The 53,955-nt window shown below is 60.2% G+C and carries 69 protein-coding genes and 1 tRNA gene (1 of these 70 only partly in view); 17 read left to right on the top strand and 53 right to left on the bottom strand.

Annotated features, from left to right (window positions below):
• From ACR0CU_RS18075 to ACR0CU_RS18040, 8 genes are all read right to left on the bottom strand, one after another.
• Positions 1-162: the 5' portion of a helix-turn-helix domain-containing protein gene (locus ACR0CU_RS18075; RefSeq protein ID WP_254437637.1), read on the bottom strand. 297 nt of this gene lie to the left of the window's left edge; only the first 162 of its 459 coding nucleotides appear in the window; it begins with the start codon at positions 160-162; its stop codon lies beyond the left edge, outside the window.
• A gap of 586 nt (positions 163-748) precedes the next feature.
• Positions 749-958, bottom strand: coding sequence for a MerR family transcriptional regulator (locus ACR0CU_RS18070; protein WP_170368045.1), 210 nt, complete (start codon positions 956-958; stop codon positions 749-751).
• A 97-nt stretch (positions 959-1,055) separates the two neighbouring features.
• Positions 1,056-1,847, bottom strand: coding sequence for a hypothetical protein (locus ACR0CU_RS18065; protein ID WP_170448986.1), 792 nt, complete (start codon positions 1,845-1,847; stop codon positions 1,056-1,058).
• 100 nt (positions 1,848-1,947) lie between these two features.
• Positions 1,948-3,129 (bottom strand): tyrosine-type recombinase/integrase, encoded by a 1,182-nt coding sequence (locus ACR0CU_RS18060; protein ID WP_480643581.1) that lies wholly within the window; start codon positions 3,127-3,129, stop codon positions 1,948-1,950.
• 148 nt (positions 3,130-3,277) lie between these two features.
• Positions 3,278-3,354 (bottom strand) — tRNA-Arg (locus ACR0CU_RS18055).
• Between the two features lie 64 nt (positions 3,355-3,418).
• Entirely contained in the window at positions 3,419-4,801 is a 1,383-nt protein-coding gene (locus ACR0CU_RS18050; protein WP_254437638.1) for a sensor histidine kinase, read from the bottom strand.
• A gap of 18 nt (positions 4,802-4,819) precedes the next feature.
• On the bottom strand, positions 4,820-6,238 hold the full coding sequence (locus ACR0CU_RS18045; RefSeq protein ID WP_170448990.1) for a dihydrolipoyl dehydrogenase family protein: 1,419 nt from the start codon (positions 6,236-6,238) through the stop codon (positions 4,820-4,822).
• A 3-nt stretch (positions 6,239-6,241) separates the two neighbouring features.
• Positions 6,242-7,000, bottom strand: a complete 759-nt coding sequence (locus tag ACR0CU_RS18040) for a TVP38/TMEM64 family protein (RefSeq protein ID WP_254437639.1) — start codon at positions 6,998-7,000, stop codon at positions 6,242-6,244.
• Positions 7,001-7,268: 268 nt separating this feature from the next.
• Between ACR0CU_RS18040 and rpmH the strand changes: the two genes are divergently transcribed.
• From rpmH to ACR0CU_RS17965, 15 genes are all read left to right on the top strand, one after another.
• Positions 7,269-7,403, top strand: coding sequence for a 50S ribosomal protein L34 (gene rpmH / locus ACR0CU_RS18035; protein ID WP_005980833.1), 135 nt, complete (start codon positions 7,269-7,271; stop codon positions 7,401-7,403).
• Between the two features lie 26 nt (positions 7,404-7,429).
• The gene (gene rnpA / locus ACR0CU_RS18030) at positions 7,430-7,852 is read left to right on the top strand and encodes a ribonuclease P protein component (protein WP_170448992.1); all 423 of its coding nucleotides are present in this window, start codon (positions 7,430-7,432) and stop codon (positions 7,850-7,852) included.
• Positions 7,849-8,088, top strand: a complete 240-nt coding sequence (gene yidD / locus ACR0CU_RS18025; protein ID WP_170343482.1) for a membrane protein insertion efficiency factor YidD — start codon at positions 7,849-7,851, stop codon at positions 8,086-8,088. Before rnpA ends, yidD begins: the two co-directional genes overlap by 4 nt.
• Positions 8,089-8,166: 78 nt before the next feature.
• Complete coding sequence (locus ACR0CU_RS18020) at positions 8,167-9,789, top strand: acyl-CoA dehydrogenase family protein (protein ID WP_170448994.1); 1,623 nt, start codon at positions 8,167-8,169, stop codon at positions 9,787-9,789.
• Between the two features lie 42 nt (positions 9,790-9,831).
• Positions 9,832-10,725 (top strand): tRNA 2-thiocytidine(32) synthetase TtcA, encoded by an 894-nt coding sequence (gene ttcA, locus ACR0CU_RS18015; RefSeq protein ID WP_170448996.1) that lies wholly within the window; start codon positions 9,832-9,834, stop codon positions 10,723-10,725.
• 68 nt (positions 10,726-10,793) lie between these two features.
• Complete coding sequence (locus ACR0CU_RS18010) at positions 10,794-12,344, top strand: putative bifunctional diguanylate cyclase/phosphodiesterase (RefSeq protein ID WP_254437640.1); 1,551 nt, start codon at positions 10,794-10,796, stop codon at positions 12,342-12,344.
• A 116-nt stretch (positions 12,345-12,460) separates the two neighbouring features.
• Positions 12,461-14,287, top strand: coding sequence for a membrane protein insertase YidC (gene yidC, locus ACR0CU_RS18005; protein ID WP_170448998.1), 1,827 nt, complete (start codon positions 12,461-12,463; stop codon positions 14,285-14,287).
• Positions 14,284-15,021, top strand: a complete 738-nt coding sequence (locus ACR0CU_RS18000) for an MOSC domain-containing protein (protein WP_170449000.1) — start codon at positions 14,284-14,286, stop codon at positions 15,019-15,021. Before yidC ends, ACR0CU_RS18000 begins: the two co-directional genes overlap by 4 nt.
• The gene (gene yihA, locus ACR0CU_RS17995; protein WP_170343477.1) at positions 15,018-15,671 is read left to right on the top strand and encodes a ribosome biogenesis GTP-binding protein YihA/YsxC; all 654 of its coding nucleotides are present in this window, start codon (positions 15,018-15,020) and stop codon (positions 15,669-15,671) included. Before ACR0CU_RS18000 ends, yihA begins: the two co-directional genes overlap by 4 nt.
• Positions 15,672-15,679: 8 nt before the next feature.
• Complete coding sequence (locus ACR0CU_RS17990) at positions 15,680-16,036, top strand: DUF2946 family protein (RefSeq protein WP_254437641.1); 357 nt, start codon at positions 15,680-15,682, stop codon at positions 16,034-16,036.
• A 67-nt stretch (positions 16,037-16,103) separates the two neighbouring features.
• Positions 16,104-17,507: a PepSY-associated TM helix domain-containing protein gene (locus ACR0CU_RS17985; protein ID WP_170449002.1), complete on the top strand. Its 1,404-nt coding sequence runs from the start codon at positions 16,104-16,106 to the stop codon at positions 17,505-17,507.
• Between the two features lie 155 nt (positions 17,508-17,662).
• On the top strand, positions 17,663-18,526 hold the full coding sequence (gene argB, locus ACR0CU_RS17980) for an acetylglutamate kinase (RefSeq protein WP_093965404.1): 864 nt from the start codon (positions 17,663-17,665) through the stop codon (positions 18,524-18,526).
• Between the two features lie 52 nt (positions 18,527-18,578).
• A complete protein-coding gene (locus ACR0CU_RS17975) occupies positions 18,579-19,373 on the top strand; it encodes a sterol desaturase family protein (RefSeq protein ID WP_480643574.1) in 795 nt (264 codons plus the stop codon).
• Positions 19,310-20,023 carry a 4Fe-4S dicluster domain-containing protein gene (locus ACR0CU_RS17970; protein WP_174824924.1) on the top strand — a complete coding sequence of 238 codons (714 nt, stop codon included), beginning with the start codon at positions 19,310-19,312 and terminating at the stop codon, positions 20,021-20,023. The genes ACR0CU_RS17975 and ACR0CU_RS17970 overlap by 64 nt, the downstream gene beginning before the upstream one ends.
• A complete protein-coding gene (locus tag ACR0CU_RS17965) occupies positions 20,020-20,517 on the top strand; it encodes a SixA phosphatase family protein (RefSeq protein ID WP_170361664.1) in 498 nt (165 codons plus the stop codon). Before ACR0CU_RS17970 ends, ACR0CU_RS17965 begins: the two co-directional genes overlap by 4 nt.
• Positions 20,518-20,566: 49 nt before the next feature.
• Here ACR0CU_RS17965 and ACR0CU_RS17960 read toward each other — a convergent pair whose 3' ends face one another.
• The 32 genes from ACR0CU_RS17960 to rpmC form a co-directional block, all read right to left on the bottom strand.
• A complete protein-coding gene (locus ACR0CU_RS17960) occupies positions 20,567-21,358 on the bottom strand; it encodes an amino acid ABC transporter ATP-binding protein (protein ID WP_170361666.1) in 792 nt (263 codons plus the stop codon).
• Between the two features lie 12 nt (positions 21,359-21,370).
• The gene (locus ACR0CU_RS17955; protein ID WP_170342939.1) at positions 21,371-22,669 is read right to left on the bottom strand and encodes an amino acid ABC transporter permease; all 1,299 of its coding nucleotides are present in this window, start codon (positions 22,667-22,669) and stop codon (positions 21,371-21,373) included.
• Positions 22,670-22,672: 3 nt separating this feature from the next.
• Positions 22,673-23,905, bottom strand: a complete 1,233-nt coding sequence (locus ACR0CU_RS17950) for an amino acid ABC transporter permease (RefSeq protein ID WP_170449003.1) — start codon at positions 23,903-23,905, stop codon at positions 22,673-22,675.
• 126 nt (positions 23,906-24,031) lie between these two features.
• Positions 24,032-25,048: an amino acid ABC transporter substrate-binding protein gene (locus ACR0CU_RS17945; protein WP_093965393.1), complete on the bottom strand. Its 1,017-nt coding sequence runs from the start codon at positions 25,046-25,048 to the stop codon at positions 24,032-24,034.
• A 210-nt stretch (positions 25,049-25,258) separates the two neighbouring features.
• Positions 25,259-25,966: an ATP12 family chaperone protein gene (locus ACR0CU_RS17940; protein WP_480643571.1), complete on the bottom strand. Its 708-nt coding sequence runs from the start codon at positions 25,964-25,966 to the stop codon at positions 25,259-25,261.
• 4 nt (positions 25,967-25,970) lie between these two features.
• Positions 25,971-26,642: an HAD-IA family hydrolase gene (locus tag ACR0CU_RS17935; protein WP_480643569.1), complete on the bottom strand. Its 672-nt coding sequence runs from the start codon at positions 26,640-26,642 to the stop codon at positions 25,971-25,973.
• Positions 26,639-27,682, bottom strand: a complete 1,044-nt coding sequence (locus tag ACR0CU_RS17930) for an RluA family pseudouridine synthase (RefSeq protein WP_480643567.1) — start codon at positions 27,680-27,682, stop codon at positions 26,639-26,641. The genes ACR0CU_RS17935 and ACR0CU_RS17930 overlap by 4 nt, the downstream gene beginning before the upstream one ends.
• Positions 27,683-27,815: 133 nt before the next feature.
• Positions 27,816-28,622 (bottom strand): crotonase/enoyl-CoA hydratase family protein, encoded by an 807-nt coding sequence (locus tag ACR0CU_RS17925; protein ID WP_480643565.1) that lies wholly within the window; start codon positions 28,620-28,622, stop codon positions 27,816-27,818.
• Between the two features lie 96 nt (positions 28,623-28,718).
• Positions 28,719-30,032, bottom strand: coding sequence for a replication-associated recombination protein A (locus ACR0CU_RS17920; RefSeq protein WP_480643563.1), 1,314 nt, complete (start codon positions 30,030-30,032; stop codon positions 28,719-28,721).
• A 4-nt stretch (positions 30,033-30,036) separates the two neighbouring features.
• Positions 30,037-31,422: a trypsin-like peptidase domain-containing protein gene (locus ACR0CU_RS17915; RefSeq protein ID WP_170449011.1), complete on the bottom strand. Its 1,386-nt coding sequence runs from the start codon at positions 31,420-31,422 to the stop codon at positions 30,037-30,039.
• Positions 31,423-31,593: 171 nt separating this feature from the next.
• Positions 31,594-32,019, bottom strand: coding sequence for a 50S ribosomal protein L17 (rplQ, locus tag ACR0CU_RS17910; protein WP_093965383.1), 426 nt, complete (start codon positions 32,017-32,019; stop codon positions 31,594-31,596).
• A 118-nt stretch (positions 32,020-32,137) separates the two neighbouring features.
• The gene (locus ACR0CU_RS17905) at positions 32,138-33,154 is read right to left on the bottom strand and encodes a DNA-directed RNA polymerase subunit alpha (protein ID WP_170342951.1); all 1,017 of its coding nucleotides are present in this window, start codon (positions 33,152-33,154) and stop codon (positions 32,138-32,140) included.
• A gap of 116 nt (positions 33,155-33,270) precedes the next feature.
• The gene (gene rpsK / locus ACR0CU_RS17900) at positions 33,271-33,660 is read right to left on the bottom strand and encodes a 30S ribosomal protein S11 (protein WP_008757289.1); all 390 of its coding nucleotides are present in this window, start codon (positions 33,658-33,660) and stop codon (positions 33,271-33,273) included.
• A 15-nt stretch (positions 33,661-33,675) separates the two neighbouring features.
• The gene (gene rpsM / locus ACR0CU_RS17895) at positions 33,676-34,044 is read right to left on the bottom strand and encodes a 30S ribosomal protein S13 (RefSeq protein WP_093965378.1); all 369 of its coding nucleotides are present in this window, start codon (positions 34,042-34,044) and stop codon (positions 33,676-33,678) included.
• A 199-nt stretch (positions 34,045-34,243) separates the two neighbouring features.
• The gene (locus ACR0CU_RS17890; RefSeq protein ID WP_170449013.1) at positions 34,244-34,888 is read right to left on the bottom strand and encodes an adenylate kinase; all 645 of its coding nucleotides are present in this window, start codon (positions 34,886-34,888) and stop codon (positions 34,244-34,246) included.
• Positions 34,885-36,249: a preprotein translocase subunit SecY gene (gene secY, locus ACR0CU_RS17885; RefSeq protein WP_093965375.1), complete on the bottom strand. Its 1,365-nt coding sequence runs from the start codon at positions 36,247-36,249 to the stop codon at positions 34,885-34,887. The genes ACR0CU_RS17890 and secY overlap by 4 nt, the downstream gene beginning before the upstream one ends.
• Positions 36,250-36,358: 109 nt before the next feature.
• Positions 36,359-36,832, bottom strand: coding sequence for a 50S ribosomal protein L15 (rplO, locus tag ACR0CU_RS17880; protein ID WP_170449015.1), 474 nt, complete (start codon positions 36,830-36,832; stop codon positions 36,359-36,361).
• Positions 36,833-36,981: 149 nt separating this feature from the next.
• Positions 36,982-37,812 (bottom strand): hypothetical protein, encoded by an 831-nt coding sequence (locus ACR0CU_RS17875; protein WP_254437642.1) that lies wholly within the window; start codon positions 37,810-37,812, stop codon positions 36,982-36,984.
• 184 nt (positions 37,813-37,996) lie between these two features.
• Positions 37,997-38,212: a DUF1127 domain-containing protein gene (locus tag ACR0CU_RS17870; RefSeq protein WP_170343462.1), complete on the bottom strand. Its 216-nt coding sequence runs from the start codon at positions 38,210-38,212 to the stop codon at positions 37,997-37,999.
• Positions 38,213-38,362: 150 nt separating this feature from the next.
• Complete coding sequence (locus tag ACR0CU_RS17865; RefSeq protein WP_170361684.1) at positions 38,363-38,818, bottom strand: SRPBCC domain-containing protein; 456 nt, start codon at positions 38,816-38,818, stop codon at positions 38,363-38,365.
• Positions 38,811-39,146 carry an ArsR/SmtB family transcription factor gene (locus tag ACR0CU_RS17860; RefSeq protein WP_170342961.1) on the bottom strand — a complete coding sequence of 112 codons (336 nt, stop codon included), beginning with the start codon at positions 39,144-39,146 and terminating at the stop codon, positions 38,811-38,813. Before ACR0CU_RS17860 ends, ACR0CU_RS17865 begins: the two co-directional genes overlap by 8 nt.
• Before the next feature lie 235 nt (positions 39,147-39,381).
• Complete coding sequence (gene rpmD / locus ACR0CU_RS17855; protein ID WP_093965366.1) at positions 39,382-39,570, bottom strand: 50S ribosomal protein L30; 189 nt, start codon at positions 39,568-39,570, stop codon at positions 39,382-39,384.
• A gap of 12 nt (positions 39,571-39,582) precedes the next feature.
• Positions 39,583-40,146 carry a 30S ribosomal protein S5 gene (gene rpsE / locus ACR0CU_RS17850; protein WP_093965365.1) on the bottom strand — a complete coding sequence of 188 codons (564 nt, stop codon included), beginning with the start codon at positions 40,144-40,146 and terminating at the stop codon, positions 39,583-39,585.
• A gap of 114 nt (positions 40,147-40,260) precedes the next feature.
• On the bottom strand, positions 40,261-40,620 hold the full coding sequence (gene rplR, locus ACR0CU_RS17845; protein ID WP_010437103.1) for a 50S ribosomal protein L18: 360 nt from the start codon (positions 40,618-40,620) through the stop codon (positions 40,261-40,263).
• 11 nt (positions 40,621-40,631) lie between these two features.
• Positions 40,632-41,165: a 50S ribosomal protein L6 gene (gene rplF, locus ACR0CU_RS17840; RefSeq protein WP_093965363.1), complete on the bottom strand. Its 534-nt coding sequence runs from the start codon at positions 41,163-41,165 to the stop codon at positions 40,632-40,634.
• 11 nt (positions 41,166-41,176) lie between these two features.
• Positions 41,177-41,569, bottom strand: coding sequence for a 30S ribosomal protein S8 (gene rpsH, locus ACR0CU_RS17835; RefSeq protein ID WP_093965361.1), 393 nt, complete (start codon positions 41,567-41,569; stop codon positions 41,177-41,179).
• Between the two features lie 13 nt (positions 41,570-41,582).
• On the bottom strand, positions 41,583-41,888 hold the full coding sequence (rpsN, locus tag ACR0CU_RS17830; protein WP_093965360.1) for a 30S ribosomal protein S14: 306 nt from the start codon (positions 41,886-41,888) through the stop codon (positions 41,583-41,585).
• Positions 41,889-41,907: 19 nt separating this feature from the next.
• Positions 41,908-42,468 (bottom strand): 50S ribosomal protein L5, encoded by a 561-nt coding sequence (rplE, locus tag ACR0CU_RS17825; protein ID WP_093965358.1) that lies wholly within the window; start codon positions 42,466-42,468, stop codon positions 41,908-41,910.
• Positions 42,461-42,772, bottom strand: a complete 312-nt coding sequence (gene rplX, locus ACR0CU_RS17820) for a 50S ribosomal protein L24 (RefSeq protein ID WP_170449017.1) — start codon at positions 42,770-42,772, stop codon at positions 42,461-42,463. The genes rplE and rplX overlap by 8 nt, the downstream gene beginning before the upstream one ends.
• A 2-nt stretch (positions 42,773-42,774) precedes the next feature.
• Positions 42,775-43,143 (bottom strand): 50S ribosomal protein L14, encoded by a 369-nt coding sequence (rplN, locus tag ACR0CU_RS17815; RefSeq protein ID WP_005621870.1) that lies wholly within the window; start codon positions 43,141-43,143, stop codon positions 42,775-42,777.
• A 76-nt stretch (positions 43,144-43,219) separates the two neighbouring features.
• A complete protein-coding gene (gene rpsQ / locus ACR0CU_RS17810) occupies positions 43,220-43,450 on the bottom strand; it encodes a 30S ribosomal protein S17 (RefSeq protein WP_170342963.1) in 231 nt (76 codons plus the stop codon).
• Between the two features lie 4 nt (positions 43,451-43,454).
• Positions 43,455-43,661: a 50S ribosomal protein L29 gene (gene rpmC, locus ACR0CU_RS17805; protein WP_093965352.1), complete on the bottom strand. Its 207-nt coding sequence runs from the start codon at positions 43,659-43,661 to the stop codon at positions 43,455-43,457.
• Between the two features lie 304 nt (positions 43,662-43,965).
• Here rpmC and ACR0CU_RS17800 point away from each other — a divergent pair, with 304 nt between their 5' ends.
• Positions 43,966-44,559: a thermonuclease family protein gene (locus tag ACR0CU_RS17800; protein ID WP_170449019.1), complete on the top strand. Its 594-nt coding sequence runs from the start codon at positions 43,966-43,968 to the stop codon at positions 44,557-44,559.
• Between the two features lie 16 nt (positions 44,560-44,575).
• On the opposite strand, the gene ACR0CU_RS17795 is transcribed toward ACR0CU_RS17800, so the two are convergent.
• The 7 genes from ACR0CU_RS17795 to rplB form a co-directional block, all read right to left on the bottom strand.
• A complete protein-coding gene (locus tag ACR0CU_RS17795) occupies positions 44,576-45,196 on the bottom strand; it encodes a 2OG-Fe(II) oxygenase family protein (protein WP_170449021.1) in 621 nt (206 codons plus the stop codon).
• Between the two features lie 75 nt (positions 45,197-45,271).
• Positions 45,272-45,673, bottom strand: coding sequence for a YybH family protein (locus tag ACR0CU_RS17790; RefSeq protein WP_170372869.1), 402 nt, complete (start codon positions 45,671-45,673; stop codon positions 45,272-45,274).
• Positions 45,674-45,800: 127 nt separating this feature from the next.
• A complete protein-coding gene (rplP, locus tag ACR0CU_RS17785; protein WP_005980704.1) occupies positions 45,801-46,214 on the bottom strand; it encodes a 50S ribosomal protein L16 in 414 nt (137 codons plus the stop codon).
• A 12-nt stretch (positions 46,215-46,226) separates the two neighbouring features.
• On the bottom strand, positions 46,227-46,937 hold the full coding sequence (gene rpsC / locus ACR0CU_RS17780) for a 30S ribosomal protein S3 (RefSeq protein WP_093965346.1): 711 nt from the start codon (positions 46,935-46,937) through the stop codon (positions 46,227-46,229).
• Positions 46,937-47,317: a 50S ribosomal protein L22 gene (gene rplV, locus ACR0CU_RS17775; protein ID WP_039538267.1), complete on the bottom strand. Its 381-nt coding sequence runs from the start codon at positions 47,315-47,317 to the stop codon at positions 46,937-46,939. Before rplV ends, rpsC begins: the two co-directional genes overlap by 1 nt.
• A gap of 3 nt (positions 47,318-47,320) precedes the next feature.
• On the bottom strand, positions 47,321-47,599 hold the full coding sequence (gene rpsS, locus ACR0CU_RS17770; RefSeq protein ID WP_005980699.1) for a 30S ribosomal protein S19: 279 nt from the start codon (positions 47,597-47,599) through the stop codon (positions 47,321-47,323).
• A 3-nt stretch (positions 47,600-47,602) separates the two neighbouring features.
• Positions 47,603-48,445, bottom strand: a complete 843-nt coding sequence (gene rplB / locus ACR0CU_RS17765; RefSeq protein ID WP_093965344.1) for a 50S ribosomal protein L2 — start codon at positions 48,443-48,445, stop codon at positions 47,603-47,605.
• 359 nt (positions 48,446-48,804) lie between these two features.
• Between rplB and ACR0CU_RS17760 the strand changes: the two genes are divergently transcribed.
• Positions 48,805-50,337 (top strand): P-loop ATPase, Sll1717 family, encoded by a 1,533-nt coding sequence (locus ACR0CU_RS17760; RefSeq protein WP_170449023.1) that lies wholly within the window; start codon positions 48,805-48,807, stop codon positions 50,335-50,337.
• 83 nt (positions 50,338-50,420) lie between these two features.
• Here ACR0CU_RS17760 and ACR0CU_RS17755 read toward each other — a convergent pair whose 3' ends face one another.
• The 6 genes from ACR0CU_RS17755 to ACR0CU_RS17730 all read right to left on the bottom strand — a co-directional run.
• Complete coding sequence (locus tag ACR0CU_RS17755; protein WP_093965341.1) at positions 50,421-50,717, bottom strand: 50S ribosomal protein L23; 297 nt, start codon at positions 50,715-50,717, stop codon at positions 50,421-50,423.
• On the bottom strand, positions 50,714-51,331 hold the full coding sequence (rplD, locus tag ACR0CU_RS17750) for a 50S ribosomal protein L4 (RefSeq protein WP_170342972.1): 618 nt from the start codon (positions 51,329-51,331) through the stop codon (positions 50,714-50,716). Before rplD ends, ACR0CU_RS17755 begins: the two co-directional genes overlap by 4 nt.
• Entirely contained in the window at positions 51,328-52,053 is a 726-nt protein-coding gene (gene rplC / locus ACR0CU_RS17745) for a 50S ribosomal protein L3 (RefSeq protein WP_170343454.1), read from the bottom strand. Before rplC ends, rplD begins: the two co-directional genes overlap by 4 nt.
• 18 nt (positions 52,054-52,071) lie before the next feature.
• The gene (rpsJ, locus tag ACR0CU_RS17740) at positions 52,072-52,386 is read right to left on the bottom strand and encodes a 30S ribosomal protein S10 (protein WP_008756422.1); all 315 of its coding nucleotides are present in this window, start codon (positions 52,384-52,386) and stop codon (positions 52,072-52,074) included.
• A 222-nt stretch (positions 52,387-52,608) separates the two neighbouring features.
• Entirely contained in the window at positions 52,609-53,556 is a 948-nt protein-coding gene (locus ACR0CU_RS17735; protein WP_170449025.1) for an aldo/keto reductase, read from the bottom strand.
• Between the two features lie 235 nt (positions 53,557-53,791).
• Positions 53,792-53,955: EF-Tu C-terminal domain-related protein (locus ACR0CU_RS17730; protein WP_480642961.1), on the bottom strand; the 164-nt coding region annotated here is incomplete at its 5' end.

Here is a 53,955-nt window from a genome sequence, read left to right as displayed (position 1 = left end):
AGCGCGTTGAACGGTGGCCTTGCCCAACCCCAAGATTTCTGCCGCCTCGTTCATCGACAGAAACACCTTGCCGTTGTTGCCGCCATTGAAGCGGGTGTGAAGCTCCAGCCAGAGCTTCACCGCAGGTCCGGACAGAGCCCGCCACGCCGGGGACTTGATCATAGCATAGGGCAGAGGGATGTATTGACCGTCATCCGACCGTTTACCCTTGGGAGTCCGCCGCCTACTCATCGCGAGACCTCCGCGGGAAATGCTCGGGCAAACCATCCAGTTCGGGTATGTCACAGCCGACATGTGCCCGGACGAGTCTCGTTAGGCCGGATTTGGACACACAGTAGCCGAGCGTGTCCCAGGCCGCTCCCCCGGCCGGAAAATGGGGTCTCTGACGCTGAAACAGCCATTGGACGCCATCTCGGCATACGGCAACCCGGTAAATGCCGAGGCGAAAGAGCTCGCCGCTGTAGTTCTCGGCGGTTTCCCGATGATCAGTTTGTGGAAGAGGGCCGGTTTCGGCTCCCCTTTCGCGACTGGCATTGGTAGAATTGGAAAAGGACATATCAGCCATGCTCGATCCGTCCTTTCCGTACGATCACCCGTTCGACCGAGTGGCTCAGGGGCGACCAGTAGTACCGCCGCTCGTTTTGTCTTGTCGGCGCGGGGCATCCTGTGGCATCAACTGTACTTGCTAGGGTGGCAGTCGATGTCACTGGAAAAGCCCCATCTCCGCGCTTGGAGTTGGGGCTTTTCATTATGCAGCCTCGTTGTTGGGATCGGTGCGCCGGGCGGCCAGCCAGGCGTTCAAGTCGGCGCCGTGATAGGCGATCCGCCGACCTATGCGGATAAAGGCCGGACCACACATGCGATGGCGCCATTGAGCCAGTTTCTCGCGGTTTCCCAGCAATCGCATTTCAGGGTCTTCTGGGAAATAGACCCGGTCGTCATTGAAGACGTTTGCCATCGTTGAAATCCTCTTGGATCAGTTGCGATGGCTGAACTATGCGATTGGTTTAGCCTTTTGGGCAGGCATCGAAGGAGAAAGAATTGGAAGGAAAGAATTATTTCCTAACCTTTCGTTCACGGTCGTAGTTTTGTATCGAGCGTCCCGTTATCGGGTAACCGTCTTCGGTAAGCTCCGCGGCAACCGCATCTGCACTCAATTCGTCCGGTAGTCCATCTGGGTAGCGCGCAATAAATTCGCGTTTGGCAGGCGAGGGTTTGGGACCTCGTTTTTTGGTTATGGGCTGCTGCTCATTTTCTTGTTCTGGTTTCACCCAGTGTTTGTTCAGCAGATTCAACGCTTCAAAAGTGTCGTAGTAGCCATCCGGATATACGTCAGGATCAAAAACTACATACCAACCAATAAATGGTTTTACGTATTGATCAAAAACGCCGCCGTCACACTCATCGCTTGGAGACTGGCCAAAATAGTTAGCAAACAGCCGTTTGGTTTGGTTCTTTTGCTTCACTACGCCTGTTTCACCGTCGATGCAGCAATATCTGTCCCAAAGGTCGCGACCAGACATTCTTTTGGCATCAAACTCTTTGAAGATCGCCAATAGTTCAGTCATGTCGCGCAACGGAAATTCAAGGAAAAAATAGAAAAACTGATCAGGGTGAAAGAGTATTGGGTGGTTTGCCTTTAGAAGGTTCCCGGCACTTGAACACAGAACAGCACCATAATCTTCGTCTAATCGGTTCATAATCCAGAACGCAATCAGTTCTATTTCGAAGTTGGAACTACTGAGACTTAGCTTTTTACGCGCCCATTTATGGTTACTTAGAGAGAGTATTTCTTTCTTAGGGTTGATATTCTCATCCAAGGCAACCTGGGGATTTTCATCCAACATCTCGAGTGCATCAGCTAAATACAGTCGTTCTGCCAGATTGCGAGCGTTTGACCGCATTTCTTTCCAGTCGATATAGCCGGGAGGACAAAACACAGTCGATCTACACCTTCTTTATTGGGCATACATAGCCGCACCATGCGTCGCATAGACGCCGTCGCTTTACCAAAAAATCCGAACGCGCATAGGCCCTCTCCACGTCGGACCCAACCTGATGGGCCAAAGCCGCCTCTGCCAATTCACGCGGTGCATTAGCAGCTTCCGCTGCCCAATCCCGAAACGAACTGCGGAAGCCATGCACAGTAACGCCATCCTGCCGCATCCGGCGCAGCAACATTAGCATGGACATGTTTGACAGGGGCTGATGCCGCTTTTGCCCCTCGAAAACATAGTCAGAGGCCAGCGCACGCAGCGGTTCCAGAATGGCCAGCATTTCGTCGGTGAGAGGAACACGATGGACCTGCCCGCCTTTCATGCGCTCCGCAGGTATGATCCAAAGGCGCGCATCGAAATCGACCTCGGGCCATTTCATCTCCAGGACCTCTGAGGTCCGGTAGGCGGTCAGAATGGTGAACTGTAGCGCTTTGGCGGCCATGGCCGAGCGGGTCTGCAACTCGGCATAGAACGCGGGAACCTCTTGCCAGGGCATTGCGTCGTGGTGCTGGACCTTGGCTTTGACGGTGGGCAACACCTTGCCTTCGCGGATCGCGGTCACCGGGTTCTCGCCCGAGCGGAAGCCCTTGGACTTTGCCACGTCGAGCACCGTCTTGATCCGCTGCGACAGCCGCTTTGCGGTTTCGTGTTTTTCAGTCCAGATGGGCGATAGACACATCAGCACTTCGGGCTGATCGACGCTATCCACAGGCATTCGTCCGATCTTGGGGAACGCATAGTCGCGCAAAGTGTTGAGCCACTGCTGACCGTGTTTGGCATTCTTCCACGTCGGCAACCGGTCGATGTGGACCTGTCTGCTGAGCTCTTCGAAGGTCGGGATCTCGCGCTTTGCATTGAAACGCGGGTTCAACCCGGCTTTCGCCATCCGACGATATTCGAGCGCTCTTTCTCGGGCCTGGTTCAAAGTCACGACATCAGCGCCGCCCAAACCGAAGTCAGTTCGCAGCGGTGCGCCCTTTCGGTTCTTCTGTCCTTTGACCGTTACGCGTACGATCCAACGCCGTGCGCCCGAGGGATCGACAACAAGGTACAAGCCAGAACCGTCGCCATGCCGACCCGGACCGAGATTCTCTACCAGCTTCTTTGTCAGCTTTCCGCTGAGCGCAGCCATGAAAATACCACAAAATATACCACTCAATGAAAGCATACTGGGATAATCGGATAAAATCCAACGAAACCCTCTAGCGCGGCCTCAGCCATAAAACACAAAGGTTTAAGCAACCTAGTGTGTTTCATCAAAATTTGGGAAAATCACCAAGTGGCGGACCGAGGAGGATTCGAACCCCCGACCCCTTGATTCGTAGTCAAGTACTCTATCCAGCTGAGCTATCGGTCCGCGTTGGTGAGGCGGTATTTAGACCCGGCGTTCGGGACGTGCAACCCGATTCTTCAAAAATATTTCAAAAACCCATCTCTCCCCGTGGGAGCCTTATTTCAAAGACCGTGCCCTCGGGGCCGGTGCTGGTCAGCACCAATTCTCCTCCGTGGCCGCGCACCAGTTCCTGCGAAATCGCCAGACCCAGGCCCGAGCCACCTTTGCGCACACCACCCTGAAACGGCGTGAACAGATTCTCCTGCGCTCGTGGCGGCAAACCGGGGCCGGTATCCCGAACCTCGATGACCCATGCGTCCTGATCTTCGCCGGCCGAGATCGTGATTTTTCCTGGTTGGCCGGATGTCATCAGTGCTTGGCGTGCGTTGCGCACAAGGTTCATGATGACCCGGAACATCTGTTCCGGATCGGCCCGAACGACCAGGTCTTCGGGAACGTCGTTGGCAATTTCGATACAACCGCCGTCTACGGCCAGAGCCTCGCTGGACGCTACGTCGGCAGCGATATCGCGCAACCGCACCATGGTCAGGGTGGGCGCGGGCTCTTCCGCCCGCCCGAAGGCCAGGGTACTTTCGCACAGGGACACCGCCCGGGTGATCGAGTTGACCAGCTTGGGCGCCATCCGTCGGACCAACGGGTCGTCGCTGGCTTCGATCCGGTCAGTGAACAGCTGGGCCGAGGTCAGGATGTTGCGCAGATCGTGGCTGACCTTGGCCACCGCGCCACCCAATTGTGCCAGCCTCTCGCGCTGTTTCAGGGCCTGGGTCAGGTCGGTCTGCAGCATCTGCAGGGCTTCTTCAGCCTCGCGCAGTTCGGTCACCTTGGATTGGGGGGAGATGATGCCGCGCGCATCCTCGGGTGCACGGGCGTAACGCTGCATGTAGCCCACCACGCTTTTGATCGGGCGCACCAGAACCACCCGCACCGCAAGGAACAGGAAAAACGCGGTGATGATCGAGATGACAAAGGACAGGCCGAGGATGCGCAGGCCGTAATCAATCATCGCCATACGCAGGGGCGCGCTGTCCATGGTAACTTCGATAAGCAGGCCCGCATCCCGGACAGGCTGCCCGATGACGCGAATGACCTGGTTCTCGGGCGTAAAGAAACGGATCATCGCGTCCCGAATGAGAACCCAAGGCCCGGCGCCTCGCAGATCATAGGTCTTGGCGACCTGGTCTGGGATAGGGGAAGACAGCATCAGCTGGCGCACCTCGTCCCGGCGCAGCACCACGTTGTAGACCCCGGCATTGGCCAGAAGCTCGGCCTCCAGCTCGTCGGCCAGCATGTCGTCTGCCAGCAGCGCGAGCGAGGCGATCTGGGCGCGTTCCAGCCGGTTCAGAAGAAAATCCTCGCGGAAGCGCGCGATCGACGGCACGAAGATCAGTACCTCGGCCAACATCACGAAGACCGTCGTCAAGATCAGGAAACGACCCGACAGCGAGTTCAAGTGGCGCTCCTTTCCCGATCAGGGGATCCAGCGCTGGACCAGCCTGACCACTCGTTCAACCATCTGATTCTCAAACAGTCTTGGCGAGAAATAGGCGCCCGCCACCCGTTTGTTAAGCTCTCCGATCGTGGGATAGGGCGACACCATCGCCGCGATCTGGCTCATCTTCAGGTTATTGGCCAGCGCCAGAGACCACAAGTTGATCAGTTCGCCCGCCTGATGCCCCACGATTGTGGCCCCCACCGGGCGCCCCTTGACGACCATGACCTTGATGAACCCGGTCGTTTTGCGTTCGGCCACGGCGCGATCGTTGTGGGCATAGTCGAACCGGGCGATCTCGACCCTGTCGCCATGGCGGTCGCGCGCCTGCGCCTCGGTCAGGCCGACCTGGGCCAATTCCGGGTCGGTATAGGTTGCCCAGGGGATATGCGCCGTCTTGGCCTTGGACCGCAGCCCGAACAGGGCCGAACGGATGATGACCCCGGCGTGATACCCCGCCACATGGGTGAACTGCAGCCCGCCCGCGACGTCGCCGATCGCATAGACCTTTCGGTTGGTGGTGCGCAGGCTGTCATCCACCTTGATGCCCGTGTGCGTCCGGTCGATCCCGGCAGCCTGCAGGTTCAGGCGGTCGGTGTTGGCCTTGCGGCCCACCGCCAGCAGCAGGTGCGTGCCTGCATGGACCACGCCGTCCTCGGTGACGACCTCGACCGCCCCGGCCTTCCCGCGCACCCGGGCCACCATTGCATGTTCCAGAATTTCGACCCCTTCGGCGCGCAGAGCCTCCAATACCACTGCGGCCGCCTCGGGGTCATCCTTGCCCAGCGCCCGCGCGCCTTCGATCACCGTCACCTTGCAGCCCAGCCGGACATGGGCCTGCGCCATTTCCATGCCGATGGGTCCCCCGCCGATGATCAGCAGGTGGTCGGGCTTGTCGCGCAGGTCGAAGATGGTCTCGTTGGTCTCAAACGGCACGCCATCCAGCCCCGGGATCGGCGGAACCAGCGGGGACGAGCCCGTGGCCAGCACCACGCGGCGGGGGGTGATGACGAAATCGCCGGCCTGAACCTGCGTGGGCGACAGAAACGTCCCCCAGTCGCGAATGACGCGCACGCCGAAACCTTCGAACCGTTCCTGGCTGTCCATGGGCTCAATCTGCGCGATCACGTCCCGCACATGATCCTTGGCGGCGGCATAGTCCACCTGCGGCGCGTGGTCGGCAACGCCGAATGGCGCGGCATGGCTCTGTGCATGGGACAGCTTGGCGCTGGCCAGCAGGGCCTTGGACGGGACGCAGCCATAGTTCAGGCAGTCGCCACCCATCTTGTGCCCTTCCAGCAGGATCACGTCGGCGCCCATCTGGCTGGCCCCGGCAGCCACCGACAGGCCGCCCGACCCGGCCCCGATCACCAGGATGTCGGTCTTGAGTTCTTGCATGGATCAAAGGCCCCTTCGGCCGCGAATGAGTTTGAGAAGAATGGGCAGAGCCGCCAGCGCGCACAGCCCCAGTATCGGGCCGATCACGAACGGCTCGGTCAGCAGCGACAGGTCTGGCGTCTCGCCCCGGTCGAACACGCCGCCCAGGCCGACGCCGATCCAGGTATAGACGATGCCGCCCGGAATGATGCCCAGCGCCGTGGTCAGCAGAAAGTTCCGGAACTTCACCCCCACCAGCGCCGGCACCAGATTGGCGACGAAGAACGGCACCACCGGCACCAGCCGCATCAGGAACAGCACCGGGATCTCGTTCTCGCGCAGCCCGTCCTTGATTCGCTTGACGGTACCTTCCGAGGCCTCCAGCCGCGCCGTCAACGTCTCACCCAACCCCCAACGGGCCGCCAGAAAGATCGCCGAGGCCCCCACGGTTGCGGCAAATACGTTGAACACGGTGCCCGCGAACAGCCCGAACAGGAACCCGCCCGTCATCGAGGCCACGGCCGCACCGGGCAAAGAAAAGGTGACGATCAGGACGTAAACCAGGATGAAAACGCCGGCCAATGACCAGTAGTTGGCGTCGCGCCAGGCCAACAGCGCCTCGCGATTGTCGCGCAGGGTTTCAAAGGTCAGGTAGTCCCCCAGCGCAAAGAACCCGATGACGGCAACCGTCAGGATCACGATCAGGGGAATATGTCGCGCCAGCCCGCTGCGCGGCACCTGGGTGGTTTCGGTCATCTCGTCGTCCGGGTTCGAATGCTTCATCTGCCCCACAAGATGCGCACTTGACCCTCTGTGCAACAGGGTCCTCACGCCGGGTTGAACACGCACCGGTTCAATGTGAGAAATCCGCCATCCTCGGGCTGATTCTGAAACTTTTGCCCGGTCGCCCGACAGAATTGTTGCAAAAGGCACGAAAACCGTTGCGATGGGGTTTGACTTGCCCGCCGGTTCCCAGTAGAGGACGGGCTTCGAACACCACGGGCAGGCGAATCCGCGCCGCACCCGACCGCCAAAGATTGGAGACGGAGCGATGAAACGCACCTATCAGCCTTCGAACCTGGTTCGCAAACGCCGCCACGGTTTCCGCGCGCGCATGGCCACCAAGGCCGGCCGCAAGATCCTGAACGCACGCCGTGCCCGCGGCCGCAAGTCGCTGAGCGCATAAACCGCGCGACCTTTCAGGTTTTGAACATGACGCCGCCGGAGGCCCCTGTGGATGGCACTGACCACCCCGGGGATATGCCCCCGGCGGCGTCCGTTTGCGCGCCTGCTCTGTCGGTGCTGCGCAAGCGCAGCGATTTCCTCAAGGCCGCACGGGCCCGACGACAGGGCACGCCTTCCATGATGGTGCAGGCCCGCAAGCGCGCGCCGGATGAGGCCGAGGGCATTCGCGTCGGTTTCACCTGCTCGAAAAAGGTCGGCAATGCAGTAGCCCGCAACCGGGCCAAGCGCCGCCTGCGCGAGGCGGCCCGCGCAGTTCTGCCGGACCATGGCCGGGACGGATGGGATTACGTCCTGATCGGACGGGCCGAGGTGACCGCCGCCCGCCCCTTTGACGCTTTGCTGGACGATCTGCGCCAAGCCCTGCGCAAGATCCACAGCCCAAGCAAATGACCCTGCTTGCTCATATCCTCGCGCTGCCCATTCGGGCCTACCGGCTGATCTTCAGCCCGTGGGTGGGGTTCAACTGTCGCTATCAGCCGACCTGCTCGGCCTATGCGCTGGAAGCGCTGGAAAAGCACGGCCCGATCAAGGGCGCATGGCTGGCCGCGCGCCGCATCGGGCGCTGCCACCCCTGGGGCGGCGACGGCTATGACCCGGTGCCCGACGACAAACCCGACGCGCCCTGATCTGACACCCCGTCACGCTTGACCCCAGGGGGGTGCGCCGCTGAACATCGGTGTCAGCAACAACCGTCCGAGGCGCCCATGTCCAGATCCAAAGCCCGCCAATCTCTGCCCACGCATGAAGTGACGAACCAACCGCCCGAGCGCGGCGACGTTGACCTGTGGACCTCGGACCCGGTTCTGAGGGACTGCGCCACGCGCGCCGGGGCACGGGCGACTCCGCTGGCCGCCTACGGGGCCGCTCTGGGCCGAGCCGAAACGCGCGACGCCGGGCGCGACTCCAACCTGCACCCGCCCGAACTCTGCCTGTTCGACCGGGGCGGCCGCCGCCTGGACGAGGTGCGGTTCCACCCGGCCTATCATCACATGATGGATCTGAGCCAATCGGCAGGTTATGCCGCGCTTGCCTGGGACGGAGCGCCGGGCGGTCACGCGACCCATGCCGCGATGGTCTATCTGGCCAGCCAGGTCGAGCCGGGCCATTGCTGCCCGCTGACCATGACCTATGCCGCCGTGCCGGCGCTGGCCGCCAACCCCGAACTGGCCGAAATCTGGCGCCCGAAACTGACCGCCGACACTTATGACCCAGCCCCCCGCCCGATCAGAGAAAAACGCTCGGCGACCTTGGGCATGGCGATGACCGAAAAACAGGGCGGCTCGGACGTGCGCGCCAATACCACCACGGCCACCCGCGACGGCGATGCCTGGCGGCTGCGCGGCCACAAATGGTTCTGCTCGGCCCCGATGTCCGACGGGTTCCTCACGCTGGCGCAGGCGCCGGGCGGCCTGACCTGTTTTCTGCTGCCCCGATGGCTGGAAGGCGAGCGCAACGCCATCCATCTGATGCGCCTCAAGGACAAGCTGGGCAACCGCGCCAATGCCTCGTCCGAGGTCGAGTTCCATGACGCGCTGGCCTATCAGCTGGGGGATGATGGGGCCGGCGTGCGCACGATCATCGAGATGGTGCATCACACCCGGCTCGACACCGCGATGGCCCCCGCCGGCCTGATGCGCGCGGCCCTGTCCGAAGCACATCACTGGGTCAGCCATCGCAGCGCCTTTCAGCGCCGCCTGATCGACCAGCCTCTGATGCGCGCCGTTCTGGCCGATCTGGTACTGGACTGGGAAGGCGCGCTGACCCTCGGCCTGCGCGTGGCCCGCGCCTTTGACGGGGACACTGCCGAAGACCGCGCCTTTGCCCGGATCGGGGTGGCGCTTGCCAAGTTCCTGTCGAACAAGCGCTGCCCCGTCGTTGCGGTCGAGGCAATGGAGGTGCTGGGCGGCATGGGCTATGTCGACGACACGCCGATGCCGATGATCTATCGCGAAGCGCCCCTGAACGGCATCTGGGAGGGGTCTGGCAACGTGATCTGCCTGGACATTCTGCGCAGCCTTGCGCGCGACCCGCTGGCCGCCCAGACCGTGCAGGCCGAACTGGACGCGGCAACCGGAGCCGACCGCCGCTATGACGCCGCGCTGAAGGCGCATCGCGACCGTTGGCCAACCCTGCCCCCCGAGGCCGAGGCCCGCTGGTTCGCCGAGGCCACCGCGCATCTGCTCACCGCCGCACTGCTGCTGCGCCACGCGCCCGGTGCGGTGGCCGATGGATACATCGCCACCCGGGTTCTGGGCGAAAGCGGGCGCGTACCCGGATCGGTCTCGGGGCTGGTCACCGATGCCCTGCTGGGCCGGCTGTCCGGCTAGGCGGGCCTTGCCCGGTCGGCGCATCTGCGGTAAGGGCTGCGCATGTTCGACGAAGCCGACGATATCCATCCGCTGTTTGCCGGTGCGCCCTCGACCACCGAGTTCAAGAAGCTGCGCAAACGCATCGTGCGCCAGACGCGCGAGGCGATCGAGCAATATGGCATGGTCGACCCGTCGGCTCATGACAAGGACGGCAAGCCGCCGCGCTGGCTGGTTTGCCTGTCCGGCGGCAAGGACAGCTATACCCTGTTGGCCGTTCTGTACGAGCTGAAATGGCGCGGTCTGCTGCCCGTGGACCTGCTGGCCTGCAATCTGGATCAGGGGCAGCCGGGCTTTCCGGCCACCGTGCTGCCCGAGTTTCTGGAACAGATGGGCGTGCCGCACCGGATCGAGTACCAGGACACCTATTCCATCGTGGTCGACAAGGTGCCGCAGGGCCGCACCTATTGCGCGCTGTGCTCGCGCCTGCGCCGCGGCAACCTGTACCGGATCGCGCGCGAGGAAGGGTGCTCGGCCGTGGTGCTGGGGCATCACCGCGATGACATCCTGGAAACCTTCTTCATGAACCTGTTCCACGGCGGCCGTCTGGCGACCATGCCTCCGAAACTGGTGAACGGAGAAGGCGACCTGTTCGTCTATCGCCCGCTGGCCCATGTGGCCGAGGCCGATTGCGAGAAATTCGCCAAGGCGATGAACTATCCGATCATCCCCTGCGACCTGTGCGGCAGCCAGGACGGCCTGCAACGCCAGCAGGTCAAACAGATTCTGGACCAATGGGAAAAGAACAGCCCCGGTCGCCGGCAGGTGATGTTCCGCGCGCTGACCAATGCCCGGCCCTCGCACTTGCTGGATCCCAAGCTGTTCGATTTTGCCGGCCTGATGCTGGACCCCGGCAAAAACGGCGAAAATTCGGAAGAAATTCCGCTTCTGCGTTAACGTCTGACTCAGAATGATTTCCTAGCCTCCGATTGGACGCAGTTCGCCCAATTGGAAGGCCGGAATCGATGCTGAAAAGGTTCTCACCCCAGAGTTTTCAGAATGCTCTGCTGACCGTTCTGGCAATGCCGCAAGTTCTGGCATTCGTACCTGCATTGTGCCTGGCTGCTTTCTGGCTGGGCGGCGACACGGCGTTGGTCGTTGTCGCCCTGGGGCTACCCTTGTTGTTTTCGGCCGCCCAACGGCTGCAACCGGGTGTGGGTCTTGGTTCGGCGACGCACATGCGGCCCAGGGGACTGTTACCACGTGATGTTTTCTACGCCGAGATGGAGTATTTGCACAGCACATCGCGGGCAACCGGAGAGGATTCAGCCTGCATCGTTGTGTCACTGGATGATTTCGACGATATCGAAGAGCTGCACGGCACTGCGGCAGCCGACTATGTGGCAGGGCGCTTCTGCGACCGCATCCTGGCGGTGATCCGAAGCGAGGATATTGCAACACGCCTGTCGAGAAACACGTTCCTGATCGGGTTGCGGCCCTCACGGCATCTGGACTTGGAAAGCTGCATCCAAACCTCGGGCCGCATACAAAGCACGGTGGAGGAACCGATCGCTTTGGACAATGCCAGCCTCTATCTGTCCTGCTCTGCTGGATTTTGCCTGCACTCTGCCGTTGCCGATGAAGCGCCGGACAGCTGGATCGAGGCCGCTCGGGCCGCGCTGGCCGAAGCACAGCGGAACGGGCCTTCCACGATCCGCGCCTACTCCGAGGCCACGCGACGCAGATCAGTCGTCCATATCAATTTCCGCAAGGAGTTGGAGACTGCTCTGGAAACCGGTCAGATCCGCCCATGGTTTCAACCACAGGTTTCAACGGACACCGGCGACATCACCGGGTTTGAGGCCCTTGCTCGATGGGAACACCCTTCCAAGGGAGTTGTCGGGCCGCAGGTGTTTCTGCCTTTTGCCGAACAGGCCAAGCTGATGCCTAAGCTGGGCCAGACGATCCGCCACCAAGCCTTTCGCGCGATGTGTGACTGGGACTGCGCTGGTGCCGTCATTCCTCGGATCGGCATCAACTTTTCGTCGGACGAATTGCGGGACCCCTCACTTGTTGACCGGGTGCGGTGGGAGTTGGACCAGTTCGACCTTTCGCCGGACCGGCTGGCCGTGGAAATCCTTGAAACCGTTTTTTCGCGCCGCCCCGATGATGTCATCACCCGCAACGTGACCCAGTTGTCCAAGCTCGGCTGTTGCATCGATCTGGACGATTTCGGCACTGGTCACGCATCATTTTCGTCGATCAAACGCTTTGATGTCTCCCGCATCAAGATCGACCGGTCTTTCGTGTCCAATGCGGACCGGGATCCGTCCCAGCAGCAAATGGTCAGCGCCATTCTGATGATGGCCGAGAGGTTGAACCTTGAAACCCTGGCCGAGGGGGTGGAAACCCCCGGCGAGCACGCGCTGATGGCGCAATTGGGGTGTCACCATGTCCAGGGGTTTGGGATCGGCAAGCCGATGCCGGTCGAGCATACGCTCGACTGGATCAAGGACCGCCGCGCGAAACTGGGAGGCGCACCGCGGATTGGCCGCGAAATGGGCCGGAAATCCTGATTTCGGGGACTGGATTGCCCTACACTCACGATTTCCGGGGCGATTCCGCTTGACCTTTTGGGCTGCACTCTGTTGAACCCTGCGGTGTCTTTCACTGCTCAAGGTGGCTGTCCCAGATGGACGATCAGAACAAGAATCTCATCCTTGCAACCGCGCTTAGTTTCCTTGTGATCCTGGTCTGGTTTGTGCTGTTCCCCCCACCGGAACCGGCCACAACACCTGAGCAGGCTGAAATCAGCGCCTCGGAGGGGGAAGAGATTCAGACGCCCAGCGCCGGAAGCACGACCGTCGGCGAGGCAACCGCCACCGCAGAGGAAACCCTGCCGGAAGCCACCGCGCCGCGGATCCAAATCGACACGCCGCGTCTGTCGGGCAGCCTGTCGCTTTCGGGTGGACGGATCGACGAACTGTATCTGAAAGACTACAAGGTCTCGATCGACGAAGGCGCTCCGATCGTCGAACTGCTGTCGCCCGTTGGGTCCAACTCGGCCTATTACGCCCTCTACGGGTGGGCGCCCGGTGCCGGTTTGGCTGGCTCGGACGTGCCGGGCCCGAATACCATCTGGACGCTGGAACAGGGCGAGACTCTGTCGGTAGACAGCCCCGTAACCCTGAAATGGGAAAACGGCGCGGGCCTGACATTCCGCCGCACGATCGGTGTGGATGCGGATTACATGTTCACCGTGACCCAATCCGTCGAAAACGGCACCGGAGCCGAGGTCGGAATGGCCCCGTACGGCATTCTGGCCCGCCACGGCATCGGCGAGGATGGCGATCTGCCGGGGTTGAAGAACTTCTTCATCCTGCATGAAGGTGTGATCGGCATGGCCGACGGGACCCTGTCCGAGGTCGACTATGGCGATGTCCGCGATTTCGACATCGACCCCAACGAACGGGCACAGGCCGAGGTCTATCAGGTCAAGGAAAACGGCTGGATCGGCTTTACCGACCACTATTGGATGACCACGCTGATCCCCGATCCGGGGTCGGCTTTCAAGGCGGCCGCGAAATATGACGCGCGTCGGAAGATCTACCAGGCCGAAACGGTGTTGCCGACGATGACGGTTGCCCCCGGCGAATCCGCCGAGGTTACCACCCGACTGTTTGCCGGGGCCAAGGAATGGGAGACCATCCGCGAATATCAGGCCCAGGGCGTTCAGAAGTTTATCGACAGCATTGACTGGGGTTGGTTCTTCTTCCTGACCAAGCCGATCTTCTGGCTGCTGCACAACATCAACGCCCTGATCGGCAACATGGGTTGGTCGATCATCGGGCTGACCCTGATCATCAAGGCAATCCTGTTCCCGCTGGCGTTCAAATCCTACGTCTCGATGGCGAAGATGAAGGAACTGCAGCCACAGATGGAAGCCCTGAAAGAAGCTGCTGGCGACGATCGCCAGAAGATGCAGCAGGGCATGATGGAGTTGTACAAAAAGGAAAAGGTCAACCCGGCCGCCGGCTGTCTGCCGATCCTGATGCAGATCCCGATCTTCTTTTCTCTCTACAAGGTGATCTTCGTCACCATCGAACTTCGGCAAGCCCCCTGGTTCGGTCCTTTCCGGGACCTGAGTGCGCCGGATCCGACCTCGATCATCAACTTCTTCGGCTGGCTGCCGTGGGCCGGACCTGAACCTGGCACGCTGATGGCGACGATTTTCATCGGCATCCTACCGCTGCTGCTGGGGATCTCGATGTGGCTGCAGCAAAAGCTGAACCCGGCGCCCACCGACGCGACCCAGGCCATGATCTTTGCCTGGATGCCATGGGTATTCATGTTCATGCTGGGCAGCTTTGCCAGCGGGCTGGTCGTTTACTGGATCGCAAACAACACCATCACGTTCACCCAGCAATACCTGATCATGCGCAGCCAGGGCTATACGCCGGATGTGTTTGGCAACATCAAGTCGGGGTTCAAGAAAACCCCCAAGACGGACAAGAAATGACCGGGCAAGTCACGCAGATCTGGCGCCATCCGATCAAAAGCCATGGCAGGGAACCCCTGCAGGAAGTCACCGTTATCCCCGGGCAGACCATGCCCGGGGATCGCGTTTGGGCGGTGGCGCATGAAATGTCCAAGGCCGACGGGTCCGAGTGGGCGCCCTGCGCCAATTTCAGCCGCGGCTCGAAGGCGCCCCAGCTGATGGCGATATCGGCCGTTCTGGACGGGGATCGCGTGACTCTCAGCCACCCGGATCGGCCCGATCTGACCTTCCACCCGGACACAGAACAAGACCTGTTTCTGGAGTGGGTCCGCCCGCTGATGCCCGCCGACCGCGCCGCATCGGCACGGATCGTCCGGGTTCCTGGCCGTGGTATGACCGACAGTGACTATCCCTCGGTCAGCCTGTGCAACATGGCCTCGCACCGGGCGGTCGAGCAGCGTCTGGGCCGCGAACTGTCGATCTGCCGCTGGCGTGGCAACATCTGGTTCGATGGCCTTCCTCTGTGGGAAGAATTCGATTGGCTGGATAAGGATGTGCAGATCGGCGAGGCCGTATTTAACGTGCGCGAACGGATCACACGCTGCATGGCAACGACTGCGAACCCCGGCACCGGAGTGCGGGACGCGGATACGCTGGGCGCTCTGCGCAGCTGGGACCATCAGGATTTCGGAGTATACGCCGAAGTCATTCGCCAAGGCACGATCCGCCCCGGAGACAAGGTGCAGGTTCTATGACAGCTCTGCCATTTCCCCTGGCGGCCGATCCCGACGAGCAGGCAAAAGAGGCCGGCCGCAAGCTGTTTGCCGGACCGTCCGAGTTCGTCAAGGGCGTGGTGGCGATGAACGGCCTGCCCGCCCCCGACCGGCTTGAGGTCTGTTTCGCCGGCCGGTCGAACGTGGGCAAGTCCAGCCTGATCAACGCTCTGACCGGCACCAAGGGGTTGGCCCGCGCCTCGAACACGCCGGGTCGTACGCAAGAGATCAACTTCTTCACCCAGGGCCCCGACCTGTATCTGGTTGACCTGCCCGGCTATGGCTATGCCAACGCGCCGGTCAAGGTGGTCGAGAAATGGCAGCGCCTGCTGAAACAGTATCTGAGCGGACGGCAGACCCTGCGCCGGGCCTTCGTGCTGATCGACTCCCGCCACGGCGTGAAGCCCGTGGATGACGAGATCATGAAGCTGCTGGACACCAGCGCCGTGACCTTTCAATGCGTGATGACCAAGGCCGACAAGGTCAAGGCCAAGGACCGCGAAAGGATTCTGGAACAGGTGCGCGGTGCCCTGTCCAAACACCCCGCCGCTTATCCCGAGATCGTGCTGACCTCGTCCGAAAAAGGCGACGGCATCCCGACTCTGCGTTCGATCATCGCAAATCTGGAATGATGCTGCTGATGCGCGTCATATCGGTGCTGACGCTGGTCGCCGTGATGGTATCCGGTGCAATCCCGATGGGCTGGATGCCCACGCGCAACTCGGACGGGGCGATTCTGATGGTGATCTGCACCGGCGACGGCCCGGTCGAGCGCAGGATCGATCCGGACGAGCACGCCCCGGACCACGACGAGACCGACGAACGCAGCGCCTGCCCCTATGGCGGGGTGAATCTGGCAACCCAATTGCCCGAAGTGGGAACGGTGCTGCCAGCCGACTGGCCGATTGCCGCGCGTTGGGCGCATGTGGATTTCACTCATCGCAGCGCCGGATTCCATGCGCGGTATGATGCCCGGGGTCCGCCCCACCTCTCCTGATGTCCGCGAACAAGACCTGAAACCTCGGCCGCCAGGCCGGGGATGTTCCGAATCTCTGGAGATTGAAATGGCACAAGACAGCCAAACCGGGGTCGCGCAGGCGGCTCGGCGCGAGCATGCGCAAAAATTCTACATGGCCGCCTGGCGATGGCACTTCTATGCGGGGCTTTTTGTTGTCCCCTTCCTGATCATCCTGGCGGTGACCGGCCTGATGATGATGTTCATAACCCAAGCCGATGGCCGCGACGGAGAAAAGATCGCGGTCGAGATCACGGGCCAGGCGATGCCCGCATCCGAACTGGCCGATCTGGTGCAGGCCCGCGTACCGGGCCGCGTGGTCGAATGGATCGGCCCCAAGGCGCCGGATCTGGCAACCGTGTTCCGCGTCAAGGCCGAAACCGGCCAGCGCATGGTGGCGATCGACCAGTATTCCGGCGAGGTGATCCAGGTCTGGGACCGCCGCGCGGGGTGGTACGATCTGGCCGACAACATCCACTCGACCCTGCTGATGGGCGATACTGGCGACCGGATTCTGGAAATCACGGCCGGGATGGCGCTGCTGCTGGTGTTCACCGGCCTTTACATGTGCTGGCCGCGCGGCAACGTGGTGGCGGCGCTGGTGCCCGACCTGCGGGCGCGGGGCCGGGCCCTGTGGAAGTCTCTGCACGCGGTCACCGGGTTCTGGATGTCGCTTCTGCTGGTCGGGTTCCTGATCTCGGGGATGTCTTGGACCGGGATCTGGGGCGGCAAGTTCGTACAGGCCTGGAGCAGCTTTCCAGCCGAGAAATGGGACGACGTCCCACTGTCGGACGACCTGCATGCCAGCATGAACCACGGCAGCCAGAACGACGTGCCCTGGGCGCTGGAACAGACACCGATGCCGGCCTCGGGTTCGGAAGCGGGCGTCGCCGGGGTGCCGACGGGTGTTCCGGTCAATATCGATGCGATGGTTGCGCTGGGTGAGTCCCTGGGCATGCAGAACCGGTTCCGCGTCGCCTATCCCAACGGAGACACGGGCGTCTGGACCCTGAACCGCGACAGCATGAGCGGCGATTCGACCGACGCCACCGAGGACCGCACCGTCCATGTCGACCAGTACACCGGCAAGATCCTGGCCGACGTGCGGTTTCAGGACTACTCGCTGATGGGCAAGGCCATGGCGGTGGGCATTCCGTTGCATATGGGTCTGGCGGGTCTGTGGAACTTTGTCCTGAACGTGGTGTTCTGCCTATCGGTGATCTTTGTCTGTGTGTCCGGCGTGGTCATGTGGATCAAGCGGCGGCCCTCCGGCGCCAGCCGTCTGGCGGCGCCGCCGATGCCGTCTGAGATGCCCCTGTGGAAGGGCGCGGTGCTGGTCGGGCTGTTCACGGCCATGGCCTTTCCGCTGGTCGGGCTGACGCTGCTTGCGGTGCTGGCCGTCGACCTGCTGGTGGTCAGCAACATCCCCGCGGTTCGGCGCGCATTCAGTTGACCGGTTCGGGCGGTGCCCCTGGGGTCCGCCCGTCTGCGTGGCGCGACAGCGTCCCCCTTTTGGCGCGCCACGCAACAAAACCTGCGGCCTACCCGTTCCGGGCTTGGCAGGTCCGGCCAAAGGCCCTAACAGGGAAGGCCAGAGGGACGACAGCCATGAAGAAACAGGACATGAACCGGGATTGGATAGCCACCGCCGCCACGCTCAACAGCGCCCTGCCCTATCTGCAGCGCTATGACGGAGCGATCGTCGTGATCAAGCTGGGCGGGCACGCCATGGGCAGCGACGAAGCGATGGAGAGCTTTGCCCGCGACGTGGTGCTGATGCGTCAGGTCGGCGTGAACCCGGTGGTCGTGCATGGCGGCGGGCCGATGATCAACGCGATGCTGGACAAGCTGGACATCCAGTCGGACTTCGTGAACGGCAAGCGCGTCACCGATGCCGCCACGGTCGAAGTGGTCGAGATGGTTTTGTCCGGCGTGGTGAACAAGCGCATCGTGCAGGCCATCAATGCTCAGGGCGGAACGGCCGTTGGCCTGTCGGGCAAGGATGCCAACTTGATGACCTGTGACCAGACCGACGCGTCGCTGGGCTATGTCGGCACGCCCGCCGAAATGAACCCCAAGATCCTGCACGACCTGTTTTCGCATGACGTGATCCCGGTGATCGCTCCGCTGGGGGCGGGCCGCAATGGCGAGACGTTCAACGTGAACGGCGACACCGCCGCCGGGGCGATCGCCTCGGCACTGAAGGCCGATCGCCTGCTGCTGCTGACGGACGTGTCCGGCGTCAAGAACGCTGCCGGAGAGGTCGTGACCGAGTTGAAGGCTGGTCAGATCCGCGAGATGACCCGCGAGGGCACCATCGCGGGCGGCATGATCCCCAAGACCGAAACCGCGCTGGATGCGCTGCACAGCGGGGTCCGCGCCGTGGTGATCCTGGATGGCCGCGCGCCCAATGCCGTGCTGCTGGAGTTGTTCACCGAACACGGTGCGGGGTCTCTGATCCGCCCCGACTGACGCGAGCAAGCCCGCCCTTGCAGTTCACATTCACATGCTTAAATTTGAATGCATGGAGCGTGAACTCATCATCCGCTTGGGCATCTTTCTGACGCTGTTTCTGGCCTTCGCGTTGGCCGAAAGGCTTGCCCCGCGCCGCCCGCTACGCGTGCCTCGATCGCGCCGCTGGCTGACCAACCTGTCGGTCACCCTTTTGAACACACTGACACTGCGGGCGATGGCGATCGGGTTCCCTTTGCTGGCGGTCGGGGCGGCTTTGGATGCCGGCCGGTTAGGCGTCGGAGTTTTCAACACTCTGGACTGGCCCAAATGGGTCGAGGTCACCCTTTGTGTCCTGGTGCTGGATTTCGCCATCTGGGCACAACATCTGATCACCCACAAGGTACCGATCCTGTGGCGTCTTCATCGTGTGCACCACGCAGACCGGGATATGGATGTCACCACGGCCCTTCGCTTTCACCCGGTCGAGATCGCCTTGTCGATGGGTTTGAAGATCAGTCTCGTCTACCTGCTGGGACCCAGCGCGCTGGCGGTCATCCTGTTCGAAGTCCTGCTGAACGGCACCGCTTTGTTCAACCATTCGAACATCCGCCTGCCCGCCGCCGTGGATGCCGCCATGCGCCGAATATTGGTCACACCGGACATGCACCGGGTCCACCATTCGGTGCTGCGCAGGGAACATGACAGCAATTATGGCTTTGCATTATCCATCTGGGATCGTTTGATGGGGACGTATGTGGCACAGCCCGAGGCCGGCCACGACGACATGACGGTGGGGCTGGAATGGCAGGACGATCGACCGACGAAGCTGGGGTGGAGCCTCGCTCTGCCGTTTCGGCGCAAGTGACCTATGATCAAGTGGTTTCCGCATCTGAGGCCGCGGGCCTGGTCCTCATGGGCGCGCAACACCCGCGGGTGAGTGGCGCCAAACAGTTGGATAGTGGCACGCTTATTCTGCTCGGGGCAGGCAGCAGCTTTTGGCCGGTCCTTACCGCTTCGGCCGAGTGGTTGGACGGCAAGCCGGACCCGGTCGACCGTTGGTCGCTCCGAGTCGTCGGCACCCTTGCGGAAAACCTGGGCGCCCAGGCGTGGTATCCGTTCGGCGGCCCCCCGTATTCGCCATTCATAGATTGGGCGTTGAAATCGGGACGTACGTTTCAAAGCCCGGTGGGCGCGCTGGTGCACGACACGGTGGGAATGATGATTTCATTCCGTGGGGCCCTGCATTTTGATCACGAGTTCGACATTCCCGTCGCAGGCAACCCGTCACCATGTATCAATTGCCCTGCGCCCTGCGCATCGGCCTGCCCGGTCGGGGCCTTGAACGCCAAGACGTTCTACGACGTCGACGCCTGCCACGGCTACTTGAGAACTCCGCCTGGTCAGGCCTGCAAGACACAGGGATGCGCGGCCCGGCTGGCCTGTCCGCTCAGCGCAGGGGCCGGACGTCGGGCCGAGCAATCCGCCCATCACATGAAAGCCTTTCACCCGGAATGACCTGCACGCTTATCCTGACCCGCCACGCAAAATCCAGTTGGGACCATCCCGGCCTGCCCGATCATGACCGACCGTTGAACAAGCGCGGCCGAGCTTCGGCATCTGCCATCGGCGATTGGCTGCGGCGAAAGGGGTACTTGCCAGACGAGGTCCTGAGTTCTTCATCCGAACGCACGCGCGAGACCTGGCTTCGGATGGGGCTGAGTGCGTCCAACATCCGGTTCCTCTCCGAACTCTATCATGCCTCGCCCGATCAGATCCGGCAGGCGCTGTACAGGGCAACGGGTCAAACGGTCCTGCTGCTGGGCCACAATCCGGGGATCGCGGAATTCGCGGAACGTATTGCTCAGTTTGCACCGAAGCACCCGCGGTTCCTCGACTATCCGACCTGTGCGACCACGGTTCTTCGTTTTGATCTGTCGGACTGGTCCGGAATAGGTTGGCACGGCGGCCAGGTGATCGAGTTCGTCACGCCGCGCGCGTTGCTGGAATGAAAAAAGGGCGGGGTGATCCCGCCCTTTCCAACGTCGCTTTCAACCCGCCTCAGTGACCCAGAATCTGGCTGAGGAACAGCTTGGTGCGTTCGCTCTGCGGGTTGTTGAAGAACTCTTCCGGCTCGTTCTGTTCAACGATCTGACCGGCATCCATGAAGATCACCCGGTTCGCCACCTGGCGGGCAAAGCCCATCTCGTGCGTCACGCAGAGCATGGTCATGCCTTCCTCGGCCAGCTCGATCATCGTGTCGAGCACCTCTTTGATCATCTCGGGGTCCAACGCCGATGTCGGCTCGTCGAACAACATGATCCGCGGCATCATGCACAGCGAGCGGGCAATCGCCACACGCTGTTGCTGACCACCGGACAGCTGTCCCGGATACTTCAACGCCTGATCGGGGATCTTCACCTTCTCAAGGAAATGCATCGCGCGCTCTTCGGCCTCTTTCTTGGGCGTTTTACGCACCCAGATCGGGGCCAGCGTGCAGTTCTCCAGAATGGTCAGATGCGGGAACAGGTTGAAGTGCTGGAACACCATGCCAACCTCGGACCGGATCTTGTCGATGTTTTTCAGATCGTTCGACAACTCGGTGCCGTCCACCACGATCTTGCCCTGCTGGTGTTCTTCCAACGCGTTCAGGCAGCGGATCAGAGTGGATTTGCCCGACCCCGACGGCCCCGCGATCACGATCCGCTCGCCCTGATTGACGGTCAGATTGATGTCGCGCAGCACGTGGAAGGACCCGTACCACTTGTTCATGTTTGTGATTTCGATGGCGACCTCGTCGCTCACCTGCATTTTAGAGCGGTCAATTTCGCGGTCGATTGCAAGTTCAGACATGTGTTGAACTCCTTAGTGATGGTCCGTGGCAAGGCGACGCTCGAGCCACTGGGAATATTGAGAGATGCCGTAGCAGACGACGAAGAACAGAAGCGCGGCAAAGCCCAGAAGCTCCCAATAGACGCCGTTCCATTCGGTTGACGCCAAGATGGGACCCCGGATCATGCCCACCAGATCGAACATCGAGATGACCGAAACCAGCGTGGTATCTTTGAACAGACCAACGGCCACGTTCACGATACCAGGGATTGAGATCTTCAAGGCCTGCGGCAGGATGATCAGACGCATCGCCTGCGGGTAGTCCAGACCCAGACTGTCTGCTGCCTCATACTGACCGCGCGGAAGCGCCGCCAGACCGCCGCGGATCACCTCGGCGATGTAGGCGGCAGAGAACATGGTGATCATGATCACGACGCGCAGGAACAGGTCGACCGTGCTGTCAGGCGGGAAGAAATAGGCCAGCATAACCGAAGCCACGAACAGCAGCGTGATCAAAGGCACGCCACGGATGAATTCGATGAAGATGACGCAAACCCACTTGATCAGCGGCATATCGGACTGACGACCCAGAGCCAGTGCAATACCCAGGGGCAAGGACAGTGACACACAGGTCACGCCCAGCATCAGGTTCAGCATAAAACCACCCAGGTCACGGCTGGGCACCGCAGTCAGCAGCGCACCTTCGTTGGCGTCTTCGGGAATGAGTGCCCCGCCGACATTCCACACGACCAGCGCCACGACAATGGCCCCAAAGAACCCGGCTGCAAAGCTGTTGCGGCCAAATTTCTGGAACACCACGCCTGCCGCGACACAGCCCAGCAGGGCCACGATGGGCACCATGATCGTTCCACCCCAAATCAGCCAGAAAGCGATAAACGGGTAGAGCGCCGTAAACAGCAGCAACTTACGAGGCAGGTCGAAGAACAGAACAGGTGCCACAGCGACCAGCATCAGCACAAACGCCAGGTTCGGGCGCCAATACGCTTCTACTGGATATTTGAACCCGTAGATCAGTTGATGCCAGCGTTCGGTCAGAACTGCGAAACAGGCCCCGGTCTTGCCGTCCAGAATCTCGCGGCATTGCGCCAGCGAGTCCGCATTCCAAACGCCGTTCAGAATCCACGGCAAGGTGTTCTTGAGAAGCACATAGATCAGCAGAATCGACAGAAGGGTGAGGATCGTGTTTGTGACGCCCGAGAACAGGTTCTCGCGCAGCCATTTGACGATACCCGTCTGGTTTGCCGGCGGAGGCGACGGAGGAATGGTGCCGTCGGCCACAAATGCGATCGGATTTGTTGTTTGATCAGCCATGGCTCAGCGCTCCTTCAACTTGACGGATGCGTTGTAGATGTTCATCACCATCGAAATCAGCAGCGAGGCTGTCAGATAGAACAGCATCAGCAGCAAGACGCACTCGATCGCGCGACCGGTTTGGTTCAGCGTGATGCCACCCAGCGTTGCGGTGATATCCGCATAGCCGACTGCAATCGCCAGAGACGAGTTCTTGGTGATGTTCAGATATTGCGAGATCAACGGCGGGATGATGACCCGTAGCGCCTGAGGCAGGATCACAAGATTCATGATCCGACCGGGACGCAGGCCCAGCGCGGCCGCAGCCTCGGTCTGACCTTTTGAAATCGCCTGAATACCCGCACGTACGTTTTCTGCGATGAAGGCGCCGGTATAGATCGACAAAGCGAACCACAATGCGATCAGCGGACCGCCGACCTTGATACCACCGCTGAAGTTGAAACCTTTCAGAGCGGGGACATCCCAGGTCAGGCCCATCAAAATCATCAGCAGTGCAAAAGGCACGAGCCAAACTGCAAGTTTCACAAGGCCAGTCTTTGGACGCTCGCCCGTCTGTTCCTGTTTGAGCGTGGCGCGTTTCTCAATTTCACGAGACGCAAACCAGGAAGCGACCAAAACCGCGATGACCAGCAGCCAATTCAGAAAGGTCGAACCGAACAGCCCATTCGCAAACTCGGGGCGCGGGACATAGACGCCGCGGTTGGTAAAGGCGAACAGATCAAACAGCATGCTGGATGTTGGGTTATCGCCCCGGAACTCCCTCGGTCCCGGCAGAACGGCTGTCATGATCGTGAAGATGATGATGATCCAGATCAGAACCGGAATATTCCGGAAGATTTCCACGTAGACCGCCATCAGCTTGGATACGAGCCAGTTGTTTGACAGGCGTAAAACACCTGCGATCACGCCAAACACCGTCGCAGTGATGCAAGCCAGGAATGCAACCAAAAGCGTGTTGAGAATGCCGACGACAGCCGCACGCCCATGCGAGGACTGGCTGTCATATTCGATCAAACGCTGGTTGATGTCATACCCGGACGGATCGCCCAGGAAAGAATAGGAAATGTTGAGCCCTGCGGCCCTAAGGTTCTGGATCAGGTTGTTACCAAGATACCAGATGCTGAGCGCAATAACGATTGCCGCGATCACCTGAAATGTAAGAGAGCGATAGCGTGTATCGTTTATGAGCATCGACAACCGAAAGTCAGCCTTCGGTGGGTCAGTCATAGTCGACATATTTTGGGATCCCCGTGCTTTTCGGACGCTTCCTTCCCGGCAGGGTTTTCCCCGCTCCCGAGCAGCCCGTAGCATTCTGTTCTGCGAAAAAGGGCGCAGGTTACCCTGCGCCCTTTTCCGTGGATTTTAGCGGAACGGCGGCGAGTACAGCAGACCACCATCGGTCCACTGTGCGTTCAGACCGCGTGCCAGACCGATCGGGGTTTCCTCACCGATGTTCTTGGCAAACACTTCGCCGTAGTTACCACCCGCCTTGACGGCGCGCATGGCCCACTGTGCGTCCAGGCCCAGCATCTCGCCCAGGGTGCCTTCGCTACCCAGCAGACGGTTGATTTCCGGGTTCTCGGTACCTGCAGCCATCTCGTCGATGTTCGCCGAGGTGATGCCCAGCTCTTCGGCCGAGATCAGAGCGTTCAGGGTCCAGCGAACGATGTCGCCCCACTCGTTGTCGCCGTGACGGACCAGCGGGCCCAGCGGCTCTTTCGAGATGATTTCGGGCAGCAGAACGTGATCACCGGGGTTTTCGAACGTGGCGCGGGTTGCGGCCAGGCCCGAAGCGTCGGTGGTGTAAACGTCACAGGCACCTGCCAGGTACTGCTGCTGCGCTTCGGCGTTGGTTTCGATCGGAACCGGCTCGTAGCTGATGTTGTTCGAGCGGAAGAAGTCCGCCAGGTTCAGCTCGGTGGTGGTGCCGGTCTGGATGCAGACAGTGGCGCCGTCCAGTTCCTTGGCCGAGCTGACGCCCAGTGCCTTGGGAACCATGAAGCCCTGACCGTCGTAGTAGTTCACACCCACGAATTCGAACTTCAGGTCGACGTCGCGGCTGAAGGTCCAGGTGGTGTTACGGGCCAGCATGTCAACTTCGCCCGAAGCCAGAGCGGTGAAGCGGGTCTTGCCGGTGGTGGGAACGAATTCAACAGCGTTCGCGTCACCCAGAACGGCGGCGGCTACTGCGCGGCATACAGCAACGTCAAAGCCCTGCCATTCGCCATTCGCGTCAGGTGCAGCAAAGCCAACCAGACCGGTGGTTACACCGCAGTTCAGCTTGCCGCGCGCTTTGACGTCGTCCATGGTTCCTGCCGCGGCCGCGCCGGCAGCAAGACCGGCAATCGTCGCCGCGCCCAAGATTACGGATTTTTTCATTTTTACCTCTTCCTGATTTCCCGCCCCATCCCGGGACGGATCTTGTCCGACACACAAAGGTAGCCGGATAGGTTACCCCAAAGGTGTCTCCCCTTTAGTGCGCCCGAGTTTGGGCGCATTCATAAACAAACGTCAAGGGTCGGATCAGTGAAAACGATATGTTCCCGGCAAGGCAACTGCCCAAGCCTCTCAAATCAGGACCAGAAAGGCTCAAACCGATAGATCGTAGAAGGTTTTCGCGTGCAAAAAGGCGATCTTCTTCAGTTCGGCGGCTTGGACCGCCTCGTCGTCTTCGCCCCATTGCTCGGCCTGCCACGATTCATCCAGCCGAGAAATGCGCCATATCTCGTCCGGGTTGCGCCAGTTTTGGGCAGCAGCAAAACCCAGAATCAACGAACCCGACAGACTCACAAGGTCGTGAAACGCCGCCAGACGGAACGCGTCCAGGTCGTGAACCTGCCGACGCAGCCGGTCCAGTGCCTCGGGGGCCTGAGGCTGATGCCGTACGCCTTCGACCGGGATCAGTCTGGCGCCCAGCGTTTCCGCGGCCCAGTCCAGCGCGGGGTCCCATTCGCGGCGCTGACGTTCGATCAGGGCTTTCGGGTGGGTTGCGCGATAGCACAGCAGGTCCGAATCGCCATAGTCCGACAACATGTCGGCAACTTCCGCGTGCTGATGCTGAACCTTGTCGATTGCCGCGTTGGCCGAGCGGGTGAAGGGCATCGCCGCCGGATCGATTTCCTTTTCCTGCGCGTCCCACTCGCGGGCCACCGCCTCGGCCATGGCCCGGGTGGGCAGGACCAGAGCAGCCTTGGCCGGTGTCCGCACCCGGCGGCCATCCAACTCGACGGTAAAACCGCTATCGGTCGCGACCACGGCACTGGCTGTCCAAAAGCGTTTCGGTTTCCACTCACTCATATCGTTATCCCCAGACTGCGGTCAGGACGCCGGGCAGCTGCTCGAACCGGTCGATCACCGCGGTCGCCGCACCCAGCTGCGACCGTTCATGATAGCCCCAGCCCACGCCGATCCCCGCAACCCCGGCGGCCCGCGCCATTTCCATGTCAAAGCTGGTGTCGCCGATCATCACCGCATCACCGGCCGACACCCCTGTTTCAAAAAGCGCCGTTTCGATCATCGAGGGATGCGGCTTGGAAGGATGATGGTCCGCCACCTGACGGGTGACGAAGACAGAGTCCAACCCGTGCGCCTCGAGCAAGGCATCCAACCCCCGCTGCGATTTACCCGTCGCCACGCCCAGAAGGATCTCGGGCACGGCCTGCAACGATCCGATAACCTCGCGCGCGCCGGGATAGAGCGGTGAGCTTGCCGCCCCCATCTCAAGCCGATGAGCGTGATACGCCTCTTTGTAACCCTCGACCAACCGGCGTTGAGTTGCCTGCGACTGATCCGGCGCGAGGCGTGCGATTGCAATCGGCAAGGACAGCCCCACGATCGACAGGATCGCCGCGCGATCCGGCACCGGAAGGGACAGAGCCTGGAAACTGGCGGTCATGGCTGACACGATGCTGGCCTGGCTGTCCACCAACGTGCCGTCGACATCGAACAGAACCAGGCGCAGAGGCGCGGTCATTGCAACTCCTCGAACGGGTCCTCGGCGGCCAGATCCTCGGTCCAGCCCAAGGTGTCCCAGCTGTCCTTCATGTGCGGCGGCAGCGGGGCATTGATCGTGATCTGCTTACCGGTCACCGGATGCTTTAACGACGCGGTTCGGGCGTGCAGATGCAGCTTCTTGCTGATGACCCCCCCCAACTGTGCGCCCCAGCCATCGCCCAGGTTTTCCTGACCCGAGCCGCCATACTTCCCGTCGCCGATGATCGGGTGCCCGATGGCCGCCATATGCGCGCGCAGCTGGTGCGTGCGGCCGGTGACGGGCTCCATCGCGACCCAAGATGCACGCCCCGCGACCCGATACAGCGTGGCATAGAGCGTATGGGCCCGTTTGGCGCCCGGCGTGCTGTCGATCTCGTTCAGGTGGACGGCGATCATCTTTTCGCCCTCGCCCTGCTTGCCATGGCCGGGGGCCTTGACCAGCCCGGTCTTGATCTCGCCCAGATACGGGGTCGGCACACCAGCCACCAGCGCCCAATAGATCTTGCGCGTGTTGCGATGCCGGAAGGCCGCGGTCAGCCCCTTGGCCGCTTCGCGCGTACGCGCCATCAGCAGAACGCCCGAGGTGTCCTTGTCGAGCCGGTGCACCAGCCGCGGGTTCTCGTCATAGCCAAAACGCAGCGCCTCGGCGAGGCCGTCCACATGCCGGGCCTGGCCGCTGCCGCCCTGAACGGGCAGGCCATGGGGCTTGTTCAGTGCCAGCACGTGGTCGTCGCGATAGATCACGCAGGACTGGATCATTTTCGCATCAGCATCGGTCACGCGCGGGCGGGCCGGGGCCGGTTTGTGATCCGGGTCCGGCAGGGGCGGCACGCGCACCACCTGCCCCGCCTGCAACCGTGTCGAGCCCTTGACCCGGCCGCCATCCACGCGCAGTTCACCCTTGCGGCACATCTTTTCGATCCGGCCCTGGCTGACATGCGGGAACAGGCGCCGCAACCAGCGGTCCAACCGCTGGTCGCCGTCGCCCGGCTCGACCGTGATCATCTGTACGCCGCTCATGCCAATACCCCTTGCGACCGGATGCTGCGCGCCCGGAAAATCGCCCGTGTCAGTGCCTCAGAAAACATCCGCGTCTGTCGCGCGCCGCAAGGCAAGAGTCAAGCAGGCTGACGGGTTCGGGGGCCAAGGCCGCTCAGATATCAGTGAAATCCCCGTGCCGCCCGGCCCCATCGCGGAACCGAGCCGCGCCGGATGTGCCCTCGCGGCGGATGGCGTCCAGCCCGTTGGCCCATTCGACCTTCAACGCCTCGTGCATCGGCATCCCCCGGGTTTCGATGATCGAGCGGCGGTCGGCGCGGACGGCCTCCTGCGGGAACCGGGCAATCTCTTGCGCCATCGCTTCAGCCGCCATTCGGGTTTCACCCTGCGGCACGATTTTCTCGGCAAGTCCGATCCGTTCGCACTCGTCAGCCTTGACCTTGCGCCCTGTCAGCGCGATCTCGAGCGCCTTGCCCTGCCCGACCAGCCGCGGCAGCCGCACCGAACCGCCATCCATCAGCGTGATCCCCCAGCGGCGGCAATAGACGCCCATATAGGCGTCCTCGGCCATTACCCGGATGTCGCACCACAGGGCCAGTTCCATGCCGCCGGCCACTGCGGCACCCTCGATTGCGCCGATGACCGGCTTTGACAGCTCCAGCCGCGATGGGCCCATCGGCCCAAGCAACGACGGCGCCGCCCCGATCGGAAAAGCGTGCTTGTCGAAATAGGGCTCGCGCAGGTCCGGGTCAGACAGCGTGGCCGCCATCTTGAGATCCCAGCCCGCGCAGAAATTGCCGCCTTTGCCCCAGAATACGGCGGCTTTGGCCGCGCTGTCCTCGAAGGCGATGAAGGCCTCGGCCAGGGCTGCCGCGTGTTCGGCATCCGCGGCGTTTCTGGCTTGGGGCCGGTCGTGGATGATGGTCCACACGTCGTCTGTCTTGTCTATGGAAACGGTCATCTGCGCTCCTCCCTGGCGGCATGTAACCCTAGGGAAGCCCGGGCACGCCTTGGGTGTCGCGCAGAACGCGACGGCACGGCCTGATCTGACCTTGCGTCACGACCCGTTGCGTTGCCTGCGCAGTTTCGAAAAGTAGTCCAGACGCTTTTTCAACTCGCGCTCGAACCCGCGTTCGACCGGCTGGTACAGGACCGGGCGTTTCATGGTCTCGGGAAAGTAGTTCTGCCCCGAGAACCCATCCTCGGCATCGTGGTCATAGGCATAGCCCGCGCCGTAGCCCTGATCCTTCATCAACCCGGTCGGCGCATTCAGGATGTGTTTGGGCGGCGGCTCGCTGCCCGACTGTTTGGCCAGACGCATCGCCGCCTTGTAGCCCACATAGGCCCCGTTGGATTTGGGCGCCAGCGCCAGATACACGACCGCCTGCGCCAGCGCCAACTCACCCTCGGGCGACCCGAGCCGCTCGTAAACTTCCCACGCATGCAGGCAGATCGACTGGGCCTGCGGATCGGCCAAGCCGATATCCTCGACCGCCATCCGGGTGATGCGGCGGGCCAGGTACCGCGGATCTTCGCCCCCGGTCAGCATCCGGGCGAACCAGTACAGCGCCGCATCCGGGTCGGACCCGCGCACCGATTTGTGCAGCGCCGAGATCAGGTTGTAGTGCTCGTCCCCCGACTTGTCGTATTTCGCGGCGCGGCGCATCAGGCGCTTGGCCAACGCGTCGGGGTCCAGCGGCGCGTCCACCGACCAGGCCGCGATCTGTTCGATCAGGTTCAACAACGCCCGGCCGTCTCCATCCGCCATTTCCTGCAGCGCGTCCCGCGCCGCGGGTGTCAGGGGCAACGCCTTGCCCAGCTCTTTTTCGGCACGCTGTGTCAGGCGTTCCAGATCGGCCAGGTTCAGCCGTTCCAGCACCAGCACCTGTGCGCGGCTGAGCACGGCGGCGTTCAACTCGAACGAGGGGTTTTCGGTGGTCGCGCCCACCAGAAGGATCGTCCCGTCCTCCATATGCGGCAGGAACCCGTCCTGCTGGGCCTTGTTGAAGCGATGGATCTCGTCCACGAACAATAGCGTCCCCTTGCCGTTCCGCCGCCGCAACTTGGCGGCCTCGAACACCTTCTTGAGGTCAGGAACACCGGTGAAGATCGCGCTGATCTGTTCGAAATGCAGGTCGGTTTCCTTGGCCAGCAGCCGCGCGATCGTGGTTTTTCCCACCCCCGGCGGCCCCCAGAAGATCAGGCTGGACAGACTGCCCGACGCCAGCATCACCCCCAGCGGCGCCTCTGGGCCCAGAACCTGTTGCTGCCCGATCACCTCGGACAGCGCTTGGGGCCGCAGGCGGTCGGCCAGCGGGCGGTTCGGGGCCGGTTCCGAGGCCTGGCCTTCGGTGTCGAACAGGTCACTCATGCCGTCAGAGCCTGAACCGCAACGACACGGGTCTGCCACCGCGCACCAGGTCGATCTGCACTCGCCGCCCCGGATCGCGCAGCGCCCGAACGACGTCACGCGGGCGTTCAGCCTGTCGCCCGTTCACGGCATTGATGACATCGCCGGGCCGCAACCCGGCTCGCGCGCCGTAGGGGCCGGGGTCGACCACGACCACGCCGGTCTGCGACAGCAGCAGACCCATTTTGGCAATCATTGCCGGGTTGATGCGCGCAACCGTCATTTCCGGAAGAACCGTGCGATCGTCCAGAGTGGTTTCCTCGGCCGGAGGCGTCTCGGGCGCGGGGACCAGATCGACGGCGACCTCAGCGCGCTCGCTGCCGCGGAGCCGGGTCAGAACGGATTTCCCACCAACACCCGCCACAGACATGCGGAACTTCATCTCAGCCGGAGAATTCACCTCCTCGCCATCCACGTGGGTCACAATATCGCCAACCCGCAACCCGGCCTCGGCCAACGGGCTGAGCGGATGGAGGTCCGAGATCACAACGCCCTGCGGCAGCGAAAGCCCAAGGGATTCGGCGATGTCTGCGCTCATGGTCTGTCCGGCCATACCCGCCCAAGGGCTGACGAAACCTTCGTTTCCTTCCTGGGCCTGCCGCAGAAACTCTGCGACCAGATTGGCCGGAATGGCGAAGCCAATACCATTGGACCCACCCGACCGCGTCAGGATCGAGGTGTTGATGCCGATCAGGTCACCATTCACGTCGATCAGGGCACCGCCGGAATTGCCCGGGTTGATGGGCGCGTCTGTCTGGATGAAATAGCCCTGTGCATTGCCGGTGGCGGTACCAGACCGCGCCAGCCCCGAGATGATGCCAGACGACACGGTCTGCCCGACACCGAACGGATTGCCGATGGCCAGAGCCAGCTCCCCCACCTCGACATGGTCAGAATCCCGCAGACGCAGGAACGGCAGTCCTTGAGCATCCTGCAGGCGCAAGATGGCGATGTCGCTTTCCTCGTCGCCCAGAACGACCTCGGCCTGGAACTCGCGACGATCCGTCGTCACGACCCGGATCTCGGTCGCGGTCCCGACAACGTGATAGTTCGAGACGACATAGCCGTCCTCGGTCAGGATGACGCCCGACCCCAGCGAGTTTTGAACCCGCGGCCGCGGTGCACCGAACCCACCGCCGAAAAAGTCGCGAAAGAACGGATCCGTGAAAATCGGACTGCTGCGCCCAGGCCGGACGATCTTGGCATAGATGTTCACCACCGCCGGGGCCGCCTTTTTGACCACCGGGGCAAAACCCATCGAAATCTCGACCTGTGACTGAGGAACCCGTGTCTCGGCACCGGCATGGGTGGCCAGTGTCATCAGGCATACGGCCAGGATCGTGCGTATCATGACAGCTCCGTTCATCATCCGCCGAAGATATGCGGAGGTCGACACGCGAATGCAATAGAGCACGCGAAACCTTGCCGCTGCCATGTCCGCCGCAAGCGAGGCGATCCATAAGAAAAAGCCCCTGACCGGGATATCCGGACAGGGGCAATGAAACGGCAATGCAGCCGGTTCTTATTCTTCGTCAACGTCCACTTCTTCAGCGGCGACGCGGGCCTTGTCGGCTGCGCCTTTGGCGTCGATGTCACGATCAACGAATTCGATGATCGCCATCGGAGCCATGTCGCCATAGCGGAAGCCAGCTTTCAGGATACGGACATAGCCGCCCTGACGGTCCTTGTAGCGCGGGCCCAGAACCTCGAACAGCTTGGCGACGTCCTTGTCTTCCTTCAGCTGAGCTGCGGCCTGACGGCGGGCGTGCAGGTCGCCGCGCTTGCCCAGGGTGATCAGTTTTTCAACGATCGGGCGCAGTTCTTTTGCCTTGGGCAGGGTCGTCTTGATCTGTTCGTGCTCGATCAGCGAGCCGGCCATGTTCGAGAACAGGGCCTTGCGGTGCTCATGAGTACGGTTCAGGCGGCGGTAACCACGTGCGTGACGCATTTTTCAATTCCTTCTTTCGCGTTTTGCTTTGTCTGGCCGGCGATGCGTGTCACCGGCTCTCCTTGGGGCGGAAATGCCCATACGGTCCCCGGCAGCCCGGGCATTGGCGAAGACGCGTTTAGAACGCGTCTTCGAATTTCTTGGCCAGATCTTCGATGTTGTCGGGCGGCCAATCCTCGACATCCATGCCGAGGTGCAGACCCATGCCGGACAACACTTCCTTGATCTCGTTCAGCGACTTGCGGCCGAAGTTCGGGGTGCGCAGCATCTCGGCTTCGGTCTTCTGGATCAGGTCGCCGATGTAGACGATGTTGTCGTTCTTCAGGCAGTTTGCCGAACGGACCGACAGTTCCAGCTCGTCCACTTTCTTCAGCAGCAGCGGGTTGAACTCCAGACCATCGTCCTCGTCCTGGCGACCGGCCGATTCCGGCTCGTCGAAGTTGACGAAGATCGACAGCTGATCCTGCAGGATGCGGGCGGCGAAGGCCAGCGCGTCCTCGGGCGTGATCGAGCCGTCGGTTTCGATCTTCATGGTCAGCTTGTCATAGTCCAGAACCTGGCCTTCACGGGTCGGCTGAACGTCATAGGCGACTTTCTTGACCGGCGAGTAGATCGCGTCGATCGGGATCAGGCCGATGGGCGCATCTTCGGGCTTGTTCTTCTCGGCCGAGACATAGCCTTTGCCGGTGTTGACGGTCAGTTCCATGAACAGCTCGGCGCCATCGTCCAGGTGGCAGATGACGTGATCACGGTTCAGAACCTCGATGCCGGCGCTTTCGCTGATATCACCGGCGGTGACAACTGCGGGGCCTTTGGCGTTGATCGACAGGCGCTTGGGTCCTTCGACTTCCATGCGCAGAGCGACCTGCTTGAGGTTCAGGATGATGTCGGTGACGTCTTCACGAACGCCTGCGACCGAGCTGAACTCGTGCAGGACGTTGTCGATCTGGACGCTGGTGATGGCCGCGCCTTGCAGCGAGCTCATCAGAACACGGCGCAGCGCGTTGCCCAGGGTCAGACCAAAGCCACGCTCAAGCGGCTCCGCAACCAGGGTTGCCTGCCGCGCGGGATCGTTGCCCGGCTTGCCTTCCAGTTGGGTCGGCTTGATCAATTCTGCCCAATTCTTGTGGATCATGTAATCCCTCCATTCCTGTCTGCGCCCCATGACCAATCAGGTGCAGACGCCCGAGGTTTCAAAACGGCGAACCGGGGCCGTGTAAAAACACGGCCCCAGCCTGGTAATTCGATCGGTTAGACGCGGCGGCGCTTCGGCGGGCGGCAGCCATTGTGGGCGATCGGGGTCACATCGCGGATCGACGTGATGTTGAAGCCCACGGCAGCCAGCGCACGCAGAGCCGATTCACGACCCGAACCGGGGCCCTGAACTTCGACTTCCAGCGTCTTTACGCCATGTTCCTGCGCCTTCTTGCCTGCATCTTCTGCAGCCATCTGAGCGGCGTAGGGGGTCGATTTCCGCGATCCCTTGAAGCCCATGGTACCGGCCGACGACCACGAAATGGCGTTGCCCTGCACGTCCGAGATCAGGATCTTGGTGTTGTTGAAGGTCGAATTCACATGGGCGACGCCCGATGCGATGTTCTTACGCTCTTTGCGCTTAACGCGAGTCTTGTCACGTGCCATCAGTCAGACCCTCCCTTATTTCTTCTTACCAGCAATGGCCTTTGCGGGGCCTTTGCGGGTACGAGCGTTGGTGTGGGTACGCTGACCGCGAACCGGCAGGTTGCGGCGGTGACGCAGACCGCGATAGCAGCCCAGGTCCATCAGACGCTTGATGTTCATCTGAACTTCGCGACGCAGGTCACCTTCGACGGTGAAGTTGGCGTCGATGTATTCGCGGATGGCCAGAACTTCGGCATCCGACAGTTCATTGACGCGACGGGTCGTGTCGATGCCAACGGCTTCGCAGATCGCTTTGGCCGAGGTGTTGCCGATACCGGTGATATATGTGAGGGCGATTGGTACCCGCTTTGCAGTCGGGATGTTTACGCCGGCAATACGTGCCACGTGTCACTTTCCTTTCGTTGCGGTTCCGTAGTTCCAGAACCTTTTTTCACAACGCCTAACCGTGGCAGTGTGGCCAGAGGGTTCAGCATTATTCGAGGTGGTCTATACAAGCGGAGCGAATCCCGCGTGCGCGATTGATTCCCCAAAGGGATGGGGGTCGATATGGGCTTTTGGGCTTGGCGTCAAGCCCTTTGCAAGCTTAACCCAATATGGCTGCGATCGAGGCCCGGACTTCCTTGATGTCCGCCAGCCCGTTCACCGGTCGAAGATCGCCCTTGGCATAGTAATAGCCAATCAACGGCGAGGTCTTCTTGTAATACTCCATAAGCCGGGTCCGGAGGCTTTCCTCGTTGTCGTCGGCACGACGGACGAAATCGTTTTCCTTGCCGCAATTGGTACATTTACCATCGGCCGGGATCGGTTTGGTCTTGTCATTGTAGACCTCGCCGCAACCGCCACAGGTCGACCGGGCAGTGATCCGATCAACCAGGGCCTCGTCATCCACGCGCATTTCGATCACGGTGTGCAGCGACTGGCCCAGCTTGGTCAGAAGGGCCGACAAGGCGTCAGCCTGGGCCAAGGTTCGCGGGAAGCCGTCGAAGATGAAGCCTGCGCCCTTTTCGGTGGTCAGTTTCTCTTCGATCAGGCCAATCACGATCTCGTCGGTGACAAGCTTGCCCGCGTCCATGATCGCGGCCACCTTCTTGCCCATCTCGGTACCCGAGTTTCGGGCCTCGCGCAGCATGTCACCGGTGCTGAGCTGGATCATGCCCCGCGTTTCAACCAGGTGACGTGCCTGCGTACCCTTGCCTGCCCCCGGGGGGCCCAGAAGAATGATATTCATCGACGAGCGGGTCCCTTCCTGCCGCGTTTCTTGCCTTTGCCGCGCAGCTGGGACTTTTCGATCAGCCCTTCATATTGATGCGCCAGCAGGTGGCTCTGAACCTGTTGGATCGTGTCCATGGTCACAGAGACGATGATCAGAACCGAAGTGCCGCCGAAATAGAACGGGATGGCGAACTGGCCGCGCAGAATTTCAGGAAGCAGGCAGACCGCCGCAAGATAGGCCGAACCCAGCACCAGCACGCGGTTGACGACGTATTCCAGATATTCGGCGGTCTTTTTGCCAGGGCGAATGCCGGGCACAAAGCCGTTCTGCTTTTTCAGGTTGTCCGCCACGTCATCCGGTTTGAACGACACGTTGAACGTGTAGAAGTAGGCAAAGAACACGATCATCGACGCAAAGAACAGCAGATAAAGCGGCTGTCCCGGTCCGAAATTGGCCAGCAGCCACGACATGATCGGTCCGTTTGCAGCGCCCGACGAAAAGGTCGAGATCGTGACCGGCAGCAGCAGCAGCGAGCTGGCGAAGATCGCCGGAATCACGCCGGCCGGGTTGACCTTGACCGGCAGGTGGCTCGAGCCGCCCTCATAGACCTTCATGCCGACATTGCGGCGCGGGTACTGAATATGGATCTTGCGCAGCGCGCGTTCCATGAACACCACAAAGGTGATCACGGCGATCACCATCACGATCACGCCGACGATCACGGCCGGGCTGATCGCGCCCGAACGGCCCGAGGCCAGGAACTGAGCCAGCGCCGCCGGAACCTCGGCGATGATGCCGACGAAAATGATCAGCGAGATGCCGTTGCCGATGCCGCGCGCGGTGATCTGTTCACCCAACCACATCAGGAACATGGTGCCGCCGACCAGAGTGATCATCGTCGACAGGCGGAAATACAGGCCCGGATCGGTGGCCAAATCGCCCGATTCCAGCGAAACCGCCAAGCCATAGGCCTGCACGGTGGCCAGCGCCACGGTGCCGAAACGGGTATACTGGTTGATCTTCTTGCGGCCCTGCTCACCCTCTTTCTTGAGTTGTTCGAGCGCGGGCACCATCGAGGTCAGCAGCTGTACGATGATCGATGCCGAGATATAAGGCATGATGCCGAGGGCAAAGATACCCATCCGCCCCAGCGCCCCGCCGGTGAACATCGAAACCATCCCACCGATGCCCTGCCCCGCTTGTTCCATGAACTCGCGCAGCGCCTGTCCGTCGATCCCCGGCACCGGAATGAAGGTGCCCAGACGATAGACGATCAGCAAACCCAGCGTGAACAGGATGCGGTTGCGCAGATCGGTGGCCTTGCCCAAAGCAGCCCAGCTTGTGTTGGCTGCCATTTGTTCTGCTGCTGATACCATAAATCGGTCTCTCTTATGAAAACGCCGCCCGGAACCGTTTTCCGGCTCGGGCGGCGTCTTGGAAAACTCTGAGGTCTATGTAAGCGGGTCGGCGCCCGCTCACAAGCGCTTACTCTGCCGCAGCGGCTTTTGTGACCTTCAGTGAACCGCCCGCTTTTTCCACGGCTTCGATCGCCGCTTTCGAGGCGCCGGTCACTTCCAGGTTCAGCTTGGCGCTGATTTCGCCCTTGGCCAGAACGCGGATACCGTCCAGCTTGCGGCGCACCAGACCCGAGGCAACCAGTGCGTCCTCGGTGATGGCCGATTTAACGTCCAGTTTGCCGGCGTCGACGAATTTCTGGATCAGGCCCAGGTTGATGACGGCGAATTCCTTGCGGTTCGGCTTGTTGAAGCCGCGCTTGGGCAGGCGCTGATACAGCGGCATCTGGCCGCCTTCGTAGCCGTTGATGGCCACACCCGAACGAGATTTCTGGCCTTTGATACCGCGGCCACCCATTTTACCCTTGCCCGAGCCGGGACCACGGCCAACGCGGGTCCGTTTCGATGCGGCGCCTGGATTGTCGCGCAATTCGTGCAGTTTCATGTCGCTTCTCCTAAGCCGGATATGACCCCGAAGCGTGATGGGCCAAACACGGCATTTCTTGGTTTTGATTCTCGTGGCAAACACGCCACCGGAGCGCAGTACAGCCTCGCGCCCCGAGTTGCAAGTTTTGATTGCCCGGCAGCAGCGGCTCAGTCGTCGCGACCCGCGATGGGCGCATCTTGGGGCACAATTCCATGTTTGGCCACAAGTCGCCCGACCAGGCTGTCAGGATGTGGCATTCCACCATGGTTCTTGCGCATGATCGCCCGCATCCGGCGCCCGTACAAATGGATCGAGACGGTATCCTCGTGAAAAAACCGGTCAAGATTTTCGTTCGGTCGGGCAAGGGCCCGGCGCCGCGAAAAGTTGATCGGGTAAAAGACATGCTCTGGCAGGGCGTATTTTATCTCGCCTGTTTCCTTCAGCGCCCAGGTGAATGCCTTTGGTCCCCACACGCCCCACAACGCCTCGGGAACGTTGGTCGGGTTCCCGGCGTCCCGCGCCTCTTCCAGCGGTCGGCGGTGGCGCGGGGGTAACCAAGGCGGAATAAGGTAGGGATCATTCGTGTACTCGATCAGCTTGGCCAGAGTTTCGCTGTCCTGCGGCAGACCCAGAACTCCGATCGCCACCTCACCCTCGAGATACCCATAGTAATGACCATTCGCCGTTGAATAGGGTTTCAGGCAATAGGCATCGGTGTCTGCCCAAATCAGGTCGGGCTCCTGCGCGAGCATTCGGTACCGGAACTTGTCGGAATGCGGCGCGGGGCTATTGGTACGCTCATGAGTGATAAATTCGGAATCCGGCAGGATCTCGCGGGCATCACGGTGCTCGACACCCTCGGGGATGTTCGTCACATTGCTATAGGTATAAAGCCGCACGCTGTGGCCCATATCCAAGTACGACTGGATGCACAGCAGTTCCAAAAAGCTGAGCGGCCCCTCGACCCACAGCATTGCAATCTGGAAGTCCCGTGCCATGTTCTGCCCTCTCTGCCCAATGTGTTCATGCCTTGACGGCTTGCCTGCATTGGAGTGACCCAATTCCCGGCGCCGCGCAACGTCGCAGTTGTGGTAACAACTATTTTCCTGCCCGTGTGGGGCCCGTAAACACAAAAGAGGCGCCACTTGGGCGCCTCTGCTTCATATGTTGTCGTCCCGTATCTTACGAGCAGTAGGCGTGCTCGCGGGCGATGTCGGCGATGTCGCACCGGCGGATGCCGATGTCGTTCAACTCGCGGTCGCTCAGACGCTGCAACTCGGTATACGTGCGGGTGTATTCGCTGGCCCGGGCGCGGTTTTCTTTCACGCGCTCGATCAGGTTTGCGATACGGGCGGTCAGGTTGAAGCCGCCATGTGTCAGGGTCGCTGTGTGTGCCATTATCTCATTTCCTTTCGAATGTCGGGGCGTATTCCCCGATGTCACTTACTTGGTTCCTGTCTTGGACAGGGTTGAGATAGGGACTTCAGTTATCGCTAACAACGATGGTTTTGGACTGGCCGCTATGCATTTTTGGCATAGCGGCGCAAATCAGGAGTGACCGCTACCGGCCGCAAGCCGGGACAGGTTGTCCAAAGCAGCAGACCAGCCACCTTTGTAGTCCTGAAATAGTTCTGGCCCGGCCAGGCTTGTGATCTGCAACGTGACGCGCAGCGTACTGCCTTGGCCATTCGGCATGATTTCGTGTCCGCACAGCGAGACCGAGACCAACTCTCCCTGAATGACCAGTGTTTCGGTCAATGAAAGAAACTCCGGCGAGACCACGTGGAACAGGCTGGTCGTATTGAACTCTGGCGCCTCTTTCGGCCCACATCGCGTTTCCTCACGGCCTCCGGGACGACAGTCGAACACATCGATCAAAACTACGCTTTCATCGTCTGGTGCGGCCCATTTCTGGCGCAACTCGCGGTCGGTCAACACCTGAAACAGCCGGTCGGGAGCGCAGGCAATCTCGCGTTCCAGGATCAAAGTTTCGTAATCAGCCATCGTCGGATTCCTTCTCAATTTGCTCGGCAAGTGCAGACAGGCGATCCAGCCGGCCTTCCCAGAGGTGACGTTGTTGTTTCAACCAACCTTCCGCCTCGGCGATCGGGGCGGCTTCGATATGCAACATGCGAACCCGACCGATCTTCTCCGAACGGATCATTCCAGCGGATTCCAGTTTGCCGAGATGCTTCAGAAACGATGGCAGCGCCATGTCGTGCGCTTCGTGCAGCTCGGACACGGCCGCTGGGCCAGTGATCAGCCGCTCGATCACGGCACGCCGGGTCGGATCGGCCAGCGCAGAAAAAAAAGTATCGAGTTTGTTAGCCATAAGGCTAAGTATTTCAACGCACCACCCGCGTCAAGAAAAAGTTAGCCGTTTGGCTATGTTTTAATTTCAGGGTCAGGACGGAGGGCAAAAAAGTGTCTACCTGCAAATTCCTGGCCAGGCCTTGGCCTAGTTCACCGCAAAAGGCGGTCTTCCGACATTCCGCGCAGGCGACGGCCAAAAATGAAAACGCCCCCGATCAGATCGGAGGCGTTCATTAGGCTTTCGAAGTTGGCGCTCAGCCGCGCTCTTCGATGATCTCAACCAGATGCGGGATCTTGTTGACCATGCCGCGGATCGACGGAGTGTCTTCCAATTCGCGGGTCTTGTGCATCTTGTTCAGGCCCAGACCGATCAGGGTTGCGCGCTGTTCGGCGGGGCGACGGATCGGCGAACCGATCTGCTTGACGACGATGGTTTTTGCCATTGCTCGCTCTCCTTACGCTTCGGCTTCAGCCGGTGCTTCATCCCGCTTGGGCAGGATATCGGCGACCTTCTTGCCACGACGCGCGGCAACCGAACGCGGGCTCTGTTCTTTCTTCAGGCCGTCGATGGTGGCTCGGATCATGTTGTACGGGTTCTGCGAGCCCAGCGACTTGGACACAACGTCCTTTACGCCCAACATTTCGAACACGGCACGCATCGGACCACCGGCGATGATACCGGTACCTTCCGGTGCGGTGCGCATGACCACTTTACCGGCGCCGTGACGGCCCTCGATGTCGTGGTGCAGGGTCCGGCCTTCGCGCAGCTGCACGCGGATCATCTGACGCTTGGCTTGCTCGGTCGCCTTGCGGATGGCTTCAGGTACTTCTTTCGCTTTACCTTTGCCAAAACCCACGCGGCCTTTCTGATCGCCAACAACCACCAGAGCGGCGAAGCCAAAGCGCTTACCACCTTTTACGGTTTTCGACACGCGGTTGATTGCGACCAGACGATCGGCAAATTCCGGTGCTTCTTCACGGTCGCGGCCACGGCCCCGACGGTTTTCACGTTCTGCCATTTGGCATCCCTTTTCTCATGTGGCGCTTGGCGCCGTTTTCCTCAATCCAAGTGAGCCTCGACCGAAGCCGAGGCCCCCGGATCATCGGGGCGGATCGAAACCCGCCCACAGGTCTTAGATTTTCAGGCCGCCTTCACGCGCGGCGTCGGCAACTGCCTTCACCTTGCCGTGGAACAGGAAGCCGCCACGATCGAAATAAGCCTCTTCGACGCCGGCCTTCTTGGCCCGCTCGGCGATGGCTGCGCCCACTTTGGTGGCGGCTTCGACGTTGTTCTTGCCAACAACACCCAGATCCTTTTCCAGGGTCGAGGCCGAGGCCAGGGTCACGCCACGTACGTCGTCGATCAGCTGAACGGAGATGTTCTTGTTCGAACGGTGTACGGACAGACGCGGACGACCCGCGTTGACCTTGCGAAGTTTGTTCCGAACGCGCAGGCGGCGCTTCAGAAACAGGGTTCTTTTGCTGTTTGCCATTGTGTTCGTCCTTACTTCTTCTTGCCTTCCTTGCGGAAGATGAACTCGCCCTTGTAGCGGATGCCCTTGCCTTTGTACGGCTCAGGACGGCGCCACTCGCGGATTTTCGCCGCGGTTTCGCCCACCAGCTGCTGGTCGATGCCTTCCACAACGATCTCGGTCTGCTTCGGCGCGGTTATGGTGACACCTTCCGGAGCAACGAAATCAACATCGTGGCTGTAGCCCAGGTTCAGCTTCAGGGTGTTGCCCTGCATCTGAGCGCGGTAACCCACACCCTGGATTTCCAGTTCCTTCTTGAAGCCTTCGGTCACACCGGTCACCAGGTTGGCGACCATGGTGCGGCTCATGCCCCACTGCTGACGCGCACGCTTGGACGAACCACGCGGGTCGATTTTGACCACGTTGTCTTCGACCGTCAGGGTGACGTCATCGGTTGCGGTGAAGCTGCGGGTGCCTTTCGGACCTTTGACTTCGATGGTCTGACCCGACACAGAGGCGGTAACGCCGCTGGGCAGCTCGACCGGTTTCTTACCAATACGAGACATTGCAGACCTCCTTAGAAGACGGTGCAGAGCACTTCGCCGCCAACATTGTTGGAGCGAGCGTTTGCGTCCGACATCACACCTTTCGGAGTGCTGACAATCGACACGCCCAGGCCCTGACGAACCTGCGGGATGTCATTGACGCCCATGTATACACGACGGCCGGGCTTCGAGACCCGCTTCAGTTCGCGAATGACAGGGGTGCCTTCGTAGTATTTCAGGCTGATTTCCAGAGCCGGATGACCGTTTTCACCGGTCGTCTTTTCATAGCCGCGGATATAGCCTTCGTCCGCCAGCACGTCCAGAACCCAGGCGCGCAGTTTCGACGCCGGAGTGATCACGGTGGACTTGCCGCGCATTTGCGCGTTGCGGATGCGGGTGAGCATATCGCCGATAGGATCGTTCATATCTGTCTCTCCCTTACCAGCTCGATTTCACCATGCCGGGGATCTGACCAGCAGAACCCAGCTCGCGCAGCGCGATACGGCTGACCTTCAGCTTACGGTAGTAAGCGTGGGGACGACCGGTCAGCTGACAACGGTTGTGCAGACGGGTAGCCGAGCTGTTGCGCGGCAGTTTCGCCAGTTTCAGACGCGCTTTGAAGCGCTCTTCCATCGGCTTGCTCTCGTCATTCGCGATCTCTTTCAGAGCCGCACGCTTTTCGGCATACTGTGCCACCAGGCGTGCGCGCTTCTTCTCGCGTTCGATCATTGCTTTTTTAGCCATGTCTCAATCCTCCCGGCGCTTACGCGTTGAACGGCATGTTGAAAGCTTTCAACAGTGCCTTTGCTTCAGCGTCGGTTTTCGCTGTGGTGGCAATTACGATGTCCATGCCCCAGACCTCGTCGACCTTGTCGAAGTCGATTTCCGGGAACACGATGTGCTCTTTCATGCCCATGGCAAAGTTGCCACGGCCATCGAAGGACGGTTTCACACCGCGGAAGTCACGTACGCGAGGCATCGCGATGGTGATCAGACGGTCCAGGAATTCGTACATCCGGTCGCCGCGCAGGGTCACCTTGGCGCCCAGCGGCATGTCTTCACGGACGCGGAAACCCGCGATCGACTTCTTCGCCTTGGTCGAAACGGCCTTCTGACCGGCGATCGCCGTCAGATCCTCGACCGCGGCTTTCGCCTTCTTCGAGTCCTTCACCGCCTCGGCACCACAGCCGATGTTCAGAACGATCTTCTCCAGCTTGGGGATCTGCATATCGTTCTTGTAGCCGAACTCTTCTTTCAGAGCGGCACGGATGGTTTCAGCGTACTGAGCTTTCAGACGCGGGGTGTAGGTTGCAGCATCAAGCATCGATCACGTCCCCCGTGGTCTTGGCGTAACGAACCTTCTTGTCACCTTCCATGCGGAAGCCGACGCGGGTTGCCTTGCCGCTCTTGTCCAGCAGGGCCAGGTTCGACAGGTCGATCGGCAGAGCCTTGGGCAGGCGGCCACCTTGCGACGTTTGCGACTGGCGGGTGTGGCGGATGGCGATGTTCACGCCATCAACGACAGCTTTGCCGGCTTTGGGGTCGACCGAGGTGATAGTCCCCTCTTTGCCCTTGTCCTTGCCGGCCAGCACGACGACCTTGTCGCCTTTGCGGAGTTTAGCAGCCATGATTACAGCACCTCCGGAGCCAGCGAGATGATCTTCATGAAGTTCTTCGCGCGCAGTTCACGAACAACGGGGCCGAAGATACGGGTACCGACGGGCTCGTTGTTGTTGTTCAGGATGACGGCGGCGTTGCGATCGAAGCGGATCGCGGTGCCGTCTTCGCGACGGACTTCTTTGGCGGTGCGCACGACGACGGCCTTGCGGACGTCACCTTTCTTCACGCGGCCGCGCGGGATGGCTTCCTTCACCGAGACGACAATGATGTCGCCGACGGAGGCGTATTTACGCTTGGAACCACCCAGGACCTTGATGCACTGAACTCGGCGGGCGCCGGAGTTGTCAGCGACATCCAGATTGGTCTGCATCTGGATCATGTGGTTTCTCCCGACCTGTGGGGGCTGGTCTTGTTAAATCCCCCAGGGTTTCGACAAATGGAAAAGTCCCGGAGGCTTAGGCCTCCAGAACCTCCCAACGTTTCGTCTTCGATTTCGGCGCGCATTCGATGATGCGTACGGTGTCGCCGACCTTGAAGGCGTTCTTTTCGTCGTGAGCCCGGTATTTCTTGGACTTACGAACGGTTTTCTGCAGCAGAGGGTGCTTGAAACGGCGCTCGACCAGAACGGTGATGGTCTGTTCGTTGGCGTCGCTGGTCACGGTGCCTTGCAGGATACGCTTGGGCATCTGATTACTCCTCGGATGCCGCGGCAGCGGCCTTTTCGTTCAGAATGGTTTTGACGCGGGCAGCATTGCGGCGGGCCGCTTTGATACCAGCAGTGTTTTCCAGCTGACCGGTGGCCTGTTGAAAGCGCAGGTTGAAGCTTTCTTTCTTCAGGTTGGCCAGTTCCTCGCGGAGCTGGTCCGGGGTCTTTTCACGCAGTTCTTGGGCGTTCATCGCCTTTTCCTTTGCTCAAAACACCAGAAGGCCCCGTACACGGGTCACCTTGGACCTGGTGGATGAATGATAGACATGCGAATCGCCCGACAACGCCGGGAGACCGCAGGATGCCGCCGTATAAGGGTTTGATGGGTGGGTGGCAAGGGAAAGTTTTGCAGCCAGAACCGGGCAACCAACGGGTCACGTCAGAACCTGACCACTTGCGCGTTGTCTTCTGTGGAAACGGGTTTGGCGGAAACTCAAAAGACACGTGAAACCCTTGAAGTATCTTCAGTCCGCTGACTTAGGAACGGTGGAAAAAATGGAACTGGTTGTCCTAATTGGGTTTGCGGCACTTCTAGTTGCTTTAATATCAAGAAAGCCACGCCTTGTCGCCCGTCATAGAGGGCATCAAAAACCTCCGCAAGCCTCCACACGGAAACGCGCAATCCCGCGACAACAGCCGAGTGTTGTTCCCTCCAACCGCGTTCTGACGGGGCGCGCTTATGTGATCGATGGCGACACAATCATTGTCCGTGGAACAAAGATCCGTCTAGCCGGCATTGATGCGCCCGAGCTGGACATGCCATGGGGCCTAAAGGCAAAGTGGACGATGGTCGAAATCTGCAAAGGTCAGGTGATTACCGTCATGCTGAACGGCGAAACATCCTATGACCGGTTAGTTGGAATTGCATACCTACCCAATGGGCAGGACATCGGCGCGGAGCTGGTCAAAAGGGGGCTTGCGCTGGACCTGCCTTTCTTTTCACAAGGAAGGTATAGGCATCTCGAACCGACCGGCGCCAGAGAACGACTGCGGAATGGGGCTTTCGGTCACGCATCGATTTCGGTTCGCAGGACGACGACAGTCGTCGCCTATCGGCGCAGATCAAACCGGCACAATGCGGGCAGTTGAGTTCGCCCTTCAAGGCTCACTCCCACTTATAGTTAAAACTCACCGAAATTCGTTCTTCTTCGGCCATGTTCATCGGCACCTCGTGGCGCAGCCAGCTTTCCCACAGCAGAACGTCGCCGACCTTCGGCTTCAAATAAATGAAGGGCTGTAGTTCGCGTCGGGCGCCCTTGCGGCGCACCGGCGCGGCCATCATGCGGCCCGAGCGGGGGTCTTCAAGCTTCAGCGCGCTGGCGCCTTCCGGCATTGACACATAGGTCGTTCCAGAAATCACACTGTGTGGATGGATGTGGCTGGCATGCATTCCACCCTCGGGCAGGATGTTGATCCAAAGATCCTCCAGTTTCAATTCCCGGTCATCCAGATCAAACTCAAGGTCTTTTGCGAATGCAGCCACGTGCTGATCCAAAGTCTTCACCAAGTCCTGAAAGATCGGAAACCGCCAGGGCAGATCAGTCAACGAGGCATAGCTGGTGTAACCCGGATAGCCGTTTTTTTCGCACCACTCCTGCCCGGCCTCGTCATCCTCAGCAATGACAAGGCACGAGTTCTCCAGCTCCTCCGGATCGATCCTTGGATCGAACTCAGACAGAGCGGCGCGGTAGAGACGGGTAACGAAGAGTGATTCAATCTGTGCCATGGGCGTCCATTACCCTATTCGACGCCCAGGCGCGATAGAGGAACTTTCTTCGAATTTGGAAAACCCCTGCTGCTGTCACAAGTCAATATAGGGCAACGGGTCGCTGTGATGCGCGATCAGCTTCCACGCTCCACCTTCATGGCGATAGACATTCGTGCCGCGCATCCGGATACCGGACCCATCGCCCTGCCCCGACGCCTCGGCGACGTGATGCACAGTGGCAAGCGTATCCCCAAGCACAACATGCCGGTTCAGCACTTTGATCGACCCGCCCAGATGCGCCCGACCCTGCGCGATCCAATCCTGATCCGTGACTTTCCACCCAACGTGGAACAGATCGGGTGACGGGCCCATATAGATGACATCGTCCGCATGCGACCACAGCGCCTCCATCGGTGCAACGTCACCCTCGAACATTGCGTTCAGTGCGGCAAAGAAGCCGTCGTCAATCTTTTCAATCTCTGACGTCGAAACCATTTGAGGCCCCCTTGTTCTAGGCTTTTCCGAAGTATCAAAAGCTGAAGCTGAGCCTAACCCAAACCATCCGAAAAACAAAAAACCCCGCCGGTTCGGCGGGGTTTTCTGAAGTCTTGGCAAGACCGGTTTACCAGTCCTCGCGGACCACCACGCGGGTCTTGATCGGCAGCTTCATCGCAGCCAGGCGCAGAGCCTCGCGCGCGATTTCATCGTTGACGCCGTCGATCTCGAACATCACGCGACCGGGCTTCACTTTGGCTGCCCAATAGTCGACCGAGCCTTTACCTTTACCCATACGGACTTCGGTAGGCTTCGAGGTCACGGGGGTATCCGGGAAGATCCGGATCCAGACGCGACCTTGACGCTTCATGTGACGGGTCATGGCACGACGAGCAGCTTCGATCTGGCGTGCAGTGACGCGCTCGGGCTGCAGGGCCTTCAGACCGTAGGTGCCAAAGTTCAGATCAGAGCCGCCTTTGGCTTCGCCCTTGATCCGGCCTTTGTGCATCTTGCGGAATTTTGTACGCTTTGGTTGAAGCATATCTTTCCCTCCTTAGCGACGACCGCCACCAGCACCACGAGGTGCAGGGCCGTCCTGGAGTTCCTGTGCTTTACGGTCACGTGCCTGCGGATCGTGCTCCATGATCTCACCTTTGAAGATCCAGACCTTGATCCCGATGATCCCGTAGGGGGTCATCGCTTCGGCATGTGCGTAATCGATGTCGGCACGCAGGGTGTGCAGAGGCACGCGGCCTTCGCGGTACCATTCGGTCCGTGCGATTTCGGCGCCGCCCAGACGTCCAGCGACGTTCACCCGGATACCCAGGGCGCCCATGCGCATGGCGTTCTGAACCGACCGCTTCATCGCGCGGCGGAACGAAACGCGGCGCTCCAGCTGCTGAGCGATCGACTCGGCAACCAGCTGCGCGTCGAGTTCCGGCTTGCGCACTTCGACGATGTTCAGGTGCAGTTCGCTGTCGGTCATCTGCGCGATTTTCTTGCGCAGAACTTCGATGTCCGCGCCTTTCTTGCCGATGATGACACCGGGACGCGCGGTGTGGATCGTGACGCGGCACTTCTTGTGCGGACGTTCGATGATCACACGGGCGATGCCGGCTTGCTTGCACTCTTTCTTGATGAACTCACGGATCTTGAGGTCTTCCAGCAGAAGATCACCGTAGTCCTTGGTATCTGCGTACCAACGGCTGTCCCAGGTGCGGTTGACCTGAAGGCGCATGCCGATCGGATTGACTTTATGTCCCATTAGGCTTGCTCCTCAACTTGACGCACCTTGATGGTGATCTCCGAGAACGGCTTCATGATCTTGCCGAAACGGCCACGGGCACGCGGACGGCCGCGCTTCATGACCAGGTTCTTACCAACCCATGCTTCGGCGACGATCAGCTCGTCCACGTCCAGGTTGTGGTTGTTTTCGGCGTTCGCGATTGCGGACTGCAGGCACTTTTTTACGTCCTGCGCGACACGCTTGTTCGAGAAAGTCAGGTCGGTCAGAGCCTTCTCGACTTTCTTGCCGCGGATCATTTGCGCAACCAGGTTCAGTTTCTGCGGGCTGGTGCGAAGCATACGGGTTTTTGCCATTGCTTCGTTTTCAGCCACGCGGCGGGGGTTCTTTTCCTTGCCCATGACTTACTTCCGCTTCGCTTTTTTGTCTGCGGCATGGCCATAATAGGTCCGGGTCGGCGAGTACTCACCGAACTTCTGACCGATCATGTCTTCCGAGACGTTTACCGGGATATGCTTCTGGCCGTTGTACACACCAAAGGTCAGACCCACGAACTGGGGCAGAATGGTGGAACGACGCGACCAGATCTTGATGACTTCGTTGCGGCCCGACTCGCGCGCAGCTTCGGCTTTTTTCAGCACGTAAGCGTCGACGAAAGGACCCTTCCAAACAGAGCGAGACATGTCTTAACGCCCTTTCTTCTTGGCGTGCCGCGAGCGGATGATCAGCTTCTGGGACGCTTTGTTCTTGTTGCGGGTACGCTTACCCTTGGTGTCCTTACCCCAAGGCGTAACCGGCGTACGGCCACCCGAGGTCCGGCCTTCACCACCACCGTGGGGGTGATCGATCGGGTTCATGGCAACACCACGGACCGACGGACGCACGCCCTTGTGGCGCATACGACCGGCTTTGCCGAGGTTCTGGTTGCTGTTGTCGGGGTTCGACACGGCACCGACGGTGGCCATGCATTCTTGGCGCACCATGCGCAGCTCGCCCGAGCTCAGACGGATCTGGGCATAGCCGCCATCACGGCCGACGAACTGGGCGTAGGTGCCCGCTGCACGTGCGATCTGACCGCCCTTGCCGGGCTTCATCTCGATGTTGTGCACGATGGTACCGATCGGCATACCCGAGAACGGCATCGCGTTGCCGGGCTTGATGTCGGCCTTGGCCGAAGCGATGACCTTGTCGCCAACCGCCAGACGCTGCGGCGCCAGGATATAGGCCTGCTCGCCGTCGTCATATTTGATCAGTGCGATGAATGCGGTCCGGTTCGGGTCGTATTCGATCCGCTCGACGGTTGCCGCCACATCCAGTTTGTTCCGTTTGAAGTCAACGATCCGGTAGAGACGCTTTGCGCCACCGCCACGGCGGCGTGAAGTGATCCGTCCGGTGTTGTTCCGGCCGCCCGACTTGGTCAAACCCTCAGTGAGAGACTTGACCGGACGTCCTTTCCAAAGCTCCGAACGGTCGATCAGCACCAGCCCGCGCTGGCCCGGCGTCGTCGGTTTGTACGACTTGAGTGCCATGCTTTCTGTCTTCCGTTTAGCAAGCGCGAGGATCAATCCCCGCTATGTGAGAGGCCCCCGTAGGTGCCCAGGTTATAGGGCCCCGAAGGTCCCCGGTTGCAAATATCAGAGGCCCCGGAACGAATCCGAGGCCGCAAGATTGGGAGCGTGTAGCAGGGTTGGGGGTGGGTGTCGATAGGTCGAGCGGTTCCAACATCAAGAAATCTCGCCCCCCCCCATTTCAAAGCTGCATCCGTTTGGACCGCCACCGCAGAATAAAGGAAACCAGAACATTACTCACTCCAGGGTGGCAAGCAGAGCGCAAACTCTTATAAAGGCTGAAATTTAACAAGGGTACGGCAGCACGATGGAGACAAAAGATGCGCCTTAGAGACATCAATTTTGGTGATGTAGATGCGAAAAACGAGATACTCAAACAGCGGCGAATTGGCGAAAGAGATTTCTTCGAATCCTATTCGATTCCCCAAGGTCTCGATCTTCAAGAATACTACGCGGGGCAGAAGTATTTTGTGCTTGGTCTGAAGGGCACCGGAAAAACTGCGCTTCTCCGCTATTTACACGACACCGTAACTGCAAGAGGAGATCTGTCTGAGTTTATTCTTTTTAAGAGCCACGTGTCTGAAGAAGACCGTCAAAAGCTCTCTGAGGGTGCAGGGTTTCAAATAGTCGACACTGAGAACGTGCCAACATTCATTCAAGACTTCAAAGAGTCTTGGAAGTGGCTAATATATCAAAAAATCGCCGCCAAATTGCACCAAGCAAATATTGAGGATGCCGACTGCCAAAGGCTCTACAAACTGACTGGACTTAGCGAGAACCGGCTAACGTCGACACTTGGTGAATTATTCTCCAAAATTTCTTCTGGAAATCTAAAGTTCTCTGGTGAGGCGCTCGGAGTCGCGCTGGAACTTGGAATTGAAACTAAAGCATCCAACGGGGTTTCTAGCGTTTCGCTATCAAGCGTAAACAGGTCATGCGCACTGTTGCTCAACAGTATTCAGTTGGACAAGCCGCTGTACCTTTTTTTCGATGAACTCGAACTTTTTCATCAGACCTCTGATCAATTCGATCGAGACAGAAGGATCATTAGAGACCTTGTATACAGTATTTCCCAAATAAATAGTGAATCTGCGGAATACGGAAGACGCGTGTTCATCATTTCGTCACTTCGCACAGAGGTGCTACACTCAATACTGGAGCTTGGCCATGAGATCGGCAGAGATGTTGATGACTACGGCGATAAGCTGGATTGGTCTGCGGAAAAGGCCACCAAGGACCACCCCCTGTTGAAACTGATTGCAAAGAAGATAGCAGTCTCGGTCAATATATCAGCGGACCACGTTTGGACACGTTTTTTCCCGATCAAGATCAACAATCAGGACTACTACAAGTTCCTTCTGAACTCTTCATACTACAGGCCCAGAGATATAGTTAGATTGTTGCGTGTTGCTCGCCAGCACAACAAAGAAGCTGAAGCATTTACAACAGCTCATTTTGATGAGTCTTCAACTGAGTACTCGAAGCAAACTTGGCTCGAGATAACCGAAGAGTTGCTCGCATCATATAGCCCTGGTGAAATCGCTGCACTCCAGAGAACACTATTAGGTTTCAAAACTCATTTCTTCAAAGACGAATTGGAAGACAGAATCAATGTTCGCTACAAAGCAGACCGACCAGTTCAAGAGCTTTTTTCCTCTAAGGGAGTCACGACTGTTTTGGAAGATTTATATAGGATTGGAGTGCTTGGAAATGACTTCATTGTGCGCGACACTTTCGGAAATACGAAGCGACGGCACCGTTGGATTTTTCGAGGAAATTCATCAATAAACGCGTCGGAGCGCATGGCAATACATAAATCACTGTGGAAACATCTAACAATTATCCCGATGTAACCATCTAAATCTCAAATTTTTGTAAAGCAAAAAACCCCCGCCTTTCGGCGGGGGCTTTCATCTCTCTCCAAGGACGGGTCCGATCAGAGACCGGTGGTCACGTCGATGGTGTTGCCCTCTTCCAGGGTCACATAGGCCTTCTTGACGTCTTTCCGCTTGCCCAGCTGGCCGCGGAACCGCTTGACCTTGCCTTTGGTCACGGTGGTGTTCACCGCCTTGACCTTCACACCAAACAGCGCCTCGACGGCCTCTTTGATCTGCGGCTTGTTGCTGTCGATCGCCACTTCAAAGACAACCGCGCCGTTCTCAGAGGCCATGGTCGTTTTCTCGGTGATGATCGGCTTGCGGATCACGTCGTAGTGTTCTGCCTTCGCGCTCATTTCAGTCGAGCCTCCAGTGCTTCGACACCCGCCTTGGTGAGCACCAGGGTGTCACGCTTGAGGATGTCATAGACGTTTGCGCCCATCGACGGCAGGATATCCAGACCTTCGATGTTGCGGGCTGCGCGGGCGAACCCTTCGTTCACGGTGGCGCCGTCGATGACCAGAGCGCGCTTCCAGCCCAGGTTTGCAACCTGCTTGGCCAGTGCGGCGGTCTTGCCTTCGGCTTCGGCGCTTTCGATCACGACCAGCTCACCGGCTTTGGCCTTGGCCGACAGTGCGTGGCGCAGGCCCAGCTTGCGGAACTTCTTCGGCAGGTCGTGGCCATGCGAACGCGGGGTCGGACCCTTGTAGATGCCACCCTTGCGGAAGATCGGCGCGTTGCGGTCACCGTGACGTGCGCCACCGGTGCCCTTCTGGCGATAGATCTTCTTGGTCGAGTAGCTGGTTTCCGAGCGGGTCTTCACCTTGTGGGTACCAGCCTGCGCGTTGTTGCGCTGCCAACGGACCACACGGTGCAGGATGTCCGCGCGCGGCTCCAGGCCGAACAGGTCCGCATCCAGCTCGATGTTGCCGGCTTTCTTGCCGTCCAGTTTGATTACATCAAGTTTCATGCTTCACCACCTTCCGCGGGTGCTTCTTCCGCAGGTGCTTCGGTTGCAGCCGATTTCACAGCAGCCGGGAAGGGCAGGCCTTCCGGTGCTTTCTTCTTGACGGCGTCCTTGACGGTAACCCAGCCCGATTTCGGTCCGGGAACGGCGCCTTTGATGAAGACCAGACCACGGTCGGCGTCGGTTTTGACGACCTCGAGGTTCTGGGTGGTAACACGGGCAGCACCCATGTGACCGGCCATCTTCTTGCCTTTGAACACCTTGCCCGGGTCCTGACACTGACCGGTCGAACCGTGCGAACGGTGGCTGATCGAAACACCGTGCGAGGCGCGCAGACCACCGAAGTTGTGGCGCTTCATTGCACCGGCAAAACCTTTACCGATCGAGGTGCCCGAAACGTCAACTTTCTGACCAGCCAGGAAGTGATCTGCCGAGATCTCGGCGCCCACTTCGATCAGCGCGTCTTCCGACACGCGGAACTCGGCCAGCTTGCGCTTGGGCTCGACCTTGGCGGCGGCGAAGTGGCCGCGCATGGCCTTCGAGGTGCGTTTTGCCTTGGCGGCACCGGCGCCCAGCTGAACGGCGGTGTAGCCGTCTTTGTCAGCGGTACGCTGTGCAACGACCTGCAGGTTGTCCAGGTGAAGAACGGTCACAGGGATCTGCTTGCCGTCTTCCATGAACAGGCGGGTCATGCCGACTTTTTTTGCGATAATACCAGAGCGCATCATCAATACCCTCCGATCTTACGACTGCAGCTTGATCTCGACGTCCACACCAGCGGCCAGGTCGAGCTTCATCAGCGCGTCCACGGTCTGGGGGGTCGGATCTACGATGTCCAAGAGACGCTTGTGCGTACGGATCTCGAACTGATCGCGGGATTTCTTGTCAACGTGAGGGCCACGGAGAACCGTGAACTTCTCGATCTTGTTCGGCAGCGGGATCGGGCCGCGAACGTTCGCGCCGGTCCGCTTTGCAGTGTTGACGATCTCTTGCGTGCTGGCATCCAGCACGCGATAGTCAAATGCCTTCAGCCGAATACGGATGTTTTGGCTTTGCATATTAACAGCCTTTTTTCAGGCGTTGGAGTTGAGAGGAGGACGGGCGCTCATCGCCAACCCTCATCGAACCCAAAAGGCGGGAATCACCCCGCCTTCACATTCTCACCGAGAACTCGCGCGGTTTAGTGGGGTTGGCGCTGTTTGGCAAGGGGGAAATGCCACCAAGCCCCAAATGCGGATTGTCCAACAAGTGATAGGCCGCCGCGCTGAATCTTGAAGACCCTACCCGGCTTCAGGATCGTTTTGGGATTGCCCCAATTCCGCCAGCTCTGTCCAGACCGCATCCGGGATAGACCAGTCGGCCCATTCGAATGTCTGGTCCACGTGCTGCGGCCATGTCGCGCCGCAAATTGTCGAAGCTATATCTGCGTTTTTGACCGAGAACTGCAACGCAAGCGCCCCCAAGGGCACATCGTAGCGGGAACAGATACTCTCGACCGCACGAACCGGGCCCAGAACCTCTTCGGTTGCAGGCCGATATACGTAGAAATGATGAGCGGAACTTCCCTTGGCCAATATTCCTCCGGAATAAGGCGCCGCATTCAGAACGGTCACTCCCTTGGAACGCGCAAGTTCAATCAACGGAGCGGAATTCATGTTGACGACTGTATGCCTGTTGTGCGTCAGAAGGACGTCGAACTCACGATCGCGTAGCATAGGCATCAGGACGTCAATTCGACCACCGGCAAGCCCCACAGCTTTGGCCAAGCCCTCTTCCTTCATCCGAAACAGCTCATCAAGCGCGCCGCCCGTGCCGGTCACTTCGGAAAGATCTGCGGCGTATTCAGGGTCATGAAGGTGAAGAACATCCACCTGGTCGACGCCAAGGGCTTCAAGGCTTGCTTCAAGCGACCTTCGCGCTTGTGTCGCATCAAACCTGTTGCTCTCCATGTCGCGGTCCAGTTTCGTGGACAGAACCCGGCCCTCGGGCCACCCGCCCAGCTCACGAATGACTTGCCCGATACGTTCTTCGCTTCGGCCCAACGCATACCCGCGCGCTGTATCAATGAAGCCATCCGGACGTTGGAGAATTGTCCTGATGGTATCCAGTGCACGGCTTTCGTCTACTTCGTATCCATATATCTGTGGAATGCTTCCCAGCCCTGTTGAACCGAACCCTATTTGCGGCAACCTGACCCCAGTCCGGCCGATCTCAACATGCTTGGTCATCCCATTATCCTCCCCTACAGGACATTTCTGACTGCAATTGTGTCGAGGGGCGCCACTCAACGCAAGCTTGGCGTATTCGCGTGCGACACCAAGATGTGTGCAACCAATGTTTTGGGGACTTAACGAAAAAGGCCGCCCCGGATTGGGACGGCCTTCTTTGGTTTCTCACCGAGTTGCTTTCGGCTGGCTTCGCTTTGGAAAACCGCCTGCCGCAACCGGGCGCGACAAGCGCGCCTTACTCGATGATTTTGGACACGACGCCTGCGCCGACGGTGCGGCCGCCTTCGCGGATGGCGAAGCGCAGACCATTTTCCATGGCGATCGGGGCGATCAGCTCGACGCCGAACGACACGTTGTCGCCGGGCATGACCATCTCGGTGCCTTCGGCCAGGGTCACGG

The organism is Ruegeria sp. BC2 (assembly GCF_056539245.1).
The sequence above is the reverse complement of the archived record's forward strand: the minus strand, read 5'-3'. Positions and strand labels throughout refer to the sequence as shown.

Coding starts and splice junctions, on each gene's coding strand:
- ACR0CU_RS18060 (WP_480643581.1), bottom strand. CDS start 3,129: ATGGCTGCGCTCAGCGGAAAGCTGACAAAGAAGCTGGTAGAGAATCTC.
- yihA (WP_170343477.1), top strand. CDS start 15,018: ATGACAGCTCTGCCATTTCCCCTGGCGGCCGATCCCGACGAGCAGGCA.
- rplO (WP_170449015.1), bottom strand. CDS start 36,832: ATGAAACTGCACGAATTGCGCGACAATCCAGGCGCCGCATCGAAACGG.
- rpsC (WP_093965346.1), bottom strand. CDS start 46,937: ATGGGACATAAAGTCAATCCGATCGGCATGCGCCTTCAGGTCAACCGC.
- rpsN (WP_093965360.1), bottom strand. CDS start 41,888: ATGGCTAAAAAAGCAATGATCGAACGCGAGAAGAAGCGCGCACGCCTG.
- ACR0CU_RS17870 (WP_170343462.1), bottom strand. CDS start 38,212: ATGGCACACACAGCGACCCTGACACATGGCGGCTTCAACCTGACCGCC.
- ACR0CU_RS17975 (WP_480643574.1), top strand. CDS start 18,579: ATGGAGCGTGAACTCATCATCCGCTTGGGCATCTTTCTGACGCTGTTT.
- ACR0CU_RS17940 (WP_480643571.1), bottom strand. CDS start 25,966: ATGAGTGAGTGGAAACCGAAACGCTTTTGGACAGCCAGTGCCGTGGTC.
- ACR0CU_RS17735 (WP_170449025.1), bottom strand. CDS start 53,556: ATGACCAAGCATGTTGAGATCGGCCGGACTGGGGTCAGGTTGCCGCAA.
- ACR0CU_RS18020 (WP_170448994.1), top strand. CDS start 8,167: ATGTCCAGATCCAAAGCCCGCCAATCTCTGCCCACGCATGAAGTGACG.
- yidD (WP_170343482.1), top strand. CDS start 7,849: ATGACCCTGCTTGCTCATATCCTCGCGCTGCCCATTCGGGCCTACCGG.
- ACR0CU_RS17945 (WP_093965393.1), bottom strand. CDS start 25,048: ATGAAAAAATCCGTAATCTTGGGCGCGGCGACGATTGCCGGTCTTGCT.
- rplR (WP_010437103.1), bottom strand. CDS start 40,620: ATGGCAAACAGCAAAAGAACCCTGTTTCTGAAGCGCCGCCTGCGCGTT.
- ACR0CU_RS18040 (WP_254437639.1), bottom strand. CDS start 7,000: ATGAAGCATTCGAACCCGGACGACGAGATGACCGAAACCACCCAGGTG.
- yidC (WP_170448998.1), top strand. CDS start 12,461: ATGGACGATCAGAACAAGAATCTCATCCTTGCAACCGCGCTTAGTTTC.
- ACR0CU_RS17755 (WP_093965341.1), bottom strand. CDS start 50,717: ATGAGCGCGAAGGCAGAACACTACGACGTGATCCGCAAGCCGATCATC.
- ACR0CU_RS17860 (WP_170342961.1), bottom strand. CDS start 39,146: ATGGCTAACAAACTCGATACTTTTTTTTCTGCGCTGGCCGATCCGACC.
- ACR0CU_RS17935 (WP_480643569.1), bottom strand. CDS start 26,642: ATGACCGCGCCTCTGCGCCTGGTTCTGTTCGATGTCGACGGCACGTTG.
- ACR0CU_RS17915 (WP_170449011.1), bottom strand. CDS start 31,422: ATGATACGCACGATCCTGGCCGTATGCCTGATGACACTGGCCACCCAT.
- ACR0CU_RS17920 (WP_480643563.1), bottom strand. CDS start 30,032: ATGAGTGACCTGTTCGACACCGAAGGCCAGGCCTCGGAACCGGCCCCG.
- ACR0CU_RS18045 (WP_170448990.1), bottom strand. CDS start 6,238: ATGCAAGAACTCAAGACCGACATCCTGGTGATCGGGGCCGGGTCGGGC.
- rpsK (WP_008757289.1), bottom strand. CDS start 33,660: ATGGCACGTGACAAGACTCGCGTTAAGCGCAAAGAGCGTAAGAACATC.
- rplP (WP_005980704.1), bottom strand. CDS start 46,214: ATGCTTCAACCAAAGCGTACAAAATTCCGCAAGATGCACAAAGGCCGG.
- ACR0CU_RS18000 (WP_170449000.1), top strand. CDS start 14,284: ATGACCGGGCAAGTCACGCAGATCTGGCGCCATCCGATCAAAAGCCAT.
- rplB (WP_093965344.1), bottom strand. CDS start 48,445: ATGGCACTCAAGTCGTACAAACCGACGACGCCGGGCCAGCGCGGGCTG.
- ACR0CU_RS17890 (WP_170449013.1), bottom strand. CDS start 34,888: ATGAATATCATTCTTCTGGGCCCCCCGGGGGCAGGCAAGGGTACGCAG.
- rpmH (WP_005980833.1), top strand. CDS start 7,269: ATGAAACGCACCTATCAGCCTTCGAACCTGGTTCGCAAACGCCGCCAC.
- ACR0CU_RS17950 (WP_170449003.1), bottom strand. CDS start 23,905: ATGTCGACTATGACTGACCCACCGAAGGCTGACTTTCGGTTGTCGATG.
- ACR0CU_RS17905 (WP_170342951.1), bottom strand. CDS start 33,154: ATGATCCACAAGAATTGGGCAGAATTGATCAAGCCGACCCAACTGGAA.
- ACR0CU_RS18065 (WP_170448986.1), bottom strand. CDS start 1,847: ATGTTGGATGAAAATCCCCAGGTTGCCTTGGATGAGAATATCAACCCT.
- ACR0CU_RS17790 (WP_170372869.1), bottom strand. CDS start 45,673: ATGGTTTCGACGTCAGAGATTGAAAAGATTGACGACGGCTTCTTTGCC.
- rpsE (WP_093965365.1), bottom strand. CDS start 40,146: ATGGCAGAACGTGAAAACCGTCGGGGCCGTGGCCGCGACCGTGAAGAA.
- ACR0CU_RS17985 (WP_170449002.1), top strand. CDS start 16,104: ATGGCACAAGACAGCCAAACCGGGGTCGCGCAGGCGGCTCGGCGCGAG.
- rplV (WP_039538267.1), bottom strand. CDS start 47,317: ATGGGCAAGGAAAAGAACCCCCGCCGCGTGGCTGAAAACGAAGCAATG.
- ACR0CU_RS18010 (WP_254437640.1), top strand. CDS start 10,794: ATGCTGAAAAGGTTCTCACCCCAGAGTTTTCAGAATGCTCTGCTGACC.
- rpsQ (WP_170342963.1), bottom strand. CDS start 43,450: ATGCCCAAGCGTATCCTGCAAGGCACCGTGACCAGCGACGCCAACGAA.
- ACR0CU_RS17965 (WP_170361664.1), top strand. CDS start 20,020: ATGACCTGCACGCTTATCCTGACCCGCCACGCAAAATCCAGTTGGGAC.
- ACR0CU_RS17760 (WP_170449023.1), top strand. CDS start 48,805: ATGCGCCTTAGAGACATCAATTTTGGTGATGTAGATGCGAAAAACGAG.
- ttcA (WP_170448996.1), top strand. CDS start 9,832: ATGTTCGACGAAGCCGACGATATCCATCCGCTGTTTGCCGGTGCGCCC.
- rpmC (WP_093965352.1), bottom strand. CDS start 43,661: ATGAACGCCCAAGAACTGCGTGAAAAGACCCCGGACCAGCTCCGCGAG.
- rpsH (WP_093965361.1), bottom strand. CDS start 41,569: ATGAACGATCCTATCGGCGATATGCTCACCCGCATCCGCAACGCGCAA.
- ACR0CU_RS17970 (WP_174824924.1), top strand. CDS start 19,310: ATGGCAGGACGATCGACCGACGAAGCTGGGGTGGAGCCTCGCTCTGCC.
- ACR0CU_RS17990 (WP_254437641.1), top strand. CDS start 15,680: ATGCGCGTCATATCGGTGCTGACGCTGGTCGCCGTGATGGTATCCGGT.
- rplE (WP_093965358.1), bottom strand. CDS start 42,468: ATGCTTGATGCTGCAACCTACACCCCGCGTCTGAAAGCTCAGTACGCT.
- ACR0CU_RS17955 (WP_170342939.1), bottom strand. CDS start 22,669: ATGGCTGATCAAACAACAAATCCGATCGCATTTGTGGCCGACGGCACC.
- rplC (WP_170343454.1), bottom strand. CDS start 52,053: ATGCGCTCTGGTATTATCGCAAAAAAAGTCGGCATGACCCGCCTGTTC.
- rplX (WP_170449017.1), bottom strand. CDS start 42,772: ATGGCTGCTAAACTCCGCAAAGGCGACAAGGTCGTCGTGCTGGCCGGC.
- ACR0CU_RS17800 (WP_170449019.1), top strand. CDS start 43,966: ATGGAACTGGTTGTCCTAATTGGGTTTGCGGCACTTCTAGTTGCTTTA.
- ACR0CU_RS17795 (WP_170449021.1), bottom strand. CDS start 45,196: ATGGCACAGATTGAATCACTCTTCGTTACCCGTCTCTACCGCGCCGCT.
- rpmD (WP_093965366.1), bottom strand. CDS start 39,570: ATGGCAAAAACCATCGTCGTCAAGCAGATCGGTTCGCCGATCCGTCGC.
- rplF (WP_093965363.1), bottom strand. CDS start 41,165: ATGTCTCGTATTGGTAAGAAACCGGTCGAGCTGCCCAGCGGCGTTACC.
- rplN (WP_005621870.1), bottom strand. CDS start 43,143: ATGATCCAGATGCAGACCAATCTGGATGTCGCTGACAACTCCGGCGCC.
- secY (WP_093965375.1), bottom strand. CDS start 36,249: ATGGTATCAGCAGCAGAACAAATGGCAGCCAACACAAGCTGGGCTGCT.
- argB (WP_093965404.1), top strand. CDS start 17,663: ATGAAGAAACAGGACATGAACCGGGATTGGATAGCCACCGCCGCCACG.
- rpsJ (WP_008756422.1), bottom strand. CDS start 52,386: ATGCAAAGCCAAAACATCCGTATTCGGCTGAAGGCATTTGACTATCGC.
- rplD (WP_170342972.1), bottom strand. CDS start 51,331: ATGAAACTTGATGTAATCAAACTGGACGGCAAGAAAGCCGGCAACATC.
- ACR0CU_RS17865 (WP_170361684.1), bottom strand. CDS start 38,818: ATGGCTGATTACGAAACTTTGATCCTGGAACGCGAGATTGCCTGCGCT.
- ACR0CU_RS17875 (WP_254437642.1), bottom strand. CDS start 37,812: ATGGCACGGGACTTCCAGATTGCAATGCTGTGGGTCGAGGGGCCGCTC.
- rnpA (WP_170448992.1), top strand. CDS start 7,430: ATGACGCCGCCGGAGGCCCCTGTGGATGGCACTGACCACCCCGGGGAT.
- rplQ (WP_093965383.1), bottom strand. CDS start 32,019: ATGCGTCACGCACGTGGTTACCGCCGCCTGAACCGTACTCATGAGCAC.
- ACR0CU_RS17930 (WP_480643567.1), bottom strand. CDS start 27,682: ATGAGCGGCGTACAGATGATCACGGTCGAGCCGGGCGACGGCGACCAG.
- ACR0CU_RS17925 (WP_480643565.1), bottom strand. CDS start 28,622: ATGACCGTTTCCATAGACAAGACAGACGACGTGTGGACCATCATCCAC.
- ACR0CU_RS17960 (WP_170361666.1), bottom strand. CDS start 21,358: ATGTCTGAACTTGCAATCGACCGCGAAATTGACCGCTCTAAAATGCAG.
- rpsS (WP_005980699.1), bottom strand. CDS start 47,599: ATGTCTCGCTCTGTTTGGAAGGGTCCTTTCGTCGACGCTTACGTGCTG.
- ACR0CU_RS18070 (WP_170368045.1), bottom strand. CDS start 958: ATGGCAAACGTCTTCAATGACGACCGGGTCTATTTCCCAGAAGACCCT.